General features: G+C 59.5%; 53 protein-coding genes (1 of these 53 only partly in view). 39 read left to right on the top strand and 14 right to left on the bottom strand.

Features of this window, described 5'->3' with window-relative positions; translation table 11 throughout:
- The 20 genes from frr to ispD form a co-directional block, all read left to right on the top strand.
- Positions 1 to 213, top strand: partial view of a ribosome recycling factor gene (gene frr / locus AC1RS8_RS22385; RefSeq protein WP_008019552.1) — the 3' end only. The gene continues 345 nt to the left of window position 1, outside the view; only the last 213 of its 558 coding nucleotides appear in the window; the start codon falls outside the window, past its left edge; the stop codon is at positions 211 to 213.
- A 13-nt stretch (positions 214 to 226) separates the two neighbouring features.
- A complete protein-coding gene (gene uppS / locus AC1RS8_RS22380; RefSeq protein WP_057716173.1) occupies positions 227 to 982 on the top strand; it encodes a polyprenyl diphosphate synthase in 756 nt (251 codons plus the stop codon).
- A complete protein-coding gene (locus tag AC1RS8_RS22375) occupies positions 982 to 1,788 on the top strand; it encodes a phosphatidate cytidylyltransferase (RefSeq protein ID WP_057716172.1) in 807 nt (268 codons plus the stop codon). Before uppS ends, AC1RS8_RS22375 begins: the two co-directional genes overlap by 1 nt.
- Positions 1,785 to 2,975, top strand: a complete 1,191-nt coding sequence (ispC, locus tag AC1RS8_RS22370) for a 1-deoxy-D-xylulose-5-phosphate reductoisomerase (RefSeq protein ID WP_057716171.1) — start codon at positions 1,785 to 1,787, stop codon at positions 2,973 to 2,975. The genes AC1RS8_RS22375 and ispC overlap by 4 nt, the downstream gene beginning before the upstream one ends.
- A 53-nt stretch (positions 2,976 to 3,028) precedes the next feature.
- Positions 3,029 to 4,381 carry a sigma E protease regulator RseP gene (gene rseP, locus AC1RS8_RS22365; protein WP_489339896.1) on the top strand — a complete coding sequence of 451 codons (1,353 nt, stop codon included), beginning with the start codon at positions 3,029 to 3,031 and terminating at the stop codon, positions 4,379 to 4,381.
- A 74-nt stretch (positions 4,382 to 4,455) separates the two neighbouring features.
- A complete protein-coding gene (gene bamA, locus AC1RS8_RS22360) occupies positions 4,456 to 6,831 on the top strand; it encodes an outer membrane protein assembly factor BamA (protein ID WP_057716169.1) in 2,376 nt (791 codons plus the stop codon).
- 45 nt (positions 6,832 to 6,876) lie between these two features.
- Positions 6,877 to 7,380 (top strand): OmpH/Skp family outer membrane protein, encoded by a 504-nt coding sequence (locus AC1RS8_RS22355; RefSeq protein WP_007990260.1) that lies wholly within the window; start codon positions 6,877 to 6,879, stop codon positions 7,378 to 7,380.
- Positions 7,381 to 7,382: 2 nt separating this feature from the next.
- A complete protein-coding gene (gene lpxD, locus AC1RS8_RS22350; RefSeq protein WP_489339897.1) occupies positions 7,383 to 8,438 on the top strand; it encodes a UDP-3-O-(3-hydroxymyristoyl)glucosamine N-acyltransferase in 1,056 nt (351 codons plus the stop codon).
- A 108-nt stretch (positions 8,439 to 8,546) separates the two neighbouring features.
- Positions 8,547 to 8,987 carry a 3-hydroxyacyl-ACP dehydratase FabZ gene (fabZ, locus tag AC1RS8_RS22345; RefSeq protein WP_007978374.1) on the top strand — a complete coding sequence of 147 codons (441 nt, stop codon included), beginning with the start codon at positions 8,547 to 8,549 and terminating at the stop codon, positions 8,985 to 8,987.
- Positions 8,984 to 9,760, top strand: a complete 777-nt coding sequence (gene lpxA, locus AC1RS8_RS22340; RefSeq protein ID WP_057716167.1) for an acyl-ACP--UDP-N-acetylglucosamine O-acyltransferase — start codon at positions 8,984 to 8,986, stop codon at positions 9,758 to 9,760. The genes fabZ and lpxA overlap by 4 nt, the downstream gene beginning before the upstream one ends.
- Before the next feature lie 2 nt (positions 9,761 to 9,762).
- Positions 9,763 to 10,893, top strand: coding sequence for a lipid-A-disaccharide synthase (gene lpxB, locus AC1RS8_RS22335; protein WP_489339898.1), 1,131 nt, complete (start codon positions 9,763 to 9,765; stop codon positions 10,891 to 10,893).
- 11 nt (positions 10,894 to 10,904) lie between these two features.
- Positions 10,905 to 11,531: a ribonuclease HII gene (gene rnhB, locus AC1RS8_RS22330; protein WP_489340606.1), complete on the top strand. Its 627-nt coding sequence runs from the start codon at positions 10,905 to 10,907 to the stop codon at positions 11,529 to 11,531.
- 76 nt (positions 11,532 to 11,607) lie between these two features.
- Positions 11,608 to 15,129 (top strand): DNA polymerase III subunit alpha, encoded by a 3,522-nt coding sequence (gene dnaE / locus AC1RS8_RS22325; protein WP_218495040.1) that lies wholly within the window; start codon positions 11,608 to 11,610, stop codon positions 15,127 to 15,129.
- A 139-nt stretch (positions 15,130 to 15,268) separates the two neighbouring features.
- Positions 15,269 to 16,216, top strand: a complete 948-nt coding sequence (locus AC1RS8_RS22320) for an acetyl-CoA carboxylase carboxyltransferase subunit alpha (protein ID WP_057716163.1) — start codon at positions 15,269 to 15,271, stop codon at positions 16,214 to 16,216.
- Between the two features lie 133 nt (positions 16,217 to 16,349).
- Positions 16,350 to 17,678 (top strand): tRNA lysidine(34) synthetase TilS, encoded by a 1,329-nt coding sequence (tilS, locus tag AC1RS8_RS22315; protein ID WP_407514164.1) that lies wholly within the window; start codon positions 16,350 to 16,352, stop codon positions 17,676 to 17,678.
- A gap of 274 nt (positions 17,679 to 17,952) precedes the next feature.
- On the top strand, positions 17,953 to 19,584 hold the full coding sequence (pyrG, locus tag AC1RS8_RS22310) for a CTP synthase (protein ID WP_057716161.1): 1,632 nt from the start codon (positions 17,953 to 17,955) through the stop codon (positions 19,582 to 19,584).
- A gap of 5 nt (positions 19,585 to 19,589) precedes the next feature.
- Positions 19,590 to 20,435, top strand: a complete 846-nt coding sequence (kdsA, locus tag AC1RS8_RS22305; protein WP_015093773.1) for a 3-deoxy-8-phosphooctulonate synthase — start codon at positions 19,590 to 19,592, stop codon at positions 20,433 to 20,435.
- Between the two features lie 156 nt (positions 20,436 to 20,591).
- Positions 20,592 to 21,881 (top strand): phosphopyruvate hydratase, encoded by a 1,290-nt coding sequence (eno, locus tag AC1RS8_RS22300; RefSeq protein WP_008019783.1) that lies wholly within the window; start codon positions 20,592 to 20,594, stop codon positions 21,879 to 21,881.
- Positions 21,882 to 22,050: 169 nt separating this feature from the next.
- Positions 22,051 to 22,329, top strand: coding sequence for a cell division protein FtsB (gene ftsB, locus AC1RS8_RS22295; RefSeq protein WP_007970710.1), 279 nt, complete (start codon positions 22,051 to 22,053; stop codon positions 22,327 to 22,329).
- Positions 22,326 to 23,033, top strand: a complete 708-nt coding sequence (gene ispD / locus AC1RS8_RS22290) for a 2-C-methyl-D-erythritol 4-phosphate cytidylyltransferase (protein WP_057716160.1) — start codon at positions 22,326 to 22,328, stop codon at positions 23,031 to 23,033. Before ftsB ends, ispD begins: the two co-directional genes overlap by 4 nt.
- 156 nt (positions 23,034 to 23,189) lie before the next feature.
- Here ispD and AC1RS8_RS22285 read toward each other — a convergent pair whose 3' ends face one another.
- On the bottom strand, positions 23,190 to 24,086 hold the full coding sequence (locus AC1RS8_RS22285) for a LysR family transcriptional regulator (RefSeq protein ID WP_340316466.1): 897 nt from the start codon (positions 24,084 to 24,086) through the stop codon (positions 23,190 to 23,192).
- Positions 24,087 to 24,193: 107 nt separating this feature from the next.
- On the opposite strand from AC1RS8_RS22285, the gene AC1RS8_RS22280 reads away from it, so the two are divergent.
- The 8 genes from AC1RS8_RS22280 (at position 24,194) to rpoS (ending at position 31,327) form a co-directional block, all read left to right on the top strand.
- On the top strand, positions 24,194 to 25,306 hold the full coding sequence (locus AC1RS8_RS22280; RefSeq protein ID WP_489339899.1) for an S-(hydroxymethyl)glutathione dehydrogenase/class III alcohol dehydrogenase: 1,113 nt from the start codon (positions 24,194 to 24,196) through the stop codon (positions 25,304 to 25,306).
- 8 nt (positions 25,307 to 25,314) lie between these two features.
- A complete protein-coding gene (gene fghA, locus AC1RS8_RS22275) occupies positions 25,315 to 26,160 on the top strand; it encodes an S-formylglutathione hydrolase (protein WP_154861809.1) in 846 nt (281 codons plus the stop codon).
- Between the two features lie 43 nt (positions 26,161 to 26,203).
- Positions 26,204 to 26,677, top strand: coding sequence for a 2-C-methyl-D-erythritol 2,4-cyclodiphosphate synthase (ispF, locus tag AC1RS8_RS22270; RefSeq protein WP_007970721.1), 474 nt, complete (start codon positions 26,204 to 26,206; stop codon positions 26,675 to 26,677).
- Positions 26,674 to 27,732: a tRNA pseudouridine(13) synthase TruD gene (truD, locus tag AC1RS8_RS22265; protein ID WP_057716157.1), complete on the top strand. Its 1,059-nt coding sequence runs from the start codon at positions 26,674 to 26,676 to the stop codon at positions 27,730 to 27,732. The genes ispF and truD overlap by 4 nt, the downstream gene beginning before the upstream one ends.
- Positions 27,720 to 28,469, top strand: coding sequence for a 5'/3'-nucleotidase SurE (gene surE, locus AC1RS8_RS22260; protein ID WP_057716156.1), 750 nt, complete (start codon positions 27,720 to 27,722; stop codon positions 28,467 to 28,469). Before truD ends, surE begins: the two co-directional genes overlap by 13 nt.
- 41 nt (positions 28,470 to 28,510) lie before the next feature.
- Positions 28,511 to 29,146, top strand: coding sequence for a protein-L-isoaspartate(D-aspartate) O-methyltransferase (locus tag AC1RS8_RS22255; RefSeq protein ID WP_172435346.1), 636 nt, complete (start codon positions 28,511 to 28,513; stop codon positions 29,144 to 29,146).
- Positions 29,147 to 29,357: 211 nt separating this feature from the next.
- On the top strand, positions 29,358 to 30,215 hold the full coding sequence (locus AC1RS8_RS22250) for a peptidoglycan DD-metalloendopeptidase family protein (RefSeq protein WP_090453404.1): 858 nt from the start codon (positions 29,358 to 29,360) through the stop codon (positions 30,213 to 30,215).
- A 104-nt stretch (positions 30,216 to 30,319) separates the two neighbouring features.
- A complete protein-coding gene (gene rpoS / locus AC1RS8_RS22245; protein ID WP_007990225.1) occupies positions 30,320 to 31,327 on the top strand; it encodes an RNA polymerase sigma factor RpoS in 1,008 nt (335 codons plus the stop codon).
- 473 nt (positions 31,328 to 31,800) lie between these two features.
- Here rpoS and fdxA read toward each other — a convergent pair whose 3' ends face one another.
- Entirely contained in the window at positions 31,801 to 32,124 is a 324-nt protein-coding gene (gene fdxA, locus AC1RS8_RS22240) for a ferredoxin FdxA (protein WP_007970729.1), read from the bottom strand.
- A 142-nt stretch (positions 32,125 to 32,266) separates the two neighbouring features.
- Positions 32,267 to 34,846, bottom strand: coding sequence for a DNA mismatch repair protein MutS (mutS, locus tag AC1RS8_RS22235; protein WP_223502379.1), 2,580 nt, complete (start codon positions 34,844 to 34,846; stop codon positions 32,267 to 32,269).
- A 209-nt stretch (positions 34,847 to 35,055) separates the two neighbouring features.
- Here mutS and AC1RS8_RS22230 point away from each other — a divergent pair, with 209 nt between their 5' ends.
- The 5 genes from AC1RS8_RS22230 (at position 35,056) to recX (ending at position 38,542) form a co-directional block, all read left to right on the top strand.
- Entirely contained in the window at positions 35,056 to 35,790 is a 735-nt protein-coding gene (locus AC1RS8_RS22230) for a LexA family transcriptional regulator (protein ID WP_150812917.1), read from the top strand.
- Positions 35,791 to 35,963: 173 nt separating this feature from the next.
- Positions 35,964 to 36,305, top strand: coding sequence for a phage holin family protein (locus AC1RS8_RS22225; RefSeq protein ID WP_150812918.1), 342 nt, complete (start codon positions 35,964 to 35,966; stop codon positions 36,303 to 36,305).
- Positions 36,306 to 36,423: 118 nt separating this feature from the next.
- The gene (locus AC1RS8_RS22220; protein WP_057716659.1) at positions 36,424 to 36,924 is read left to right on the top strand and encodes a CinA family protein; all 501 of its coding nucleotides are present in this window, start codon (positions 36,424 to 36,426) and stop codon (positions 36,922 to 36,924) included.
- 83 nt (positions 36,925 to 37,007) lie between these two features.
- Complete coding sequence (gene recA / locus AC1RS8_RS22215) at positions 37,008 to 38,066, top strand: recombinase RecA (RefSeq protein ID WP_007996915.1); 1,059 nt, start codon at positions 37,008 to 37,010, stop codon at positions 38,064 to 38,066.
- Between the two features lie 8 nt (positions 38,067 to 38,074).
- A complete protein-coding gene (gene recX, locus AC1RS8_RS22210; protein ID WP_056720921.1) occupies positions 38,075 to 38,542 on the top strand; it encodes a recombination regulator RecX in 468 nt (155 codons plus the stop codon).
- Positions 38,543 to 38,587: 45 nt separating this feature from the next.
- Here the strand turns inward: recX and AC1RS8_RS22205 are convergent, their stop codons facing one another.
- Entirely contained in the window at positions 38,588 to 39,706 is a 1,119-nt protein-coding gene (locus AC1RS8_RS22205; protein WP_489339900.1) for an LOG family protein, read from the bottom strand.
- A 481-nt stretch (positions 39,707 to 40,187) separates the two neighbouring features.
- On the opposite strand from AC1RS8_RS22205, the gene AC1RS8_RS22200 reads away from it, so the two are divergent.
- Complete coding sequence (locus AC1RS8_RS22200) at positions 40,188 to 40,382, top strand: hypothetical protein (protein WP_057716151.1); 195 nt, start codon at positions 40,188 to 40,190, stop codon at positions 40,380 to 40,382.
- On the opposite strand, the gene AC1RS8_RS22195 is transcribed toward AC1RS8_RS22200, so the two are convergent.
- Positions 40,383 to 40,805 (bottom strand): PA3611 family quorum-sensing-regulated virulence factor, encoded by a 423-nt coding sequence (locus tag AC1RS8_RS22195; RefSeq protein WP_057716150.1) that lies wholly within the window; start codon positions 40,803 to 40,805, stop codon positions 40,383 to 40,385.
- Positions 40,806 to 40,994: 189 nt separating this feature from the next.
- Here AC1RS8_RS22195 and AC1RS8_RS22190 point away from each other — a divergent pair, with 189 nt between their 5' ends.
- From AC1RS8_RS22190 to AC1RS8_RS22180, 3 genes are all read left to right on the top strand, one after another.
- Positions 40,995 to 41,753 carry a tRNA-uridine aminocarboxypropyltransferase gene (locus AC1RS8_RS22190; RefSeq protein WP_349733401.1) on the top strand — a complete coding sequence of 253 codons (759 nt, stop codon included), beginning with the start codon at positions 40,995 to 40,997 and terminating at the stop codon, positions 41,751 to 41,753.
- Positions 41,754 to 41,971: 218 nt separating this feature from the next.
- Positions 41,972 to 42,622, top strand: a complete 651-nt coding sequence (erdR, locus tag AC1RS8_RS22185; protein WP_090453499.1) for a response regulator transcription factor ErdR — start codon at positions 41,972 to 41,974, stop codon at positions 42,620 to 42,622.
- A gap of 75 nt (positions 42,623 to 42,697) precedes the next feature.
- On the top strand, positions 42,698 to 43,060 hold the full coding sequence (locus tag AC1RS8_RS22180) for a diacylglycerol kinase (protein WP_057716147.1): 363 nt from the start codon (positions 42,698 to 42,700) through the stop codon (positions 43,058 to 43,060).
- Here AC1RS8_RS22180 and AC1RS8_RS22175 read toward each other — a convergent pair.
- Positions 43,057 to 43,983, bottom strand: a complete 927-nt coding sequence (locus AC1RS8_RS22175) for a LysR family transcriptional regulator (RefSeq protein ID WP_043302480.1) — start codon at positions 43,981 to 43,983, stop codon at positions 43,057 to 43,059. The two genes, AC1RS8_RS22180 and AC1RS8_RS22175, sit on opposite strands and share 4 nt — an antisense overlap.
- Before the next feature lie 148 nt (positions 43,984 to 44,131).
- Here AC1RS8_RS22175 and fpr point away from each other — a divergent pair, with 148 nt between their 5' ends.
- Complete coding sequence (gene fpr, locus AC1RS8_RS22170; RefSeq protein WP_008054100.1) at positions 44,132 to 44,911, top strand: ferredoxin-NADP reductase; 780 nt, start codon at positions 44,132 to 44,134, stop codon at positions 44,909 to 44,911.
- 182 nt (positions 44,912 to 45,093) lie between these two features.
- Here the strand turns inward: fpr and tsaA are convergent, their stop codons facing one another.
- The 6 genes from tsaA to rimO form a co-directional block, all read right to left on the bottom strand.
- Complete coding sequence (tsaA, locus tag AC1RS8_RS22165) at positions 45,094 to 45,789, bottom strand: tRNA (N6-threonylcarbamoyladenosine(37)-N6)-methyltransferase TrmO (RefSeq protein WP_493163580.1); 696 nt, start codon at positions 45,787 to 45,789, stop codon at positions 45,094 to 45,096.
- Between the two features lie 186 nt (positions 45,790 to 45,975).
- Positions 45,976 to 46,746 (bottom strand): SDR family oxidoreductase, encoded by a 771-nt coding sequence (locus AC1RS8_RS22160; protein WP_489339902.1) that lies wholly within the window; start codon positions 46,744 to 46,746, stop codon positions 45,976 to 45,978.
- 215 nt (positions 46,747 to 46,961) lie between these two features.
- On the bottom strand, positions 46,962 to 47,432 hold the full coding sequence (locus AC1RS8_RS22155) for a YehS family protein (protein WP_046041186.1): 471 nt from the start codon (positions 47,430 to 47,432) through the stop codon (positions 46,962 to 46,964).
- A gap of 75 nt (positions 47,433 to 47,507) precedes the next feature.
- Positions 47,508 to 48,218: an rRNA pseudouridine synthase gene (locus AC1RS8_RS22150; protein ID WP_057716144.1), complete on the bottom strand. Its 711-nt coding sequence runs from the start codon at positions 48,216 to 48,218 to the stop codon at positions 47,508 to 47,510.
- 190 nt (positions 48,219 to 48,408) lie between these two features.
- Entirely contained in the window at positions 48,409 to 48,882 is a 474-nt protein-coding gene (locus tag AC1RS8_RS22145) for a GNAT family N-acetyltransferase (protein ID WP_150812923.1), read from the bottom strand.
- A gap of 112 nt (positions 48,883 to 48,994) precedes the next feature.
- Positions 48,995 to 50,332 (bottom strand): 30S ribosomal protein S12 methylthiotransferase RimO, encoded by a 1,338-nt coding sequence (rimO, locus tag AC1RS8_RS22140; RefSeq protein ID WP_057716142.1) that lies wholly within the window; start codon positions 50,330 to 50,332, stop codon positions 48,995 to 48,997.
- Positions 50,333 to 50,625: 293 nt separating this feature from the next.
- Between rimO and AC1RS8_RS22135 the strand changes: the two genes are divergently transcribed.
- Positions 50,626 to 52,527: a potassium transporter Kup gene (locus AC1RS8_RS22135; protein ID WP_489339903.1), complete on the top strand. Its 1,902-nt coding sequence runs from the start codon at positions 50,626 to 50,628 to the stop codon at positions 52,525 to 52,527.
- A 183-nt stretch (positions 52,528 to 52,710) separates the two neighbouring features.
- Here the strand turns inward: AC1RS8_RS22135 and AC1RS8_RS22130 are convergent, their stop codons facing one another.
- Both AC1RS8_RS22130 and mprF read right to left on the bottom strand, forming a co-directional pair.
- Positions 52,711 to 54,006 (bottom strand): virulence factor family protein, encoded by a 1,296-nt coding sequence (locus AC1RS8_RS22130; RefSeq protein WP_489339904.1) that lies wholly within the window; start codon positions 54,004 to 54,006, stop codon positions 52,711 to 52,713.
- Positions 54,006 to 56,648 carry a bifunctional lysylphosphatidylglycerol flippase/synthetase MprF gene (gene mprF, locus AC1RS8_RS22125; RefSeq protein ID WP_090453509.1) on the bottom strand — a complete coding sequence of 881 codons (2,643 nt, stop codon included), beginning with the start codon at positions 56,646 to 56,648 and terminating at the stop codon, positions 54,006 to 54,008. The genes AC1RS8_RS22130 and mprF overlap by 1 nt, the downstream gene beginning before the upstream one ends.
- Positions 56,649 to 56,939: the final 291 nt, after the last annotated feature.

Below are 56,939 nucleotides of genomic sequence, written 5' to 3'. Positions count from 1 at the left end.
CAGGCCCGTGACGTGGCTGAAGACGCTCGTGTTGCCGTGCGCAACATCCGTCGCGATGCCAACAGCTCGTTGAAAGACCTGGTCAAAGAAAAAGAGATCAGCGAAGACGAAGAGCGTCGCGCCACTGGCGAGATCGACGACCTGACCAAGAAATTCGTGGCTGAAATCGACGCGAAGCTGGCAGAGAAAGAAAAAGACCTGATGGCCGTATAAGGGTCGCGTTTTCATGGAAAAGACTAAGCAGACTGCACCGTCCGCGGTGCCGCGCCATGTCGCGATCATCATGGATGGTAACAATCGCTGGGCGAAAAAACGCTTTATGCCAGGTGTCGCCGGGCATAAAGCGGGCGTGGATGCGGTACGTGCAGTCATTGAAGTCTGCGCCGAGGCCAAGGTCGAAGTGCTGACCCTGTTCGCCTTCTCCAGTGAGAACTGGCAACGTCCGGCCGATGAGGTCAGCGCTTTGATGGATCTGTTCTTCAAGGCGCTGCGTCGTGAGGCCAAGCGCCTCAACGACAACAACATCAGCCTGCGCATCATTGGTGACCGCTCGCGTTTTCATCCAGAGCTGCAGGCTGCCATGCGTGAAGCCGAGGCCATGACGGTTGGTGCCAATCGTTTTGTCCTGCAGATCGCCGCCAATTACGGCGGTCAGTGGGATATCGCGCAAGCTGCGCAACGACTGGCGCGAGAAGTTCAGGCCGGGCACTTGCGTCCGGAAGACATCACGCCTGATCTGCTGCAGACCTGCCTGGTTACGGGCGATCTGCCGTTGCCGGACCTGTGCATCCGCACCGGTGGCGAGCACCGCATCAGCAACTTCCTGCTCTGGCAACTGGCCTATGCCGAGTTGTATTTCTCCGACCTGTTCTGGCCGGACTTCAAACACGATGCCATGCGCAATGCGCTGGCCGATTTCGCTTCCCGCCAGCGCCGCTTCGGTAAAACGAGCGAGCAGGTCGAGGCTGGAGCCCGGGTTTAATGCTTAAACAACGAATCATCACCGCACTGATCCTGCTGCCGATTGCCTTGTGCGGATTCTTTCTGCTTGAAGGTTCCGGTTTTGCACTGTTCATCGGGCTGGTCGTGACCCTTGGTGCCTGGGAATGGGCGCGTCTGGCGGGTTTTGCCGCTCAAGCGTACCGCGTTGGCTATGCCGCTGTGGTCGCTCTGGTGCTGTTCCTCATGTACATCCTGCCCGGCCTCGCGCCTTGGGTATTGGGCGCTTCAGTGCTGTGGTGGGCAGTGGCGACGTATCTGGTGCTGACCTATCCGCGCTCGAGCGAGCAATGGTCCAGTGCGGCGACCAAGTTGGTGATCGGCCTGTTGATTCTTCTGCCGGCCTGGCAAGGTCTGGTGCAGATCAAGCAATACCCGCTGGGTAACTGGCTGATCATGGCGGTGATGGTGTTGGTGTGGGGTGCCGATATTGGCGCCTACTTCTCCGGTCGCGCTTTCGGCAAACGCAAGCTCGCACCACAGGTCAGTCCGGGCAAAAGCTGGGAGGGCGTGTACGGTGGTCTGGCGCTGAGCCTGGTGATTACCACAATCGTTGGTCTGGTACGCGACTGGACGGTGGCCGAGCTGCTCAAAGGGTTGATCGGTGCCGCGCTGATCGTGTTCATTTCGGTGGTGGGTGATCTCACTGAAAGCATGTTCAAGCGTCAGTCCGGGATCAAGGACAGCAGTAATCTGCTTCCGGGTCACGGCGGTGTGCTGGATCGTATCGACAGCCTGACGGCAGCGATTCCGGTGTTTGCGGTGCTGCTGTGGATGGCTGCACCATGAGCCGCCCACAACAGATTACCGTTCTGGGGGCGACCGGCTCGATTGGCCTGAGCACGCTCGACGTCATCGCTCGTCACCCTGATCGATATCAGGTCTTTGCCTTGACTGGCTTCACCCGCTTGAGTGAATTGCTGGCGCTCTGCGTGCGCCATGTCCCGCGATTTGCCGTGGTGCCTGAGATCGCAGCTGCCCGCACCCTGCAAGATGATTTGCGCGCGGCGGGTCTCTCGACCCGTGTTCTGGTGGGTGAGGAAGGTTTGTGTCAGGTCGCTTCCGATCCGGAAGTCGATACGGTCATGGCGGCCATCGTCGGTGCGGCGGGTTTGCGCCCGACACTGGCGGCGGTGGAGACCGGCAAGAAAATTCTGCTGGCCAATAAAGAGGCGCTGGTCATGTCCGGCGCGCTGTTCATGCAGGCCGTGCGCAAGAGCGGTTCGGTGTTGCTGCCGATCGATAGCGAGCACAACGCCATTTTCCAGTGCATGCCGCTCGATTATGCCCGTGGCCTTGAGGTGGTTGGCGTACGTCGGATTCTGCTGACGGCTTCCGGCGGTCCGTTTCGACAGACGCCCATGGCGGAGCTGGCGAATGTTTCTCCCGATCAGGCGTGTGCTCATCCGAACTGGTCCATGGGGCGAAAAATCTCCGTCGACTCGGCCAGCATGATGAACAAGGGGCTTGAGTTGATCGAAGCCTGCTGGCTGTTCGATGCCAAGCCTTCGCAGGTGGAGGTGGTGATTCACCCGCAAAGTGTGATCCATTCGCTGGTCGACTACGTCGATGGTTCTGTTCTGGCACAGCTGGGTAATCCGGACATGCGCACGCCCATCGCCAATGCCCTGGCCTGGCCGGAGCGGATTGACTCGGGTGTTGCGCCGCTGGACCTGTTTGCCATTGCGCGGCTGGACTTCCAGGCGCCCGATGAAGAACGTTTTCCGTGCCTGCGTCTGGCTCGTCAGGCGGCTGAAGCGGGTAACAGCGCGCCAGCCATGCTCAATGCGGCGAACGAAGTGGCGGTAGCGGCATTTCTCGACGAACGGGTTCGTTACCCGGAAATCGCGAGTATCATCGAGGAAGTACTGAATCTGGAGCCCGTAGTGGCGGTGGATGATCTCGATGCAGTGTTCACGGCAGACGCGAAGGCCCGATTGCTGGCCGGACAATGGTTGAGCCGTCACGGGCGGTAAATGCTGCGGATAGTTGGCCCAGGCAGCAGCGGATAGGAATGCGGAGAAAGTAGATGAGCGCGCTCTATATGATTGTCGGCACCCTGGTCGCTCTGGGTGTGCTGGTTACCTTCCACGAGTTCGGCCATTTTTGGGTCGCGCGTCGCTGTGGGGTCAAAGTGCTGCGTTTCTCCGTAGGCTTCGGCATGCCTTTGCTGCGGTGGCACGACAAGCAGGGCACCGAATTTGTCGTCGCCGCCATCCCGTTGGGCGGCTACGTCAAAATGCTCGACGAGCGCGAAGGTGAAGTACCGCTCGATCAGCTTGATCAATCCTTCAATCGTAAATCCGTTCGTCAGCGCATTGCCATCGTAGCGGCGGGGCCGATTGCCAACTTCCTGCTGGCATTTACGTTCTTCTGGGTATTGGCAATGCTCGGCAGCGAGCAGGTGCGTCCGGTCATCGGCGCTGTCGAGTCCGGGAGTATTGCGGCCAAGGCAGGTTTGAGCCCCGGCCAGGAAATCGTGGCCATTGATGGTGAGGCGACTTCCGGCTGGGCGGCGGTGAACCTGCAACTGGTGCGTCGCCTGGGCGAAAGCGGTTCGTTGCAGATAGTAGTGCGCGAACAGGGTTCCACGGCCGACTCTCCTCGTGAACTTGCGCTGGACAAGTGGCTCAAAGGGGCTGACGAGCCCGACCCTATTCATTCGTTGGGGATTCGTCCGTGGCGTCCGGCATTGCCGCCTGTCCTGGCCGAGCTCGATCCAAAGGGGCCGGCCCAGGCTGCCGGCCTGAAGACCGGTGACCGGTTGCTTGCGCTCGATGGTCGTACGCTCGATGACTGGCAGCAGGTTGTCGATACCGTCCGTATGCATCCTGATACCAAAATCATGCTGCGGGTTGAGCGCGACGGTGCTCAAATCGACGTCCCGGTGACGCTTGCCGCTCGCGGCGAGAGCAAGTCGCCAAGCGGTTATTTGGGGGCAGGGGTGAAAGCGATCGACTGGCCGCCGGAGATGATCCGCGAGGTCAGCTACGGGCCATTGGCAGCAATTGGCGAGGGGGCTCGACGCACCTGGACCATGAGCGTGCTGACCCTCGATTCACTGAAGAAAATGTTGTTCGGCGAGCTCTCGGTAAAAAACTTGAGTGGACCGATAACCATTGCTAAAGTGGCGGGCGCTTCGGCCCAGTCGGGTGTTGCTGATTTCCTGAATTTCCTTGCTTATCTGAGTATTAGCTTGGGCGTTCTGAATTTGTTGCCCATTCCGGTACTGGATGGGGGGCATTTGTTGTTTTATCTGATCGAGTGGGTGCGTGGTCGTCCCTTGTCAGATCGGGTGCAAGGTTGGGGGATACAGATCGGTATCAGTTTGGTGATCGGGGTGATGTTGCTTGCTCTGGTTAATGATCTGGGTCGACTGTAACGCTTCGCTGAATTGCGAATCTGCCGCATTTTGCGGCAGTTTGTTTATTGCCAGTTGGAATAAGAAAGGACTTCATGAAACGTCTGCTGCTAACTGCGGTTCTCACCGTATTGATGATCGCCGAAGTTCACGCCGAGTCCTTCACTATCTCTGATATTCGCGTCAATGGCCTCCAGCGGGTCTCCGCGGGTAGCGTCTTTGGTGCTTTGCCGTTGAACGTCGGTGAACAGGCGGATGATCGTCGCCTGGTGGAATCCACTCGTGCGTTGTTCAAAACCGGTTTCTTTCAAGATATCCAGCTGGGCCGCGATGGCAACGTCCTGGTCATCACGGTAGTCGAGCGCCCGTCGGTCGCCAGTATCGAGATCGAAGGCAACAAGGCGATCTCTACCGAAGACCTGATGAAAGGCCTCAAGCAATCCGGTCTGGCCGAAGGCGAGATCTTCCAGCGTGCCACCCTCGAAGGTGTGCGTAACGAGCTGCAACGTCAGTACGTCGCCCAGGGTCGCTACTCGGCTACCGTCGACACCGAAGTGGTGCCGCAGCCGCGTAACCGCGTCGGCCTGAAGGTCAACATCAACGAAGGCACCGTTGCGGCTATCCAGCACATCAACGTGGTTGGCAACACGGTCTTCCCTGACGAAGACCTGATCGACCTGTTCGAACTCAAGACCACCAACTGGTTGTCGTTCTTCAAGAACGACGACAAGTACGCTCGTGAAAAGCTGTCCGGTGACCTGGAACGCCTGCGTTCCTACTATCTGGACCGTGGCTACATCAACATGGATATCGCTTCGACTCAGGTCTCCATTACGCCAGACAAGAAGCACGTCTACATCACCGTCAACGTCAACGAAGGCGAGAAGTACACCGTTCGTGACGTCAAGCTCAGCGGTGACCTGAAAGTCCCTGAAGACCAGATCAAGTCCCTGTTGCTGGTGCAAAAAGGCCAGGTGTTCTCGCGCAAGCTGATGACCACCACCTCCGAACTGATCACCCGTCGCCTGGGTAACGAGGGTTACACCTTCGCCAACGTCAACGGTGTGCCTCAACCGCACGACGAAGATCACACCGTAGACATCCTGTTCGCGGTCGATCCGGGCAAACGTGCCTACGTGAACCGCATCAACTTCCGTGGCAACACCAAGTCCGAAGACGAAGTGCTGCGTCGTGAAATGCGTCAGATGGAAGGCGGCTGGGCTTCCACTTACCTGATCGACCAATCCAAGACCCGTCTTGAACGTCTGGGCTTCTTCAAGGAAGTCAACGTTGAGACTCCGGCCGTGCCGGGTGTCGATGACCAGGTGGACGTCAACTACAGCGTTGAAGAACAAGCCTCCGGTTCGATTACCGCCAGCGTCGGTTTCGCCCAGAGCGCCGGTCTGATCCTCGGTGGTTCGATCACCCAGAACAACTTCCTGGGTACCGGTAACAAGGTCAGCGTCGGCTTGACCAAAAGCGAATACCAGACCCGCTATAACTTCGGCTTTGTCGACCCCTACTGGACCGCCGATGGCGTGAGCCTGGGTTACAACGCGTTCTACCGCACGACTGACTATGACGAGCTCGATACTGACATCGCCAGCTACGCCGTAGACAGCCTGGGTGCAGGTGTGAGCGTTGGCTACCCGATCAGCGAGACTTCGCGTCTGACCTTTGGCCTGACAGCTCAGCAGGACGAGATCAAGACAGGTGTGTACACCGTTGACGAGATCTTCGACTTCGTTAACAAGGAAGGCGACAAGTACCTGAACTTCAAGGCTTCGGCCGGTTGGTCCGAGTCCACCCTGAACAAGGGTGTGCTCGCTACCCGTGGTCATTCCCAGAGCCTGGTGCTGGAATCCACGATTCCAGGCAGCGACCTGTCGTTCTTCAAGCTCGACTACCGTGGCCAGTTGTTCCAGCCATTGAGCGAGAACTACACCATGCGCCTGCACACCGAGCTGGGTTATGGCGATGGCTACGGGTCGACGGATGGCTTGCCATTCTATGAAAACTACTATGCTGGTGGTTTCAACTCGGTTCGTGGCTTCAAGGACAGCACCCTGGGGCCTCGCAGTACACCAAGTACCGGCAAGAACCCTGGTACAGCGGTCGACCCGGACCAGGATCCGCTGCCGTTCGGTGGTAACGTCCTGATCCAGGGTGGTGTGGAGGTTCTGTTCCCGCTGCCGTTCATCAAGGATCAACGCTCCCTGCGGACCTCGGTATTCTGGGATGTGGGTAACGTGTTCGATTCATCTTGCTCGGATACCACAAACGCGGATGGCTCGAAGTCCAACACCAAGTGCAACGATATCAGTCTGAGCAACATGGCCAGTTCCGTCGGTGTGGGTGTGACCTGGGTCACCGCACTGGGTCCTCTGAGTTTCGCCTTGGCCATGCCAGTCAAGAAACCGGATGACGCTGAAACTCAAGTGTTCCAATTCTCTCTCGGCCAGACGTTCTAAGCGTCTGACCCAAGATAACGACAATGAATTTTGTAGGGGTGCATCGTGCGTAAGTTGACTCAATTGGTTCTCCTGGCCAGCGTACTGGTCGCTGGTCCGGCGTTCGCCGACATGAAAATTGCTGTTCTGAACTATCAGATGGCTCTGCTGGAGTCCGATGCGGCCAAGAAATACGCCGTGGATGCCGAGAAGAAGTTCGGTCCTCAGCTGACGAAGCTCAAGACGCTGGAAAGCAGCGCCAAGGGCATTCAGGACCGTCTGATGGCCGGTGGCGACAAAATGCAGCAGGGCGAGCGCGAGCGTCTGGAGCTTGAATTCAAGCAAAAGGCCCGTGACTTCCAGTTCCAGTCCAAGGAACTGAACGAAGCCAAAGCCGTTGCCGACCGTGAAATGCTGAAGCAGCTCAAGCCGAAACTGGACAGCGCTGTGGAAGAAGTCATCAAGAAAGGTGCTTTTGACCTGGTCTTCGAGCGTGGCGCAGTGATTGATGTCAAGCCTCAGTACGACATCACTCGCCAGGTTATCGAGCGCATGAATCAGCTGAAGTAACTATGACAGCGACTATAAAGCTCGGCCAATTGGCCGAGTTCCTCGGCGCCACGCTACGTGGCGACCCGGAGAAAGAAATTACTGGGCTAGCCACTTTGCAAGAGGCTGGCCCAGCTCAGTTGAGCTTTCTCGCAAACCCTCAATACCGTAAGTACCTGGCAGATAGCCAGGCCGCAGCTCTGTTACTGAAGGCTGCTGATGCCGAAGGTTTTGCCGGTAATGCGCTGATCGTGCCTGATCCGTATCTGGCCTACGCGCGTGTTTCCCACCTGTTCGATCCAAAGCCGAAAGCGGCTGCCGGCATTCACCCGACAGCCGTTGTGGCCGAGGACGCGGTGGTTGACCCGGCTGCGAGTATTGGTGCCTTTGCGGTGATCGAAAACGCGGCACGTATTGCTGCGGGTGTGACCATCGGTGCGCATTGCTTCATCGGTGCCCGTTGCGAAATTGGCGAAGGCGGCTGGCTGGCCCCGCGGGTCACGCTGTACCACGACGTGCGTATCGGCAAGCGTGTGGTCATTCAGTCAGGTGCCGTGCTCGGCGGCGAAGGTTTCGGTTTCGCCAATGAGAAAGGTATCTGGCAGAAAATCGCCCAGATCGGTGGTGTGTTGGTCGGTGACGATGTGGAGATTGGCGTGAATACCGCTATCGACCGCGGCGCATTGGCCGATACCGTTCTCGGTAATGGTGTGAAGCTCGACAACCAGATCCAGATCGCCCACAACGTTCAGGTCGGTGATCACACCGCCATGGCCGCCTGCGTCGGGATCTCCGGCAGCACCAAAATCGGCAAGCATTGCATGCTCGCTGGCGGTGTAGGGCTGGTGGGGCATATCGAAATTTGCGACAACGTTTTCATCACCGGGATGACCATGGTGACCCACTCGATTACCGAAAAGGGTTCCTATTCTTCCGGAACGGCAATGCAGCCAGCAGCCGAATGGCGCAAAAGCGCGGCTCGCATCCGTCAGCTCGATGACATCGCGCGGCGCCTGCGACAGCTGGAAAAGCGTGTAGGGGAAGTGACCCCTGACGGTAATGCTTCATCAGATGGCTGATACCATTTCCATATCAAGTGTGCACAGCCGTTAGACGGCCTGCTTGATTTGCTAGAGGGGCGTGTGTCAGTCGCGCGCTCCCAATCTTTACATAGGCTTCCCCCCGAAATGATGGACATCAACGAGATTCGCGAATACCTGCCTCACCGTTACCCGTTCCTGCTGGTGGACCGGGTAGTGGAGCTGGATGTTGAAGGCAAGCGCATTCGCGCCTACAAGAATGTCAGCATCAATGAACCGTTCTTCAATGGTCACTTCCCTGCGCATCCAATCATGCCGGGCGTATTGATCATCGAAGCAATGGCTCAGGCTGCCGGGATCCTTGGTTTCAAAATGCTCGACGTGAAACCGGCTGACGGCACGCTCTATTACTTCGTCGGGTCCGACAAGCTGCGCTTCCGCCAGCCGGTTTTGCCGGGCGATCAGCTGATCCTTGAGGCCAAGTTCATCAGCTGCAAGCGTCAGATCTGGAAGTTCGAGTGCCAGGCTTCGGTCGATGGCAAGCCTGTCTGCTCGGCTGAAATCATCTGTGCGGAACGCAAGCTATGAGTTTGATTGACCCTCGTGCAATCATCGATCCGACAGCCGTTCTGGCTGACGGCGTCGAGGTCGGCCCGTGGTCGATCGTCGGCGCAGGTGTGGAAATCGGCGAGGGGACAGTCATCGGGCCGCACGTGATTCTCAAGGGCCCGACCCGAATCGGTAAGCACAATCGCATCTACCAGTTTTCCTCGGTGGGCGAAGACACACCCGACCTGAAGTACAAGGGCGAGGAAACCCGCCTGGTGATCGGTGATCACAACGTCATCCGTGAAGGCGTGACGATTCACCGTGGCACCATCCAGGACCGCTCGGAAACGACCCTGGGCGACCACAACCTGATCATGGCCTATGCCCACATAGGCCACGACAGCGTTATCGGCAACCATTGCATCCTGGTGAACAACACCGCACTGGCGGGCCATGTGCATGTGGAAGACTGGGCGATCCTTTCCGGTTTTACCCTGGTTCACCAGTATTGCCACATTGGCGCCCACAGCTTTTCAGGTATGGGTACAGCGATCGGCAAGGATGTTCCTGCGTATGTCACGGTGTTCGGCAACCCTGCCGAAGCCCGGAGCATGAACTTCGAGGGCATGCGCCGTCGTGGCTTCAGCGAAGATGCGATCCACGCGCTGCGTCGTGCCTACAAGGTGGTGTACCGCCAGGGCCTGACCGTGGAGCAGGCGCTCGCCGAACTGGCGGAGCCTTCTGCGCAGTTCCCGGAAGTAGCGGTGTTCCGTGACTCCATCCAGTCTTCGACCCGCGGCATCACTCGCTAACCATGGCCAATCTGCGTATTGCGCTGGTAGCAGGTGAGGCTTCCGGTGACATTCTGGGTGCGGGTCTCATGCGCGCGCTCAAGGCTCGCCACCCGGCGGTCGAGTTCATCGGTGTCGGTGGTCCGTTGATGCAGGCTGAAGGCCTGGCCTCGTATTTCCCGATGGAGCGTCTGTCCGTCATGGGCCTGGTGGAAGTGCTGGGGCGGTTGCGCGAGTTGCTGGCTCGGCGCAAGAAGCTGGTCGCCGACCTGATCGACGCGAAACCCGATGTATTCATCGGTATCGACGCGCCGGACTTCAACCTCAATATCGAACTCAAACTGCGCCAGGCCGGGATCAAGACCGTGCACTACGTCAGCCCGTCGGTCTGGGCCTGGCGGCAGAAACGCGTGCTGAAGATTCGCGAAGGCTGCGACCTGATGCTCACGCTGTTCCCGTTCGAAGCCAGATTCTACGAAGAGAAAGGCGTGCCGGTGCGTTTCGTCGGCCATACCCTGGCCGATGCCATTCCACTGCAGGCCGATCGCGCTGCTGCGCGGGCCGAACTCGGTTTGCCTGACGGGCCGCTGGTGGCGTTGATGCCAGGCAGCCGTGGCGGTGAAGTTGGCCGGCTCGGTTCATTGTTTCTCGATACGGCGCAACGCCTGCGGGCGTTGCGCCCGGGGGTGCGGTTTGTCATGCCGTGCGCCAGTGCGCAACGTCGCGCACAGCTCGAAGAACTGTTGGCCGGTCGCGATCTGCCGCTGACCCTGCTCGACGGGCAATCTCATCTGGCCTTGGCAGCGTGTGATGCGGTGTTGATTGCCTCCGGTACCGCGACGCTTGAAGCGTTGCTGTACAAGCGACCGATGGTGGTCGCCTATCGCCTGGCGCCGCTGACGTTCTGGATTCTCAAGCGCATGGTGAAAAGCCCCTACATTTCGTTGCCGAACCTGTTGGCCCAACGTCTGTTGGTGCCCGAGTTGTTGCAGGACGATGCCACGGTCGAAGCGCTGGCCCAGACCTTGTCGCCACTGATCGAGGATGGGGAAGAGCAGACCCGCGGTTTTGACGAGATTCACCGGACCCTGCGTCTGGATGCCTCCAACCAGGCTGCGGACGCACTGCTGAACCTGATCGGCCAAGTAAAATGAGTAAAACGAATATGCAGATGGGGCTGGATTTCACCTTGGTCGCTGAAATCGAAGAGTTGGTTGCCGGTGTCGATGAGGTGGGTCGCGGTCCGCTCTGTGGTGCGGTGGTGACAGCGGCGGTGATCCTCGATCCGAACCGCCCGATCCTCGGCCTGAATGACTCGAAGAAACTCACCGAAGCCCGTCGCGAAAAGCTCTACGACGAAATCTGCGAAAAAGCGCTGAGCTGGTGCATCGCTCGTGCCGAAGTCGAAGAAATCGACAAACTGAATATCCTGCACGCCACCATGTTGGCCATGCAGCGCGCGGTCGCCGGGCTGCACGTTCAGCCGAAGCTGGCGATGATCGACGGCAATCGTTGCCCGAAACTGCCGATGCGCTCCGAAGCCGTGGTCAAGGGCGATAGCAAGGTTCCAGCCATCGCCGCCGCATCGATTCTGGCCAAGGTCAGCCGTGATCGTGAAATGGCCGCGTTCGAATTGATCTACCCGGGTTACGGCATCGGCGGGCACAAAGGCTACCCGACACCCGTTCATCTGGAAGCGCTCACCCGTCTTGGCCCGACCCCGATTCACCGGCGATCGTTTGCCCCGGTGCGGCTGGCGTATGAGGCACGGGAAGGTCTCATCGAGAGTTAGTCGCGAGGCTGATGTTTTACTCAAGGCCCGGTACAATCCGGGCCTTGTTGTTTTCATGACTTAACGCAGGATCACTATGCCGGCTTCATTCGTTCACCTACGCCTGCACACTGAATACTCCCTGGTCGACGGTCTGGTGCGGATCAAGCCGCTGGTCAAGACCCTGGTGGGCATGAACATGCCTGCCGTGGCGGTCACCGACCAGAACAACATGTGTTCCCTGGTCAAATTCTATAAAAACGCCATGGGTGCCGGGATCAAGCCGATCTGCGGCGCCGACCTGTGGCTGTCGAACAAGGATCCGGACAACCCCCTGAGCCGGATCAGCCTGCTGGTGATGAACGCCGAAGGCTATCGCAACCTCACCGAACTGATTTCCCGCGGCTTTATCGATGGTCAGCGCAATGGCGCGATCATCATCGAGCGCGAATGGGTTGCTGAAGCCAACTCGGGCTTGATCATGCTGTCGGCGGCCAAAGAAGGCGAGATCGGCCAGGCCATGCTCAGCGGCAACCCCGTCGAGGCCGAAACCCTGGCCCGCGAGTGGATGGACGTGTTTCCGGATCGTTTCTATCTGGAAATCCAGCGCACCAACCGCCCCAATGATGAAGAACAACTGCACGGCGCCGTGGCCCTGGCCGAGAAGCTCGGTGCGCCGCTGGTGGCGACCAACGACGTGCGTTTCATCAAGCAGGAAGACTTCGCTGCCCATGAAACCCGCGTCTGCATCGGTGAAGGCCGCGCCCTCGACGATCCGCGGCGCTCGAAGAATTACAGCGATCAGCAGTATCTCAAAAGCGCCGAGGAAATGGCCGAGCTGTTCAGCGACATTCCCGAAGCGCTGGAAAACACCGTCGAGATCGCCAAGCGCTGCAACATTGAAGTGAAGCTGGGCACGCACTTCCTGCCCAACTTCCCGATCCCTGATGGCATGACCATCGACGAGTACTTCCGCAAGGTGTCCTTCGACGGCCTGGAAGAGCGCCTTGCCGTTCTGCTGCCCAAGGACACCACCGAAGACTACGAGGCCAAGCGCCAGGTCTATGTCGACCGGCTGAATTTCGAGCTGGATATCATCATCCAGATGGGGTTCCCCGGTTACTTCCTGATCGTGATGGACTTTATCCAGTGGGCCAAGAATAACGGCGTGCCGGTGGGTCCTGGCCGTGGATCGGGTGCCGGGTCGCTGGTGGCCTACGTACAGAAGATCACCGACCTCGACCCGCTGGAATATGACCTGCTGTTCGAACGATTCCTCAACCCGGAACGGGTGTCGATGCCCGACTTCGACGTCGACTTCTGCATGGACGGTCGCGACCGGGTAATCGACTACGTAGCCGAGAAGTACGGCCGCAACGCCGTGAGCCAGATCATCACCTTCGGTTCCATGGCGGCAAAGGCCGTGGTCCGCGACGTGGCGCGGGTGCAGGGCAAGTCCTATGGCCTGGCGGATCGTCTGTCGAAGATGATTCCGTTCGAAGTCGGCATGACCCTGGAAAAGGCCTATGAGCAGGAAGAGATCCTGCGCGATTTCATCAAGGTCGATGAAGAGGCCGCGGAAATCTGGGAGATGGCCCGCAAGCTCGAAGGCGTTGTGCGTAACGTCGGCAAGCACGCCGGTGGTGTGGTAATCGCCCCGACCAAGCTGACCGACTTCTCGCCGATCTATTGCGACGAAGCCGGTGATGGCCTGGTAACCCAGTTCGACAAGGATGACGTCGAGGCGGCCGGCCTGGTGAAGTTCGACTTCCTCGGCCTGCGGACCCTGACGATCATCGACTGGGCGCTGAAAACCATCAACCGCGACCGTGCCAAGGTCAACGAACCGCCGCTGGATATCGCGTTCATCCCGCTGGATGACAAACCGACCTACACCTTGCTGCAAAAAGCCGAAACCACGGCGGTGTTCCAGCTTGAATCCCGGGGCATGAAGGAGCTGATCAAAAAGCTCAAGCCCGACTGCCTGGAAGACTTGATCGCACTGGTGGCACTGTTCCGTCCGGGCCCGCTGCAATCGGGCATGGTGGACGACTTCATCAACCGTAAGCACGGTCGCGCCGAGCTGGCGTATCCGCACTCGGACTACCAGTACGAAGGCCTCAAGCCGGTACTGGCACCGACTTACGGCATCATCCTGTACCAGGAACAGGTGATGCAGATTGCCCAGGTCATGGCCGGTTACACCCTCGGTGGTGCGGACATGCTGCGTCGAGCCATGGGTAAGAAAAAACCCGAGGAAATGGCCAAGCAGCGCGGTGGCTTCATTGAAGGTTGCGCCACCAACAACATCGACGCGGACCTCGCCGGTAACATTTTCGACCTGGTGGAAAAATTCGCCGGTTACGGCTTCAACAAATCCCACTCCGCCGCCTATGGCCTGGTGTCGTACCAGACCGCATGGCTGAAGGCGCACTACCCGGCGCCGTTCATGGCCGCGGTACTCTCTGCGGATATGCACAACACCGACAAGGTCGTGACCTTGATCGAAGAAGTGCGGACGATGAAGCTGCGTCTCGACGCGCCGGACGTGAACACCTCCGAATTCAAGTTCACGGTGAACGACGAAGGCCGGATCATTTACGGCCTGGGCGCCATCAAGGGCGTGGGTGAAGGCCCGGTCGAGGCGATCACCGAAGCGCGTCTGGCCGGTCCGTTCAAGGATCTGTTCGATTTCTGCGCACGGGTCGATCTCAAGCGCATCAACAAGCGCACCCTCGACGGTTTGATCCGCAGCGGTGCGCTGGATCGCCTCGGGCCGTATTTCCACGACGAGCAGAAAGCCTACCAGGCCAACATCGACCGTAATCGCGCGGTGCTGCTGACCGCCATGGAAGAGGCGATCAAGGCGGCCGAACAGACCGCGCGCACCCAGGACAGCGGTCACTCCGACCTGTTTGGCGGTCTGTTTGTCGAAGAAGACGCCGACGTCTACGCCAATCACCGCAAGGCCAAGGAACTGACCCTCAAGGAGCGCCTGAAGGGGGAGAAAGATACCCTCGGCCTGTACCTGACCGGTCACCCGATCGACGAGTACGAAGGTGAAATCCGTCGCTTCGCCCGCCAGCGCATCATCGACCTGAAACCGGCGCGTGATACCCAGACCGTTGCCGGGATGATCATCGCCTTGCGGGTGATGAAGAACAAAAAGGGCGACAAGATGGGGTTCATCACCCTCGACGACCGCTCCGGACGGATCGAGGCCTCGCTGTTTTCCGAGGCGTTCCATTCCGCGCAATCGCTGTTGCAGACCGACGCGATGGTGGTGGTTGAAGGCGAGGTCAGCAACGACGACTTCTCCGGTGGCCTGAAATTGCGGGTCAAGCGGGTGATGAGCATGGAGGATGCGCGCACCAATCTGGCTGAAAGCCTGCGCCTGAAGTTGCATACCAAGGACCTCAAGGGCGATCAGCTACGCTGGCTGGGTGAACTGTTGAAGCGTCACCGCGGCGCGTGCCCGATCACCTTGGACTACACCAGCCCCGATGCGAAGGCCTTGTTGCAGTTCGGCGAAGGCTGGCGAATCGATCCGGCGGATGCGTTGATTCAAGCCCTGCGTGACCAGTTCGGGCGAGACAACGTCTTCCTCCAATACCGTTGACGGTCAGTGCTATCAGATTGCCCTGACCTTGACCTGAATTTTTAATCTCGACCTCAACGCGCCTGTCCCTTAAGGTAGGGCGCGAATAGACAACCGGCCGGCCCAAGAACCCTTGGGACTCGACCCAAGACGGACGCCTATGAACCCGAATTTTCTAGATTTCGAACAGCCGATCGCCGACCTGCAAGCCAAGATCGAAGAGTTGCGCTTGGTCGGTAATGACAATTCGCTGAATATCGGCGATGAGATCTCCCGCCTGCAGGACAAGAGCAAAACGCTGACCGAAGACATCTTCGGCAAGCTGACCAGCTGGCAGATCGCACGTCTGGCGCGTCACCCGAAACGTCCGTATACCCTGGACTACATCGAACACATCTTCACCGAGTTCGACGAACTGCACGGTGACCGTCACTTCTCGGACGACGCTGCCATCGTTGGCGGTATTGCCCGTCTGGACGACAAGCCGGTGATGATCATCGGTCACCAGAAAGGCCGTGAAGTGCGCGAGAAAGTTCGCCGCAATTTCGGCATGCCGCGTCCGGAAGGCTACCGCAAGGCTTGCCGCCTGATGGAAATGGCCGAACGTTTCAAAATGCCGATCCTGACCTTCATCGACACTCCGGGCGCTTACCCTGGCATTGACGCTGAAGAACGCAACCAGAGCGAAGCGATTGCCTGGAACCTGCGTGTCATGGCCCGCCTGAAAACCCCAATCATCGCCACCGTGATCGGTGAGGGTGGTTCCGGTGGTGCACTGGCGATCGGTGTCTGCGACCAGTTGAACATGCTGCAATACTCCACCTACGCGGTGATTTCGCCGGAAGGTTGCGCTTCGATTCTGTGGAAAACCTCCGAGAAGGCACCGGATGCCGCAGAAGCGATGGGCATCACCGCCGAGCGCCTCAAAGGCCTGGGCATCGTGGACAAGGTGATTGGCGAGCCACTGGGCGGCGCGCACCGCGATCCGGCCGCCGCAGCCGCATCGATCCGCGCCGAGCTGAGCTCGCAACTGGCGATGCTGAAGAAGTTCGATAACGACGCGCTGCTCAAGCGCCGCTACGATCGACTGATGAGCTACGGTCTCTAAGCCGTACACGCAGTGCCCATGTGGGAGCGAGCTTGCTCGCGATGAGGGTATGACAGTCGACGAATCTGTTGAATGTCAGGCCGCTATCGCGAGCAAGCTCGCTCCCACATTTGATTTATGCAAGGTGATGGATATGAGTCGGTCCAATATTGATCTGCCCGCCAGACTCTTGTTGAATCTTGCCTCGTGGCGCAATGCTGCGACCTGGCGCATCGCCTTCTCCGGCGGCCTCGACTCCACTGTCCTGCTGCACCTTCTGGCAACACTCTCCAAAACCGAATACCTGCCGACGCTCAACGCCATCCATGTTCATCACGGCCTTCAAGCCGTAGCCGATACGTGGCCGGAACATTGTCGTGCCGTGTGCGCTGCGCTGGGCGTGCCGCTGCAAGTGGTTCGCGTGCAGGTGCAACCGGGTGCCAGCCTTGAACGAGCAGCTCGGGATGCGCGGTATCACGCCTTCACTGAAGCCCTTCAGGCCAACGAAGTGCTGCTGACGGCTCAGCATCGCGACGATCAGGCGGAAACGCTGCTGTTTCGCTTGTTGCGCGGAGCGGGCGTGCGCGGATTGTCCGGGATGCCGCGTCAGCGCCCTTTGGGCAAGGGGCATTTGCTGCGGCCAATGCTTGATGTCACGCGGGCTGAGTTGGAGGCTTATGCCAGTGCGCATGACTTGAGCTGGATCGAAGATCCCTCGAACCAGGATCGGCAGTACTCGCGCAATTACCTTAGGCATCAAGTCTTGCCGGTGCTGATCCAGCGCTGGCCGCAAGCGGTGGCGACCATGGCCCGCAGCGCGACGCATTTGAATGAGGCGCAAGGACTGCTCGAAGAACTGGCGGACATGGATTTGCGTGAGGCCAGCTCTGCCAGTGAGTTTGCCTGGCTGGGCTTGCGGTCGCTTGAGCTGGCGCCGCTTGCGCATTTGTCTGATGCCCGGCAGCGCAATGCCTTGAGTCATTGGCTCGAACCGCTGACCCGCTTGCCGGACACTGACCATTGGTCGGGTTGGGAGGATTTGCGCGATGCCACCGGCGATGCCTGCCCGGTGTGGCGGCTGGCCGATGGCGAACTGCATCGGGCGGGCGGGCGGATCTGGTGGCTGTCCGGCCACTGGCTGAGGCCTCTGCCCGGCGCCGGGGTGTGGCTGGATCCGGCTTCACCGCTGGCTATCCCGGGCAACGGCGTGCTTTCGCTGACCGGGCAAATCCCCGATGGCCCGCTGCATATCCGCTATCGTGAAGGGGGAGAGGTCATGGCATTGCCAGGCCGCGGCCATAGGGACCTGAAACGTTTGCTCAATGAAAGCGCTGTACCGTCCTTCGTACGCGGCAGATTGCCGCTGCTCTACAAAGACGGGCAACTGCTGGCGGTAGCGAACCTCAAGGGGCTCGATGGTGGTGCACTCGGCGACTGGCATTTGCATTGGCAGCCACTGAACGAAGATCAAGGTTTGAGCTGAAAGGGGCTTTCCGGTAGACTACGCTCCCTTCTTGATACAACTTCTGTGGATTCGCCTGAATTGCAGGAGTTGCCGATTACCAAGCAGTCTTTGCTGGGCGATTCCAAAAAATGTGTAGCGAGCAACGAACCGGTGTTTCATTTTCCGGTCTGTCCCAACGCGGCGGTTTTTTCGAAAGGTGCACTGTGATTAATGCAGGTGATCGGGGGCTTCGGCCTTCCTTCGCTTTCCCCGGCGGCTCGGACCGCTTTAACGCAGACTTCTAGGGTTTTTCATGACGCGCTACATATTCGTCACGGGCGGTGTTGTTTCTTCATTGGGGAAAGGCATTGCATCGGCATCATTGGCGGCCATCCTGGAGGCGCGGGGACTTAAGGTCACCATGCTGAAGCTGGACCCGTACATCAACGTCGACCCGGGCACGATGAGCCCGTTCCAGCACGGTGAAGTGTTCGTCACTCACGACGGCGCCGAGACCGACCTGGACCTGGGTCACTACGAGCGGTTCATCCGCACGACCATGACCCAGAACAACAACTTCACCACGGGCCGTGTCTACGAACACGTCCTGCGCAAGGAGCGCCGTGGTGACTACCTGGGTGCAACCATCCAGGTGATCCCGCACATCACCGACGAAATCAAGCGCCGCATCATCAAGGGTGCCGGCGACGCTGACGTGGCAATGGTCGAAATCGGTGGCACCGTGGGTGACATCGAGTCGCAACCGTTCCTCGAGGCGATCCGCCAACTGCGCTTCGAAGTCGGCGCCAAGCGCGCGATGCTGATGCACCTGACACTGGTGCCGTACATCGCCACTGCCGGCGAAACCAAGACCAAGCCTACCCAGCACTCGGTGAAGGAACTGCGTTCCATCGGCCTGCAACCAGACGTGCTGGTCTGCCGTTCCGACCACCCGATCGATGTGTCGTCGCGTCGCAAGATCGCGCAGTTCACCAACGTTGAAGAACGTGCGGTGATCGCGCTGGAAGACGCCGATACCATCTACAAGATCCCGGGTATCCTGCACTCCCAGGGCCTGGACGATTTCGTCGTCGAGCGTTTCGGCCTGCAATGCGGCGGTGCCGATCTGTCCGAGTGGGAAGCCGTGGTCGACGCCAAGCTCAACCCTGAGCACGAAGTCACCATCGCCATGGTCGGCAAGTACATGGAGCTGCTGGACGCCTACAAGTCGCTGATCGAAGCGATGAGTCACGCGGGCATCAGCAACCGTACCAAGGTCAACCTGCGCTACATCGATTCCGAAGACATCGAGAACCAGGGCACCGCGCTGCTCGAAGGCGTCGATGCCATCCTGGTACCGGGCGGCTTCGGTCTGCGTGGCGTTGAAGGCAAGATCACTGCCGTTCAATACGCTCGCGAAAACAAGGTTCCGTACCTGGGTATCTGCCTGGGCATGCAAGTGGCCGTTATCGAGTTCGCACGTAACGTGATGGGCTGGAAAGACGCCAACTCCACCGAGTTCGATCGTGCAAGCGGCCACCCGGTCGTGGGCCTGATCACCGAGTGGGAAGATGCCACCGGCGCCGTCGAAACCCGTACCGAAACCTCCGATCTGGGCGGCACCATGCGCCTGGGCGCGCAGGATTGCCTGCTGGAGCCGGGTTCCCTGGTCCACGGTTGCTACGGCAAGGACGTGATTGTCGAACGTCATCGTCATCGCTACGAAGTGAACAACAACCTGCTGCCGCAAATCATGGAAGCCGGTTTGAAAATCTCCGGTCGTTCCGGTGATGGCGCACTGGTTGAAGTGGTTGAAGCTCCGGATCACCCATGGTTCGTCGCTTGCCAGTTCCACCCTGAGTTCACCTCGACGCCACGCGACGGTCACCCGCTGTTCAGCGGCTTCGTCAAGGCCGCGTTGGCTCAACACCAGAAGAAGGCGTAACCCCGATGGCACAGAAGATCATCCGCGTCGGCGACATCGAGATTGCCAACGACAAGCCCATGGTGCTGTTCGGCGGCATGAACGTGCTGGAAAGCCGTGACATGGCCATGCAGGTTTGCGAAGAGTATGTGAAGGTCACCGAAAAGCTCGGTATCCCTTACGTGTTCAAGGCCAGTTTCGACAAGGCCAACCGGTCTTCTGTGACCTCCTATCGTGGTCCTGGCCTGGAAGAAGGCATGCGCATCTTCCAGGACATCAAGCAAGCCTTCGGCGTGCCGATCATCACCGACGTCCACGAGCCTGACCAGGCCGCGGTCGTCGCTGAAGTCTGCGACATCATCCAGTTGCCGGCATTCCTGTCGCGCCAGACCGACCTCGTGGTCGCGATGGCCAAAACGGGCGCCGTGATCAACATCAAGAAAGCCCAGTTCCTCGCCCCCCAGGAAATGAAGCACATCCTGAACAAGTGCGTGGAAGCGGGTAACGATCAGTTGATCCTCTGCGAGCGTGGTTCGAGCTTCGGCTACAACAACCTCGTCGTCGACATGCTCGGCTTCGGCATCATGAAGCAGTTCGAATACCCGGTGTTCTTCGATGTGACCCACGCGCTGCAAATGCCTGGTGGTCGCTCCGATTCCGCCGGCGGTCGTCGCGCCCAGGTCACCGACCTGGCAAAAGCCGGTATGAGCCAGTCGCTGGCCGGCCTGTTCCTGGAAGCCCACCCGGATCCGGACAACGCCAAGTGCGACGGTCCTTGCGCCTTGCGCCTGGACAAACTGGAGCCATTCCTGGCCCAGCTCAAAGCTTTGGACGAACTGGTGAAGAGTTTTCCGACGGTAGAAACCGCGTAATCCTCAATTCTCCGGTAAAGTACCGCACGATTTAACGCTCAGGCCCTCGGGCCTGAGCCTTGTCGTCTGCAAGACTGCCCGCTGCACCTCACTTGCCGACGATCAAAGATTTCCTACAGCTGCGTCGTTTTCGTCAACTTTGGAGTGTTTACAACAATGGCTAAAATCGTCGACATCAAAGGTCGTGAAGTTCTCGACTCCCGTGGCAATCCCACCGTGGAAGCGGACGTGCTTCTCGACAACGGCATCATCGGCAGTGCCTGCGCGCCGTCCGGTGCTTCCACTGGCTCGCGTGAAGCGCTCGAGCTGCGCGATGGCGACAAGAGCCGTTACCTGGGCAAGGGCGTTCTGAAGGCCGTTGCCAACATCAACGGTCCGATCCGCGACCTGTTGAAAGGCATGGACCCAAGCGACCAGAAAGCGCTCGATCTGGCAATGATCAAGCTCGACGGTACTGAAAACAAAGGTTCCCTGGGCGCCAACGCAATCCTCGCCGTTTCCCTGGCCGCGGCCAAGGCAGCAGCACAGGACCAGGACCTGCCGCTGTACGCTCACATCGCCAACCTGAACGGCACCCCGGGTGTCTACTCGATGCCGGTTCCGATGATGAACATCATCAACGGCGGCGAGCACGCCGATAACAACGTCGACATCCAGGAATTCATGGTTCAGCCGGTTGGCGCCAAGTCTTTCTCGGAAGGTCTGCGCATGGGCACCGAGATTTTCCACCACCTCAAAGCCGTGCTGAAGGCCCGTGGCCTGAGCACTGCCGTCGGTGACGAAGGTGGTTTCGCGCCGAACCTGGCCTCCAACGAAGACGCTTTGAAAGTGATCTCCGAAGCCGTGGCCAACGCCGGTTACAAGCTGGGCACCGACGTGACCCTGGCCCTGGACTGCGCAGCCAGCGAATTCTACGAAGACGGCAAGTACAACCTGTCCGGCGAAGGCCAGGTGTTCACCGCCGAAGGTTTCGCTGACTACCTCAAAGGCCTGACCGAGCGTTACCCGATCATCTCCATCGAAGATGGCCTGGACGAGTCCGACTGGGCTGGCTGGAAGATCCTCACCGACAAGATCGGCGAGAAGACTCAGCTGGTAGGCGACGACCTGTTCGTCACCAACACCAAGATCCTGAAAGAAGGCATCGACAAGAAGATCGCCAACTCGATCCTGATCAAATTCAACCAGATCGGCACCCTGACCGAAACCCTGGAAGCCATCCAGATGGCCAAGGCCGCCGGTTACACTGCCGTGATCTCGCACCGCTCCGGCGAAACCGAAGATTCGACCATTGCCGACCTGGCGGTGGGCACCTCGGCTGGCCAGATCAAGACCGGCTCCCTGTGCCGTTCCGACCGTGTTTCCAAGTACAACCAACTGCTGCGTATCGAAGAGCAGTTGAACGGCAAAGCCAAGTACAACGGTCGCGGCGAGTTCCGCGGTTAAGCGGTAACTGGTAAAAAGACACCGGATTGTGTCGGAAAAATCGCAACAGCGACGTTTTTGCCACTAATCTGATGCCTTATATGCACAAGCCTGGTTCTTCCAGGCTTCGTGCTATCAGAAGCTTCACGTTTGGCATGGCTGTCTTTTTTCACTGGATACCTGATATTCGATGCGCAGTCCCAATTGGTTGTTCCTCATCCTGCTTTTGTTGCTGGCTGGCCTGCAGTACCGCCTGTGGGTGGGAAATGGCAGTCTGGCGCAAGTGGCCGAGTTGACTCAGCAGATTGCGGATCAGCAGGCTGAGAACCAGGCATTGCTGGAACGCAACCGGGTGATGGACGCCGAAGTCAGTGAGTTGAAAAAGGGCATGGAGACCGTCGAAGAACGGGCTCGTCATGAGTTGGGTATGGTCAAGGACGGTGAAACCCTTTACCAGTTGGCCCAATGATTAATTCGTTACCGGCCTTCTGGGCCGTGATTCCTGCCGCGGGCGTCGGTGCCCGTATGGCCGCGGACCGTCCCAAGCAGTATCTGCAACTGGGCGGGCGCACTATTCTCGAACACAGCCTCGGCTGTTTCCTTGATCATCCATGCCTGAAAGGTTTGGTGGTCAGTGTTGCTGTGGACGATCCTTATTGGCCGAACCTGGCGTGTGCCAGTGATCCGCGTATTGCCCGGGTCGAGGGCGGCGCCGAACGTTCCGGGTCGGTGCTCAACGCCTTGCTGCACTTGCATGCGCAGGGCGCTGATGATGAGGATTGGGTACTGGTTCACGATGCCGCACGGCCGAACCTCAGCCGTGACGACCTGGACAAGCTGTTGGCTGAGCTGGCTGACGATCCTGTCGGCGGGCTGCTGGCGGTTCCGGCGCGGGATACGCTCAAGCGGGTCGACAAGCACGGTCGTGTGGTCGAAACCGTGGATCGCAGTGTGATCTGGCAGGCCTACACGCCGCAGATGTTCCGCCTTGGGGCGCTGCATCGCGCACTGGCTGACAGCCTGGTGGCCGATGCCGTTGTTACTGACGAAGCTTCGGCGATGGAGTGGGCCGGTTCGGCACCGCGACTGGTCGAAGGGCGGTCCGATAACCTCAAGGTTACGCGTCCAGAAGACCTTGAATGGTTGAGACAGCGTTGGGCCAATCGTCACTGATTGATTTGGGTTCAGTGTTGTCCCCAATCGCGAGCAAGCTCGCTCCCACAGGGATTGCTGGCGTTTGCAAGATTTGCGTTCGACCCCGTCCACTGTGGGAGCGAGCTTGCTCGCGATAGCGGTAGTCTGGGCACCGGCATCTTGCTGACACGCCAGCTAGCTTCGGTATTCCGGCCTTTCAGCCAATCCCTCTTTTAAAAAATCCACCAACTTGCGCACTTTCGGCGACAGATGCCGCTGCTGCGGATACAGCGCCCAAACCGCCGTGTTCGGCGGTTGATGCGCCTCCAGTAACGAAATCAACGCGCCGCTATTCAAATGTTCCAGCACGTAATAGTCCGGCAACTGACACAGCCCTACGCCTTGTAGCGCAGCATCCAGTACGGCTTGCCCACTGTTGCAGCGCCAGTTTCCTTGCACCCTTTGCGAAAACTCTCTCCCGTTCTGTTCCAGCTGCCACAGGTCCGAACTGCCGATGAGGCAGTTGTGGCGACTCAGCTCCGACAGGCTGTGCGGGCGACCGTAGCGTTCAATGTAGGAGGGTGATGCACAGAGAAACATGCGTCGCGGCGCGAGGCGGGTGGCGACCAGCCGTGAATCCTGCAAGCGCCCGAGGCGAATCGCCAGGTCGAGGCCTTCGTGCACCAGGTCAAGCTGGCGATTGCTCAGTTCGATATCGATGCGCAATTGCGGATACAGCCCCATGAAGCGGGTCACCAGCGGCACGATGAAGCGCTCGCCGTAAGCCACGGCGCAGGTCATGCGCAGCATGCCCTTGGGTTCGCTGGTCAAATCGCCCACCGCGCGCAACGCCTCTTCGCGGCCATCCTGCAAGCGCTGGCAATGTTGCAGGAAAGTTTGCCCGGCCTCGGTCAGCGTGACCCGGCGGGTGCTGCGGTAGAGCAGGCGGGTTTGCAGGCGCTCTTCGAGGCGTACGATTTGTCGACTGATATGGGAGGAAGAAACCCCCAGGCGTTGCGCGGCAGCGGTGAACTGGCTGCATTCGGCAACGGCGACAAACTCGTCGATCCCTTCCCAGCGATTTTCGGACATCAATGATTATCCCTGTGTGGCAATAATATTTTGCATTTGCATCGATTATTCATCGTTGAGCCATGTATTACACTCCTTGTCTCGTTTTAATTCACTGGAGAATCACCATGATCAAGTCGCGCGCCGCCGTTGCCTTCGAGGCCAAGAAGCCCCTCGAAATCGTTGAAATCGATGTCGCCATGCCCAAGGCCGGCGAAGTCTTGCTGCGCGTGGTGGCCTCCGGTGTTTGCCATACCGATGCCTACACCTTGTCCGGCGCTGATCCGGAAGGCATCTTCCCGTCGATCCTCGGCCATGAAGGTGGTGCGATCGTGGAAGCGATCGGCGAGGGCGTGACCTCCGTTGCAGTCGGTGATCATGTGATCCCGCTGTACACCCCGGAATGCCGTCAGTGCAAATTCTGCCTGTCGGGAAAAACCAACCTCTGCCAGGCGATTCGCGCGACCCAGGGCAAAGGCTTGATGCCCGACGGTACTTCGCGTTTTTCCTACAAGGGCGAAACGATTTTCCACTACATGGGTACTTCCACGTTCTCCGAGTACACCGTGCTTCCGGAGATTTCCGTTGCGAAAATCGCCAAGGAAGCGCCACTGGAAAAAGTCTGCCTGCTGGGCTGCGGTGTCACTACCGGTATCGGTGCAGTGCTCAACACCGCCAAGGTGAAACCGGGTGATACGGTCGCCATTTTCGGTCTTGGCGGCATCGGTCTGTCGGCTGTTATCGGCGCCGTAAAAGCCAAGGCTGCCCGCATCATCGCCATCGACATCAACCCGGCCAAATTCGAGATCGCCAAGCAGCTGGGTGCAACCGACTGCGTGAACCCGAAAGACTTCGATCGTCCGATCCAGGAAGTCATCGTCGACATGACCGATGGCGGCGTGGATTTTTCCTTCGAGTGCATCGGTAACGTGCAACTGATGCGCGCCGCACTGGAGTGCTGCCACAAGGGTTGGGGCGAGTCGGTGATCATCGGCGTTGCCGGTGCCGGCCAGGAAATCTCGACCCGTCCGTTCCAGCTGGTCACCGGTCGCGTCTGGCGGGGTTCGGCGTTCGGCGGCGTGCGTGGCCGTACCGAGTTGCCAAGCTATGTGGAAATGGCCGAAACCGGCGAGATTCCGCTGGATACCTTCATCACCCACACCATGGGCCTGGAAGATATCAACAAGGCGTTTGACCTGATGCACGAAGGGAAAAGCATTCGCTCCGTCATCCATTTCTGAGGTCCGCCATGAGCCTGGAAAACATCTCCTGCCAGAAAAGCTTCGGCGGCTGGCACAAACGCTATCGCCATCGCTCGGAAGTGCTCGGCTGCGACATGGTGTTCGCCGTCTACCTGCCGCCGCAAGCGGAGCAGGGCGGCAAGCTGCCGGTGTTGTACTGGTTGTCCGGCCTGACCTGCACCGACGAGAACTTCATGCAGAAGGCCGGCGCCATGCGCATGGCCGCGGAGCTCGGGCTGATCATCGTCGCACCGGACACCAGCCCTCGCGGTCCTGAAGTGCCGGGCGATCCGGATGGTGCCTGGGACTTTGGCCTCGGCGCCGGGTTTTACCTGAATGCCACTCAGGAGCCTTGGTCGCGTCACTATCGGATGCATGACTATGTCGTGCAGGAATTGCCTACATTGGTCGAAGCCCATTTCCCGGCGTCGGACAGGCGCGGTATCAGTGGCCATTCCATGGGCGGCCACGGTGCGCTGGTCTGCGCCTTGCGCAATCCGGGGCGCTATCTGTCGGTGTCGGCGTTCTCGCCAATCAACAACCCGATGGATTGCCCGTGGGGGCAGAAAGCCTTTTCCCGCTATCTGGGAGAGGACCGTTCGAAATGGCGCGAATGGGATGCCTGCGCGTTGATTGCCGAGGCCGATGAACAGCTGCCGCTGTTGGTCGACCAGGGTGATCGCGACGACTTCCTCGCCAACCAGCTCAAGCCGGAAGCCTTGCAGCAGGCGGCCAAACTGGCCGGTCACCCGCTGACGTTGCGCCTGCAGCCGGGCTATGACCACAGCTATTTCTTCATTGCCAGTTTCATCGATGAGCACTTGCGGCATCACGCGCATGCTCTGGTTGGCTAATGCAGGTAGAATCACGCCCTGACAAAAATCGGGGCGTTTTTTTATGCGTATTGGCCACGGCTATGATGTGCACCGTTTCGCTGAAGGCGATTTCATCACTCTGGGCGGTGTGCGCATTGCACACAGCTTCGGGCTGCTCGCCCACTCTGACGGTGACGTCCTCTTGCACGCCTTGAGCGATGCCTTGCTCGGCGCCGCGGCGCTGGGCGACATCGGCAAGCATTTCCCGGATACCGACCCGCAATTCAAGGGCGCCGACAGCCGAGCGCTGTTGCGTCACGTCGTCGCACTGGTCCATGCCAAAGGCTGGAAAGTCGGCAACGTCGATAACACCATCGTCGCCCAGGCACCGAAAATGGCGCCGCATATCGAATCGATGCGCGCGCTGATTGCCGCGGATCTTCAAGTAGAGTTGGATCAAGTGAACGTGAAAGCTACCACCACCGAAAAGCTCGGCTTTGTCGGTCGCGAAGAAGGCATTGCCGTGCACTCCGTTGCCTTGTTGCTGCGCGCATGAACGAACTGCAATTGCTCGGCCCGCGGGCTTACGGTGAGGCCCTCGGCACGGCGGTCCTGAAAGCGATCGCCGAAGATTTCCAGGTCGACGAAGTCCTCGACATTCCCCTCAGTGGCGAAGGCGAACACCTGTGGATCTGGGTGGAAAAGCGTGGTCTGAATACTGAAGAAGCGGCGCGACGGATTGCCAAGGCTGCTGGCGTGCCATTGCGCACCGTCAGTTATGCCGGGCTCAAGGACCGTCAGGCGTTGACTCGCCAGTGGTTCAGCGTGCAACTGCCGGGCAAGGCCGACCCTGATCTGTCGGCCGCGGAAAACGATACGCTGAAGATCCTCAAGACCGCCCGCCACAAGCGCAAACTGCAACGCGGTGCCCACTCGGCCAACGGCTTCACTTTGCGCCTCACCCAGTTCGCTGGCGACAAGGCTGCTATCGAAGAACGCCTGCAACTGATCGTTAAACACGGCATCCCTAACTATTTCGGCGCACAGCGCTTCGGCCATGACGGCGGCAACGTCGTCGATGCTCGCGCCTGGGCCGCGCGCAAGGCCTTGCCGGAGCAGCGCAACGTGCGCTCGCGTCTGCTCTCCACGGCGCGCAGTTTTCTATTCAATCAGGTGCTGGCCGCACGAGTTGCCGATGGCACCTGGCAGCGTGCCCAGGTGGGCGATCTGCTGGCGTTCACCGACAGCCGCAGCTTTTTCCCGGCAGGCGAAGCCGAGTGCAGCGACCCGCGCCTGGCGATTCTCGATCTGCACCCGACCGGCCCGCAGTGGGGCGAAGGTGACTCGCCGGCCACGGGCGTTGTCCATGAACTGGAGCAGGCAATCGCCGCGCGCGAAGCGGACCTTCGCGATTGGTTGATTAACGCCGGTATGAGCCACGAACGTCGCATCCTGCGGCTGCCCATTGGCGGGTTGACGTGGCATTATCCCGAGCCTGACATTCTGCAACTGGAATTCGTCCTGCCGGCCGGATGCTTCGCCACCGTATTGGTGCGCGAGCTTGTTGATCTGGTGCCGGTGGGGCAGACGGACAGCCCATGCGTATTCTGATTTCTAACGACGATGGGGTAACAGCACCCGGTCTCGCCGCGCTTTATGCTGCGCTGGCGGATTACACCGAGTGCGTGGTTATCGCCCCGGACCAGGACAAGAGCGGCGCCAGCAGTTCGCTGACGCTCGACCGTCCGTTGCACCCGCAAACCCTGGCCAACGGCTTTATCAGCCTCAACGGCACGCCGACCGATTGTGTGCACCTGGGCCTCAACGGCCTGCTGGAGCGCGAAGCGGACATGGTGGTTTCCGGAATAAACCTGGGTGCGAACCTGGGGGACGATGTCCTGTATTCCGGCACGGTGGCGGCGGCCCTCGAGGGGCGTTTCCTGAATCACCCCTCGTTTGCCTTTTCGCTGGTCTCACGCCAGGTAGAGAACCTTCCCACAGCTGCCCATTTCGCGCGCAAACTGGTTGAAGCCCATGCTGACCTGGATCTGCCACCGCGTACGGTACTGAACGTGAACATTCCCAATTTGCCGCTGGACCGCATCCGCGGTATCCAGCTGACCCGCCTGGGCCATCGCGCCCGAGCCGCGGCACCTATGAAAGTGGTGGATCCGCGGGGCAAGTCCGGTTACTGGATCGCGGCGGCCGGGGATGCCGAAGACGGTGGCCCGGGTACCGATTTCCATGCAGTGATGCAGGGTTATGTTTCGATCACGCCGCTGCAACTGGATCGCACCTTCAATGATGCCTTCAGAAGTCTGGACGGCTGGCTGGAGGGGCTGCGCTGATGGGTCGCGAACAAGACGATATGCTGCGTCGCGGCATCGGCATGACCTCCCAGCGAACCCGGGAGCGGCTGATCCAGCGCCTGTACGAAGAAGGCATCTCCAACGCCAGGGTACTGGAGGTCATTCGCCGGACCCCGCGCCACCTGTTCGTCGACGAAGCGCTGGCGCACCGTGCCTATGAAGACACCGCGCTGCCGATTGGCAACAACCAGACCATCTCCCAGCCTTATATGGTGGCGCGCATGAGCGAGCTGCTGCTGGAGGCCGGTCCGCTCGACAAGGTGCTGGAGATCGGCACCGGGTCGGGCTATCAGACGGCGGTGCTGTCGCAACTGGTCGAGCGTGTGTTCTCGGTCGAGCGCATCAAGGTTCTGCAGGATCGGGCAAAGGAACGCCTGGTCGAACTGAATCTGCGCAACGTGGTGTTCCGCTGGGGCGATGGCTGGGAGGGCTGGCCGGCACTGGCACCATACAACGGGATTATCGTCACCGCAGTGGCAACTGACGTGCCCCAGGCATTGCTTGACCAGTTGGCACCGGGAGGCCGAATGGTGATCCCGGTCGGGGCCGGCGAAGTCCAGCAATTGATGCTGATCATCCGCGAGGAACAAGGTTTTTCCAGGCATGTCCTGGGGGCTGTGCGCTTCGTGCCACTGCTCAATGGGCCACTGGCCTGAGCATTTGTTTCGGCACGCTGAATTCTCTTCGATTGCCTTTGTCTTACAGCGGCATCGTTGTGTTAAACGGGATTCATCGTCAGGCAGCAAACGTGTGCGCGGCACCGATTCGCCACATTAAAGGTAAAGCGTGCACGGCCCGTTATACTTGCGACAGTTCATGCCGGACTCCGGCATTTCACATTTTCAGCCACCACAGAGGGAGCGGCGGGTGAGTCTCACAGTCATTGCGCAGCGTATGAGTAAAACGAGCTTTCAGCGCCTGGTGACTGGCCTTGTCTTGAGCACTTTGCTGGTCGGTTGTTCCAGCAACAAGTCCAGCGATGTTCGTGTCGTGGACCGTAACAATGCCGCGGCTCAGCGTCCAGCCGTGACCACCGGGCAATACATTGTTCGGCCCAAGGACACCCTGTTCTCCATCGCCTTCCGTTACGGCTGGGACTACAAGGCCCTGGCGGCACGCAACAACATTCCTGCGCCTTACACCATCCGTCCGGGTCAGACGATTCGCTTTGATGGTCGTACAAATTCAACGTCGACGGCGGTGGTCAGCTCGTCCAGTTCAACACCTTCGTCGTCGAGTAAAACCACGGTCATCCGTCGTTCGGCAAACGGTACGACCACCAGCACAACGACGGTTGTACCGTCCGTCGCGAGCAAGCCAGCCCCTGCTCCATTGCCACCTCCCGGGCCAGCCCCGACCGGTTGGGGATGGCCATCTAATGGCATTCTGATTGGAAAATTCTCTTCAAACGGTAGTTTGAATAAAGGAATTGATATCGCCGGAGATTTGGGACAGCCTGTTTTAGCTGCGTCTGATGGGACGGTGGTATACGCCGGGAGTGGCTTAAGGGGCTACGGCGAATTAGTGATCATCAAGCACAGTGAAACCTACGTCAGTGCCTACGGACATAACCGCAGGCTGTTGGTTCGGGAGGGGCAGCAGGTCAAGGTCGGACAGACAATTGCCGAAATGGGGTCAACGGGTACAGACCGGGTGAAACTGCATTTTGAGATTCGCCGCCAAGGTAAACCTGTAGATCCGCTGCAATTCCTGCCACGCCGTTGATCGCTACCAGCCTGTTCCGTCGCGTAGAGGGGACAGGCTCCAGCGTTGCCAGGGAGAAAGGCGCCGCTTGAGCTTGAGGTCGAACTCACCAAAGGACTATAACAATGGCTCTCAGTAAAGAAGTGCCGGAGTTTGACATCGACGATGAGGTTCTCCTGATGGAGAGCAGCATCGATACGGATTCGATGTCGAATGATGAAGGGGCGGCTCCACCTTCCGTTCGTGCCAAATCCAAACACTCCGCATCCTTGAAACAGCACAAGTACATTGACTACACGCGGGCACTTGATGCCACGCAGTTGTATCTCAATGAAATTGGTTTCTCTCCCCTGCTGTCACCCGAAGAAGAAGTTCATTTTGCGCGCCTGTCGCAAAGTGGCGATCCGGCCGGGCGCAAACGCATGATTGAAAGCAACCTGCGACTGGTGGTGAAAATCGCCCGACGCTACGTCAATCGTGGGCTGTCGCTGCTGGACCTGATCGAAGAGGGCAACCTCGGCTTGATCCGGGCGGTGGAGAAGTTCGATCCGGAACGCGGTTTCCGCTTCTCGACCTACGCGACCTGGTGGATTCGCCAGACCATCGAACGCGCAATCATGAATCAGACCCGGACCATCCGGCTGCCGATCCATGTGGTCAAGGAGCTGAACGTGTACCTGCGGGCTGCGCGGGAGCTGACGCAAAAACTCGACCATGAACCCTCACCCGAAGAAATCGCCAACCTGCTGGAAAAACCGGTGGGAGAGGTCAAGCGTATGCTCGGCCTTAACGAACGGGTTTCTTCGGTCGACGTCTCGCTGGGTCCGGATTCGGATAAAACCCTGCTGGACACCCTGACTGACGACCGTCCAACCGATCCATGCGAATTGTTGCAGGACGACGACCTGTCCCAGAGCATCGATCAATGGCTCTCGGAACTGACCGACAAGCAACGCGAAGTGGTTGTACGCCGCTTCGGCCTGCGCGGCCATGAAAGCAGCACCCTTGAAGACGTCGGCCTGGAAATCGGCCTGACCCGGGAGCGGGTCAGACAGATTCAGGTGGAGGGCTTGAAGCGGCTACGCGAGATCCTGGAAAAAAATGGTCTGTCGAGCGAGTCGCTGTTCCAATAAGGCACTCACTGCGATGGCATGAAAAACCCCGACTTGCTCGGGGTTTTTTATTGCCTGGCCAGGAGACCGAGCCCCCCCTCGGGATTTTGGTTTCGTGCTGTAAGCCTAGGCTTACTCTTGCGTAAGTGTTCGTTATTTTTACACCCCGGCAGTCGTCCATTCGGAGCGCTGACTGCCTATATGTATTTGATTTATATTAATATTTTTTAGTATTAATGATGTGTGACACCAGAATCTCGCGCCAAGGGCCGATTGATCCCGGAGGGGAACACTCTAGTATTGAGGTTGTGTCGACGGACAGACACGTCCTTCATGGATGAGGGATATGGATATCGCAGGACGCGATTCATCAGGACGATGAAAAGGAATACAGGGAATAGGGAAAAAATGTGGGCGGGTCAAACCGCCCCTTTTTTTGCCCGCAGAAAAGCAAAAAGGCCCTTGTGGGGCCTTTTTCGCGAACGCGGGGGTAATCAGCGTTCGAGGTCTGCGATCTTGCCTGGCTTGCCGTCCCATTCTGCGGAATCGGGCATTGGATCTTTGCGTTCGGTGATGTTTGGCCAGATATCGGCCAACTCAGCGTTCAGCTCAATGAAGTTTTCCATGCCGGCCGGAACTTCATCTTCAGAGAAGATAGCCACGGCAGGGCATTCAGGTTCGCACAGCGCGCAATCGATGCACTCATCCGGGTGGATCACCAGGAAATTCGGGCCTTCGTAAAAGCAGTCCACCGGACAGACTTCTACGCAGTCGGTGTACTTGCACTTGATGCAGTTGTCGGTGACGACGAAGGTCATTTCTAATTTTCTCCTCAGGCGCGGCTTGCTGCGCCCCTTCTCGTAGGGGTCGCCAGGTTCGGGAGCGATAGTCTGCTGGCCAGGCTATTAGCCAGCAGCATCCCAAACCGCGCGAGATTCTAACAGCTTGCAAGCCGCTGCGTTAGATCCGTGTCTTTAGTGTATAGAGCATTTCGAGAGCACGACGTGGCGTCATGTCGTCCAGGTCGAGCTTGGCCAGGTCATCCAGCACCGGGTGCGGCAGGCTGGCAAACAGGTCGCTTTGCTGCGGCGCGGCCGGTTTGCCTTTGGCCGGTGCCGGTGTTTCGTGGGGCAAGGCGGTGTCCTCCAGGCGGCTCAGATGCTCGCGAGCACGGGTGATGACCTCGCTCGGTACGCCGGCCAGCTGCGCAACGGCCAGGCCATAACTCTGGCTGGCCGGCCCGGGCAGCACGTGGTGCAGGAATACGATGCGTTCGTTGTGCTCGGTGGCATTGAGGTGCACGTTGGCCACCAGCGGCTGGGCTTCCGGCAGGACGGTCAGTTCAAAGTAGTGGGTGGCGAACAGCGTGTAGGCACGCAGATGCGCCAGGCGCTCGGCCGCCGCCCATGCCAGGGACAGACCGTCGAAGGTGCTGGTGCCGCGCCCGACTTCGTCCATCAGCACCAGGCTGCGCTCGGTGGCGTTGTGCAGGATGTTCGCGGTTTCGCTCATTTCCACCATGAAGGTCGAACGCCCGCCGGCCAGGTCATCGCTGGAGCCGATCCGGGTGAAGATGCGGTCGACCAACGACAGTTCGCAACTGGCCGCTGGCACGAAGCTGCCGATGTGCGCCAGGAGCACAATCAATGCGGTTTGACGCATGTAGGTGGATTTACCGCCCATGTTCGGACCGGTGATCACCAGCATGCGGGTGTTGTCGTCCAGGCTCAGGTCGTTGGCCACGAACGGCGTGGTCAGCACTTGTTCGACCACCGGGTGACGACCCTGGCTGATGCGCATGCACGGCTCGCTGACGAAGCGCGGGCAGTTCAGATCGAGGTTCAGTGCACGTTCGGCCAGGTTGCTCAAGACGTCCAGCTCGGCCAGGGCGCCGGCGGTGTCCTGCAAAGGTGGCAGCTGGCTGATCAGATCTTCGAGCAACGCTTCGTACAGCATCTTCTCGCGGGCCAGGGCGCGACTCTTGGCTGACAATGCCTTGTCTTCGAATGCCTTGAGTTCCGGCGTAATGAAGCGCTCGGCGCCTTTGAGCGTCTGGCGGCGAATATAGTCGGCCGGTGCCGATTCCGCCTGCTTGCTTGGCAGCTCGATGAAGTAACCGTGGATGCGGTTGTAACCAACCTTCAGATGCGACAGGCCGGTGCGGGCCTTTTCCCGTGCCTCGAGGTCGATCAGGAATTGTCCGGCGTTTTCGCTCAGCGACTGCAATTCGTCGAGTTCGCTGTCGTAGCCGGTTTTTAGCACGCCCCCATCACGAATGACCGCGGGCGGGTTGTCGATGATGGCTTTTTCCAGCAGTGCCGCCAGTTCCGGATAGGTGCTGGTGATGGTGGCGAGTTGCTGGAGGTGTGGGGCTTCGAGCGCCGTCATTGCCACTTGCAGTTCGGGCAGTGCGCCGAGGGCGTCACGCAACCGGGCGAGGTCGCGGGGGCGGGCATTACGCAGGCCGATCCGCGCAAGAATCCGCTCGATGTCGCCGATTTCCTTGAGCTGCGGTTGCAGTCTTTCGAAGCGATAACCGTCGAGCAGGCAGGTGATCGAGCTCTGGCGTGCCAACAGCACCGTCAAGTCGCGCAATGGGCGATTCAGCCAGCGGGTCAGCAGGCGGCTGCCCATGGCGGTCTGGCAACGATCCACCACCGATTGCAGGGTGTTGTCGCGCCCCCCGGCCAGGTTGGTATCGAGCTCCAGGTTGCGACGGCTGGCGCCATCGAGCACCACGGTGTCGTCCAGGCGTTCATGGCGCAGGCTGCGCAAGTGGGGCAGGGCGGTGCGCTGGGTTTCCTTGGCGTAGGCCAGCAGACAACCGGCGGCACCGATCGCCAGGGTCAGGTTTTCGCAGCCAAAGCCCTTGAGATCCTGGGTCGAGAATTGCTGGCACAGGCTTTTGAGCGCCGAATCGCGCTCGAAATCCCACGGCGCACGGCGACGCACGCCGCGGCGTTTTTCCGCCGGCAAGTCCTTGGGCCAGTCATCCGGGATCAGTAACTCCACCGGGTTGACCCGCTCCAGTTCCGCCAGCAGGTTTTCCCAGCCCTTGATTTCCAGCACGCTGAAGTTGCCGCTGGTGATGTCCAGCACCGCCAGGCCGAACAGGCGCTCATCGCCCAGGACAGCGGCGATCAGGTTGTCCCTGCGCTCGTCGAGCAGCGCCTCGTCACTCACCGTCCCCGGCGTGATGATGCGTACCACCTGCCGCTCCACCGGCCCTTTGCTGGTGGCCGGGTCGCCGACCTGCTCGCAGATCACCACCGATTCGCCAAGCTTCACCAGTTTTGCCAGGTAACCCTCGGCGGCGTGGTAAGGAATCCCGCACATCGGAATCGCCTGGCCGGCCGACTGCCCGCGGGCGGTCAGGGTGATGTCCAGCAACTTGGCGGCCTTCTTCGCGTCTTCATAGAAGATCTCGTAGAAGTCGCCCATGCGGTAGAACATCAGCTGGTCCGGGTGCTGGTTTTTCAGGCGCCAGTACTGCTGCATCATCGGGGTGTGGGAGGACAGGTCGGAGACGGCTTTATTCATCGGATTGTCAGGAAGCTCGTTGAAAGAGGTGGGGCAAAAGCAGGGCAACGGCCGGGCTTTTCCGCGATGGGCGCAAGGTTACCATGGGCGGTCTGCCCGACGCAGGCGCCACGGCCGGGTGACATCCTTTACGATGCAAAAATCATGTTATGCATCGATTATGCAAATCGGCATTGTCTTCTTCGAAAAGTGCAAGCACTATGCGCGTTATGCAAAAGCGCAACGTATCTACTGTATTAAGGGCATTGCTCGATCAGCACGGGATCTCCCCCACGGAGCTTCACCGTCGCACCGGCGTGCCTCAATCCACGCTCTCGCGCATTCTCAGCGGGAAGATCGTCGATCCTTCGGATAAACATATTTCGAAGATTGCCGAGTATTTCGCCTTGAGCACCGACCAGTTGCGTGGCCGCGCGGACGTCTCGTCTGCCGCCAATGCCGGGCGTGCTCCTGTGCATTCGGAACTCAAGGATATAAGTCTGTGGGACGACGATACCCCTGTCGATGACGACGAGGTGTCGGTCCCCTTTCTTCGCGAGGTTGAATTGGCTGCGGGATCGGGAAGATTCGTTATCGAGGAGAGCGAGCGCTCTAGCCTGCGCTTCGGCAAACGGAGCCTGCGCCATAACGGCGTGCAGTTCGACCAGGCCAAATGCGTGACAGTGCGGGGCAACAGCATGTTGCCGGTGCTGCGCGACGGCGCCACGGTCGGGGTCAATGCCGGCAAGTGCGGCATTGGCGATATCGTTGACGGCGACCTTTATGCAATCAATCACAACGGCCAATTGCGGGTGAAGCAACTCTATCGCCTGCCGACCGGGATTCGCCTGCGCAGCTTCAACCGTGACGAGCATCCGGACGAGGATTACACCTTTCAGGAGATCCAGGAGGAGCCGATTGTTATCCTCGGACATGTCTTCTGGTGGGGTATGTACGCCCGCTAACACTCATCCGTTTAGATAAAACCCGCTTCCCGAGCGGGTTTTTTTCGTGTGCCGAAAGCATTGGGCATACTTTTAATAATGCGTTTGTGCATTGACTGAATATGCATAAGTGCATAATGTTGCTGCCTGACTATTAACGAATGCGCTGTGATCACTACTCAAGGAGGCATGAAATGACCGCTGAGCAATATGCATTGCTGGACATGCCTTTGTGGCTGGTCATCAGCCTGCCAATCCTTGGTGGCGTTACCGGTGAAATGTGGCGTGCCGAAAAAGAGGGCGTTCGTGGCTGGTCCCTTGTCCGACGCCTGAGCCTGCGGTCTGGGTCCAGCATGATCTGCGGCGCTTCGGTCATCATGCTGCTGCACGCTGCCAATGTTTCCATCTGGGCTGCTTGTGCGGGTGGTTGTTTAGCGGCGATGGCCGGGACAGACGTCGTTCTGGGGTTGTATGAGCGTTGGCTGGCCAAGCGCATGGGGATCGGCCATACCCCCTCCGGTGACGTGGAAGATTGATTCTCCGACAGGCCTTTTCCAGAGCCTCCGGTTCTTTACATTTTGATCGTTCCTGTCGCTTGCAAGTGCGGTCTGCTCGTGTACGGTTAACCTCATCCCGCCCGATCAGGAGATGACCGTGAACGAAATCACCCAGCTCGCCGCCGAACTCGGCAGACGCCTGCAGGTTCTCAATGCCCATGTCACCACGGCGGAGTCCTGCACCGGCGGAGGCATCGCCGAGGCAATTACCCGTATCCCCGGGAGTTCGGCCTGGTTCGAGGCCGGTTATGTCACTTACTCCAACCGACAGAAAACCCTGCAACTGAATGTACCGGTGGAGTTGTTCACCACCGTGGGCGCGGTCAGCCGCGAGGTGGTCGAGGCGATGGTCCGGGGTGCGCAGGAGAAAAATAGCGCGTATTTCTCCGTGGCGGTCAGTGGCATCGCCGGGCCGGATGGCGGAACGGCGAACAAGCCGGTTGGCACGGTGTGGCTGGCCTGGGGCGTCGGAGATCAGGTGTTCTGCGAGCGGCAGCACTTCCCGGGTAATCGCGATGACGTCCGCCGACAAACGGTGAAGGCCGCGCTAGAGGGGCTGCTGCGCTATGCCGCGGCAGAAATCTCAAATCAGGGGTAGGCGATCCGGAAACGCTGTGGAATAATACTGGCTACTTATACAGGTGTTGGCCGTCAGGCCTTATTGATTACGTGAGGACTTTAATGGACGACAACAAGAAGAAAGCCTTGGCTGCGGCCCTGGGTCAGATCGAACGTCAATTCGGCAAGGGTGCCGTAATGCGTATGGGCGATCAGGACCGTCAGGCGATCCCGGCCATTTCCACTGGCTCTCTGGGGCTGGACATCGCTCTCGGCATCGGCGGTCTGCCAAAAGGCCGTATTGTTGAAATCTACGGTCCTGAATCTTCCGGTAAAACCACGCTGACCTTGTCCGTGATCGCCCAGGCTCAAAAAGCCGGCGCGACCTGCGCATTCGTCGACGCCGAACACGCCCTCGACCCTGAGTACGCCGGCAAGCTGGGCGTCAACGTCGACGACCTGCTGGTTTCCCAGCCGGATACCGGCGAGCAGGCCCTGGAAATCACCGACATGCTGGTGCGTTCCAACGCGGTTGACGTGATCATCGTCGACTCCGTGGCCGCCCTGGTGCCAAAGGCTGAAATCGAAGGCGAAATGGGTGACATGCACGTGGGCCTGCAAGCCCGTCTGATGTCCCAGGCACTGCGTAAAATCACCGGTAACATCAAGAACGCCAACTGCTTGGTGATCTTCATCAACCAGATCCGTATGAAAATTGGCGTGATGTTCGGTAGCCCGGAAACCACCACCGGTGGTAACGCACTGAAGTTCTACGCATCTGTTCGTCTGGACATCCGTCGTACGGGTGCGGTGAAAGAAGGTGATGAAGTCGTCGGTAGCGAAACCCGCGTCAAGGTTGTGAAGAACAAGGTGGCTTCGCCGTTCCGTCAGGCCGAGTTCCAGATTCTTTACGGCAAGGGCATCTACCTCAACGGTGAGATGATCGACCTGGGTGTTCTGCACGGTTTCGTCGAGAAGTCCGGTGCCTGGTATGCCTATGAAGGCACCAAGATCGGTCAGGGCAAGGCCAACTCGGCCAAGTTCCTGGCAGACAATCCGGAAGTCGCGGCAAAGCTGGAGAAGCAACTGCGTGACAAGCTGCTGTCGCCTGCATCGGTTGCGGACGCCAAAGCTTCTGCGGTCAAAGAGACCGAAGACGACCTGGCTGACGCTGATATCTGATCGAAGCGATGACCGCCGTACTCGATACACTCGTCGCGGTGCGGCGAACCGCAATGGACCTGCTCGCACGACGCGAGCACGGTCGTGTCGAGCTGACGCGTAAACTGCGTCAGCGCGGCGCCCTCCCTGAAATGATCGAAACAGCACTCGACCGGTTGACGGAAGAGGGGTTGTTGTCCGAAACCCGTTACCTCGAAAGTTTCGTTTCCTACCGCGCCCGCTCCGGTTATGGCCCTTTACGCATTCGTGAAGAGTTGGGCCAGCGTGGCCTGCAGCGCACCGATATTGAACTCGCCCTGCGTGAGAGCGGTATCGATTGGCAGGAGCAATTGATCGATACCTGGCGACGCAAGTTCTCCGGGCAATTGCCGGCAGACGCCAGGGAGCGAGCCAAACAAGGCAGGTTCCTGGCGTATCGGGGATACTCCATGGAAATGATCAACCGCCTGTTCAGCGGTCGAGGGATGGACGATTGAACTGAAACGGCCCGCTATTTAGATAGCGGGCCGTTTTTTTATGCCTCACGAAACCTTTGACGGCTCCCGCGTGCGTTGTTGTACCTGGGGTTTTGATTGTGCCCAGTTTTCCGGCAGGTTGATGTAGTCCACAAGTTCGCGCAGGCGACCATGATTGCGGGCATTGAAGTTGAAGACCAGCCGCGCCAGATGGCTGAATTCGGCTTCGTTGTGTTCTTCACCGCTGTAAGCGTGCTGATGGAAATGATCGCTCAGGCACAGGTCGGCGAATACCTCCTGCATGTGTTCGAGTGCGTGGTCGCTGAGTGTGTGATTCATGCGAATCAGGAACTGATGCTTGAGCCAGCGACTGGAGTGGAAGTTGCTGTAGAACTGGTTGATGTGCTCTACCGCTTCTTCGACGTTGTAGACCAGTTTCATCAGCTTCATGTCAGTGGGCAGGATGTAGTGGTTTTCCTCCAGTTGCTGGTGAATGAAGTCCAGTGCGCCTTGCCAGAATTTGCCGTCCGGCGTGTCGAGCAGCACCACTGGTACCAATGGGCTTTTGCCGGTCTGGATCAGTGTCAGTACTTCCAGCGCTTCATCCAGGGTACCGAAGCCACCCGGGCACAGCACGAGGGCATCGGCTTCCTTGACGAAGAACAGCTTGCGGGTGAAGAAGAAGTGGAAGGGCAGCAGGCTGGTCGTGCCGTCGACAGTGGGGTTGGCATGCTGTTCGAAGGGCAGGGTAATGTTGAACCCCAGGCTGTTTGCCAGTCCGGCGCCCTCATGGGCGGCGGCCATGATGCCGCCACCGGCGCCAGTGATGACCATCATGTCCGAGCGCGCCAGCGCGGCACCGAGTTCCCGGGCCATGCTGTAGAGCGGGTGTTCCATGGGGGTACGGGCCGAGCCGAAAACAGTGACCTTGCGCCGTCCCTTGAATTGTTCGAGCACGCGAAAAGCCTGTTCCAGTTCGCGCAGGGCCTGCAGGGTGATTTTGGCATTCCAGCGGTTGTGGTCTTCCTGGGCCATGCGTAGCACGGTCAGGATCATATCGCGGTAGATCGGGATGTTCGGGCTGTTGGGTGAAATCAGCTTGAGCTGTTCTTCGACCTTGCTGATGAGGTCGTGGCCGCTTTCTTCAAAATGACGGCTCAGGAGGTCATTCGGTTGGTAAGGCATTCAACTTCTCCTTCTGCACAGAACCCTCGGCCCGACAACGTACGTCGGTGCCACGACACTTCATGTGTCGCTGTCTGCCCCGGCCCATGCCTGGGCGATCTACTTGACCCGAAAAACACCGGATCATCCAAACAGGTTCTGTTTTTCCCTTGGATGAAAGAAACATTCGCACAATACGACAAGCGACGGGCAGCCCCTTTCCAGCCCTGAAAAATGAACGTGGATAACCTGAAATCTAGACCTTCACAGTGATTTGCGCTGCCTTGATCATTGCGCCTCAAAGTCTTTCCTGGCAACCGCTTATTGACGATTTGCAAGGTGCTTTCACCGCTCGTCTGAACGCACGTCGCGTGTGCCGCACTCTGATTTACTAAGTTACAGGTGCGACACGACAACTTTGCGTCAACGGCAAGGCGCGCAATACAAGCGGTTCAAGGATTTTTTGCTCAAACATGAGTGAAGTGCAAGGAGGCGGGAAACCATGGCCAGAGTCGTTCTGGAGATCGATACGCAACTGTATCGATTGCTGAAGTCATCGGCCGAGACCCATCATTTGAGTCTCGAAGAGGAGTGCTGCCGACGTTTGCGCGGTGGCGAGCGTCGTTCGCATTACTTGCAGGCGCTGCTGGCGGAACTGCGCGCCGAGGATGAACAGCGGCGCGCCAACTCCAGGTGATTACTTTTTCTTCTTGGCAGGTTGCAGGCAGTCCGATTCCTGGAAGCTTGCGGAACCGACCGGGCGGTTGGTTTTCACCTCAGTGAAGTCGTAACGCATGATCGCGCCCTTGGCCATCAGCTTGCGAAACCCTTCGTTTCGGCAGACTGAGGCCCCCAACTGGAAGTAAACCGCTTTTGGATCTGCGCGCATCTTGTCGGCGTGGCTGCTCTGCACGCTCAGATGGTTGATCAGCTGTTTGCCGTCAACGGTGTAGCCTTGATCGAGAATGTCTTCGTTGATCGCTCGAGGAGTGCCGACGCTGCTTTGGGTGGCGACGTTTTGCAGCATTTTGTTCAGTTCCGTGTCTTTCAAGGACGCAGCCTGGGCGTTGAAGGACGACGCCAGCAAAATGGCCGCGGTAGGAACGATAAGGCGCAGCATGAAACTCTCCTGGTTCAGTGATGCGGGGTTTGACCCGTCACGTGACTGTGCGTTCAGTGGCGGCGAATTATAGGGGAGGCTAGCTGGACGGTACAGGCTTGCGCCGGGCGGTCTGGTAAACTGCTGGCACTTTTTACCCTGTCGAGTGTTTTTCGTGTCGATTTCCCTTCTCTGTGGGCGTTGCCCGCGATGAGTCATACCCCCGCGCGCTTTGCCTTGAATGCCGTGGCCCGCTTGCGCGATCAGCGCGAAGAGGAGGGCATCAAGCCGATTCAGGCCCGCGGCTGGCGTGCGCCGCGCTGCCGTGACTGCCGGGTGATCGAGAGTCACTGTCTGTGTGCATGGCGTCCGCAGGTCGCTACCCGCTCCGGCGTGTGCCTGATCATGACCAACAAGGAAGTGTTCAAGCCGAGCAACACCGGTTGGCTGATTGCCGACGTGGTGCCTGACAACCATGCCTTCATCTGGTCCCGTACCGAGGTTGATCCGAAGTTGCTGGCGCTGTTGTCCGACCCGCAATGGCAGCCTTACCTGGTGTTTCCGGGTGAGTACGTCGAACCTGAGCGCGTGACAAACAGCGTGGACGTCGATGGCACGAAGCGCCCGCTTTTCATTCTGTTGGATGCGACCTGGACTGAAGCGCGAAAGATCTTTCGCAAGAGCCCCTATTTCGACCGACTGCCGATCCTCAGTCTGTTGCCAGAGAAACTCTCCCGCTACCGGTTGCGTCGCTCGACCCGCAGCGAGCATCTGTGCACGGCGGAAGTGGCGGCGCTATGCCTTGACCTTGCAGGTGATGTCGCCGCGGCATCGGCGCTGGATGCCTACTTCGATGTGTTCAGCCAGCATTACCTCGATGCCAAGCATCAGTTGGACATGAACGTTTCGACCCCTGCACACGCCGAATTGATGCCCTATGTTCAGGTGGCCGCCCCATTGATGGACTGATTGTCGCGCATACTGCAATAAAGTGTACCGGCCATGCTGCTTGACCACCCCGGCTTCGCTGGGCATGCTTGGCGCCGATTAGGGTGCGGCCGGAGTTTTCGGCGCCGTTTTTTGCGCTGAGCGTGCCTTGTCAGTGCAGCTCCGTGGCTGTGCCTTGAGGTGCTTTGGCGAGGTCCGAATGCATCGGGCGTCCCATGAAAAACAGGATCATTTGAAAAATGGCCACATACGAAATCCTGATTGCCGATGACCACCCACTTTTTCGTAGTGCCTTGCATCAAGCGCTGACCCTGGGCCTTGGTCCGGATGTCCGTCTGGTGGAAGTGGCGAGCATCGCCGAACTGGAAGCCCGCCTGACGGAAAAGTCCGACTGGGATCTGGTGCTGCTGGACCTGAACATGCCGGGGGCCTACGGTTTTTCCGGGCTGGTTCTGCTGCGGGGGCAGTACCCGCAGATTCCGGTGGTCATGGTCTCGGCCCAGGAGGAACCGACCATCATGGTCAAGTCTCGTGAATTCGGCGCCAGTGGCTTCATTCCCAAATCCAGCGACTTGAGTGTGATCCAGAAAGCCGTGCGCGCGGTCCTCGATGGCGACGTGTTCTGGCCGCCACAGGCGTTCGAAGCGGTCAGCGTCTCGGATGAAGCCAAGGCAGCCAGCGAAGGGCTTGCCAGCCTCACCCCGCAACAATTCCGGGTACTGACCATGGTCTGCGAAGGCTTGCTGAACAAGCAGATCGCCTACGAGCTGAGTGTTTCCGAGGCGACTATCAAGGCGCACGTGACCGCGATTTTCCGTAAACTGAATGTGCGGACCCGGACCCAGGCCGCGCTGCTCTTGCAACAACTTGAGTCAATTTCCAGCCATTAAAGGCTGGCAAATTCACGCTTTTTTGACTTTGGTTGAACTAGCTTTCCCACTTCTTTTTTGCCAGTTGCCCACTCTATGTCACCTTTCAAAGGCCAGACCGGCCTGAAACGTATTCTCAATGCTTCCGGTTATTCGCTGGACGGCCTGCGCGCAGCCTTCACCGGTGAAGCTGCCTTTCGGCAATTGGTATTGCTCAACGTCATCCTGATTCCGTTGTCGTTCTTCCTGAATGTCAGCCGGGTCGAACAGGCGTTGTTGATCGCGGTATGCCTGTTGGCGTTGATCGTCGAGTTGCTCAACTCGGCCGTGGAAGCGGCCATCGACCGCATTTCCCTTGAGCGGCACCCGCTGTCCAAGAATGCCAAGGACATGGGCAGTGCCGCCCAGGCCGTGGCATTGAGCATGATTGCCCTGGTATGGGCGGTGATTCTGCTCTAGGCGATCGTCGGCAGCACGATCTCGTCGCTGCGCTGAACCCCGGCGGTGAAGGCGCGGCACAGATCGAGGAACTCGCGCATCGCCGAGGTCTGATATTTCTGTTTATGCCAGATGAAATAAAACTGTCGCGCCAGATCCAGATCCGGCGTCTCGACAGGCACCAGGCTGCCGCGGCGAAATGCGTCGCGCAAAGCCAGCCTGGAAATGCAGCCAATCCCCAAACCAGACTCCACCGCGCGTTTGATCGCTTCGGTGTGCTCAAGCTCGAGCCGGATGTTTAACGAAGTGCGGTGATGGCGCATGGCTTGATCGAAGGTCAACCGCGTGCCCGAGCCCTGTTCGCGCAGGATCCAGGCTTCGTGGCTCAACTCCTCCATGGTGGCCGTGCCACGCTTGGCCAACGGATGCTGGGGGGCGCAAAACACCACCAGTTCGTCCTCGACCCAGCTTTGCACTTCGATGTCCGGATGACTGCAGTCGCCTTCGATTAGACCCAGATCAATTTCATAGTGGGCCACTTGCTGCACGATATTGGCAGTGTTCTGCACATGCAGCTTCACCTGGCTTTCCGGGTGGCGCTGCATGAAGCTGCCGATCAACAATGTGGCCAGGTAATTGCCGATGGTCAGGGTCGCACCCACGGCCAGCGAGCCGAAACCGGATTTGCCATTGAGCAGGTCCTCGATTTCCTTGGCCTGGTCCAGCAGCGCCACCGCTTGTGGCAACAGCTGTTTGCCCAGGGCGTTCAGGCTCAACCGTTTGCCGGCACGGTCGAACAACTGGCAGCTGCACTGGCGCTCCAGTTCGGTGATCGAGGTGCTCGCCGCCGATTGCGAGAGGTTGAGCAGACCCGCGGCACGGGACACACTTTCCTGCTGGGCGACGGCGACGAATACTTGAAGTTGACGGAGAGTAAATCGCATATCGATATAACCGATAACCCTTATCTTAATAATCCATTTAACAGATATTGTCTCTGCCTTTAGAATGCGATGCAATTGCGCAGAGCTGGCTTTTTTTGCAGAGCAGGCGCCGAACACGCGCAGACAAATCTCCAGGAGTCCCACGTACATGAGCAACATGAACCACGAGCGTGTCCTCAGTGTTCACCACTGGAACGACACTCTGTTCAGCTTCAAGTGCACCCGTGATCCGGGCCTGCGCTTCGAGAACGGTCAGTTCGTGATGATCGGCCTGCAACAGCCCAACGGCCGCCCGCTTATGCGCGCTTACTCGATTGCCAGCCCGAACTGGGAAGAGCATCTCGAGTTCTTCAGCATCAAGGTGCCTGATGGTCCGCTGACTTCGCAGTTGCAGCATCTGAAGGAAGGCGACGAGATCATCATCAGCAAGAAGCCTACCGGCACGCTGGTACTGGATGACCTCAAGCCTGGCAAACATTTGTACCTGCTCAGCACCGGCACCGGTCTGGCGCCGTTCATGAGCGTCATCCAGGACCCGGAAACCTACGAGCGCTTCGAAAAAGTGATCCTGTGCCACGGCGTTCGTTACGTCAACGAAGTCGCTTACCGCGAGTTCATCACCGAGCACCTGCCGCAGAACGAGTTCTTCGGTGACGCGCTGCGTGACAAGTTGATCTACTACCCGACCGTGACCCGTGAGCCGTTCGAGAACGAAGGTCGCCTGACCGACCTGATGCGCAGCGGCAAGCTGTTCAGCGACATCGGTCTGCCACCGATCAACCCGCAGGACGACCGCGCCATGCTGTGCGGCAGCCCGAGCATGCTCGACGAGACCAGTGAAGTGCTGAACAGCTTCGGCCTGAAGGTTTCGCCGCGGATGCGCGAGCCGGGTGATTACCTGATCGAGCGAGCGTTCGTCGAGAAGTGACCGCAGGTCACGTTGTAGGAGCGAGCCCGCTCGCGATGGTCGTTAACGATAACGCGCGTTTTCTGGTTTAACGCGGTGAGTTCGAGCCCATCGCTGGCAAGCCAGCTCCTACAGTAGGTACGCAGCACAAAGAAAAGCCCGCATGGCCTGAAAAGGTCATGCGGGCTTTTTCGTTGCCGGGTTTATTTAACCGGGATAACTTCCAGGACCCGGATCACGTTTGTTGCCGGGTAATGCCAACGCACATCCAGATCCCAGAACTGCGCGCCGTATTCCCGCTCGGGTGCAGGCATTTGATAGGCCGGGCGTGGATCTTGCGCCAGGCATTGCTCGATCAACTCAACCAAAGGCTCCTCAAGACGCTGAGCGTGCTCGTGAGCCTGTTGCAGCGCTGCGTCCGTCCACTGCACGGGAATCAACAGCGGCGCAGCGCTGGCGATGCTGTTGGTGGCTGTATCGATGATGTCGGCGTAAGGCACGTAGGGTTTTATGTCGAGAATCGGCGTGCCGTCCAGCAAGTCAATACCGGATATCCACAGGCGATTGGCTTCGATCTTGTCCAGCTTGACCACGGATTGACCGATGCCATTGGGGCGGTGGGTGGCGCGGGTGGCGAACACGCCCATGGACTTGTTGCCGCCGAGGCGCGGTGGGCGGACCTTCAAGCGAGGTTTTTCTTGCAGGGCCTGGTGGAACAGGAACAGAAGCCACACGTGGCTGACCTGCTCCAGGCCTTGAACCGCGTCCCCTTGATCGAACGGAGCCACCAGTTCCAGCACGCCACGGGCAGCCGGGGCCAGTTGCGGTTGGCGCGGAATGGCGAACTTTTCCTTGAAGCAGGAGCGCACGAAGCCGATGGGGGAAACGCTGTAGGTCATGGTTTGGGGTCGAGGTGGAATTTAAGGCAGGCATGATAACCCACACGGCCTTTGGCCCGGTGGCGCCTATCAGTCCGTCATCGCGGGCAAGCCACGCTCCCACAGGGTTCTCGAGCGCACACAAGATTTGTGTCCGTCTCAAAACCTGTGGGAGCGTGGCTTGCCCGCGATAGCCGCACCGCCGATCTACAGGCTGAACCCACCATCCAGCGGAATGATATTCCCGGTCATATAAGCCCCGGCAGTACTCGCCAGGCTGATCGCCAGCGCCGCCATTTCCTCCTCGCGGCCCCAACGCTTCATCGGGATCAACGCCGTATCCTGCGCCAGCGCCTGTTCATCATTGCCGATGTGCTGGGTCATCTTGCTCGGAAACCGCCCCGGGGCGATCACGTTGACGTTGATGTGCTGGCTCACCAGTTCGCGCGCCAGAATCCTCGACAGTTGGTGCAACGCAGCCTTGCTCGGCCCGTAGGCATACGCCTGCTCGCCGAAGGAGGAAATCCCTGCCACCGATCCTATGTTGATGATCCGCGCCGGATTCGCTTCGGAACCGGCCTTGCGCAGCAGGGGCAGGAACTGCTGGATGCAGTTGAACACCGACGTCACGTTGAGCTGCATGACTTTTTCCCAGCCCTTGATCGGGTAGCTCTCCAATGGCGCGCCCCAGGTGGTGCCGGCATTGTTAACCAGGATGTCCAGATGAGTGATCTGCTCGCCCAGGCGCGTGGCCAGTTGCAGGACGCCCTCTTCGGTGGCGAGGTTCGCCGCGATGGCGCGGCAGCGGCCAAGTGCACCGAGTTCGTCAGCGGTTTGCTGGCAGGCTTCGACGTCGCGGGCGCAGACGTATACGGTGGCGCCCGCCTCGACGTAGGCCTTGGCGATCATCTTGCCGATACCACGGGTGCCGCCGGTCACCAGGGAGGTGCGGCCTTGCAGGGAAAAGTAGGGATGCATGGCGAATCCTGAGAACTGAGGTCTTTACACCCTAGTCGTCAGCCGCCAGAAGCGGAGCCACTATTTTTGCGCGGAATAGGGAGGCATTCGGTCCTGTAGGAGCTGGCTTGCCAGCGAAGGATGAGAGACCGCCGCGTTCATCCAGTCAGCACGCGTTATCGTTTGCGACCATCGCTGGCAAGCCAGCTCCTACAGAAAACAGATGTGTCTTGAGCTTACTGCGGGCGCACTCGCAGGGTCAGGCCCTTGAGGAAATTGCGCAGCAGCTGGTCGCCGCATGGACGATAGTTGGTGTGACCGAACTTGCGGAACAGTGCGCTCAGCTCAGGCTTGGACACCGGGAACTCGGCAGCCTTGAGGATTGCGTGCATGTCGTCTTCTTTGAGCTCGAACGCCACCCGCAGCTTTTTCAGGATGATGTTATTGGTCACCGGCACTTCGATCGGCTGCGGTGGGCGGCTTTCGTCCTTGCCGCGCTTGAAGATCACCAGGCCGTCGAGGAAGTGCGCCATGACTTCGTCCGGGCAGCGTACGAAACCTTCCTCGTCTTCCTCTTTCTTGTCGAGGTAGGTCAACAGGTCCGGCAGGGTCACGTCCAGGCCGCCGAGCTTGATGATCTCGATGACTTTCTTGTCGCTGATGTCGAGCATGTAGCGCACGCTGCGCAGTACGTCGTTATGAATCATGTGTGCAGTCCTGATATTCAGCTGTGGGCGTCGCGGCCAGGCGCGGCGCCGAAATGGATGGCGGCGAGAAAAGCCTTAGAACTTCTCTTTGCCGGACAGATAGCGCCATTGCCCCACCGGCACTTTGCCGATGGACACGCCACCGATGCGAATACGGCGGATACCGACGACCTTGAGGCCGACCGCCTGGCAGAGCAGGGCGATGATGCCCGGCTGCGGGTTCTTCATGGCAAAGCGCAGACGGTTCTCGTTCTGCCAGCTGGCCTTGACCGCCGGCAACTCCTTGCCCTTGTAGGTCAGGCCGTGGTTCAGGCGGTTCAGGCCGTGGGCCACCATCTCGCCTTCAACCTCGACCACATACTCTTGCTCGATCTTGCTGGAGTCGGCGGTAAGTTTGCGCAGGATTTTCCAGTCCTGGGTGAACACCAGCAGCCCGCTGGCGTTGGCCTGCAGGTCGGTGCTGGCGGTCAGGCGCAGGAAGTGCCCGCGCAACGGGCGCTTGCCGTAGCGGTGCTCTTCGCTCAGGGTCTCGGCGCCGAGGGTGGCCAAGGCGGTGTCTGCGTCCATGCCTGCGGGCACATTGAGCAGCAGGGTCACCGGTTCCGGTGCGGTGGCCTTGGCTTCTGGATCAAGCTCGACTTTCTGGGTGTCGACCTTGAATTGCGGCTCGTCGATGACCACACCGTCGACGGTGACCCAGCCGCCCTCGATGAACAGCTCAGCCTCCCGACGGGAACAGCCGACGAGTTCGATGAGGCGTTTGGAGAGACGAATCGGGTCAGTCATGTCAGGGCCGTAACAAAAAGGGGGTGGGCATTGTACCTGCCTGGCGCCGGTTAATCCCGGTTCCATTTACGCAGTGAGGCTTTTTGTGGGAGCGGGCTTGCTCGCGAAAGGGCCATCAGCCTCAACATGTATGTTGGCTGACACACCGCCTTCGCGAGCAAGCCCGCTCCCACATTTGATCTGTGTCGTGTCATCCATGCCGTGATTTTTGCTGGTCCTGACGCAAACGCATGTGCAACAACGGATACGGCTGCCCCATGCCATCGACCTCCGAACGACCGATGACCTCGAAGCCTTGCTTGAAGTAAAAGCCGAGGGCTTGCGGGTTCTGCTCGTTGACGTCCAGTTCGTCGGCGTTCAGGTGTTCCAGGGCATAGTGCAACAATTTCTTGCCCAGGCCCTGGCCGCGATGGTCGGGGTCGATGAAGAGCATTTCGATCTTGCCGGCCGCGACGCCGGCGAACCCGGTGATGCGCTGGTTCGAATCCTTGGTGCAGATCAGCATCACCGCGTCGAGGTAGCGGGTCAGCACCAGGTTCTTCAGCAGTTCGATGTAGCTGTCTGGCAGAAAGTCGTGGGTGGCGCGTACCGAGGCCTCCCAGACCCGGGTCAATTCTTCGTAGTCGCCGAGTTTCGGCGTGTGGATGACCGAATGCTGACGCATGCCCGTCTGCCTCTTATGCAGTGGTTGATAGGAATCCTTCCATGTGCAAACGATAGCCGTAAAAAAGCCCCGCATCTCGTCAAGAGAGCGGGGCTTTGCGTATTTTTTGCGTTTAGATCTGTTCAGCCCACAGATCGTATTCGTCGGCGTCGGTCACTTTGCACCAGACCTTGTCGCCCGGCTTGAGGTTGCTGCCGTTGTCGATGAATACGTTGCCGTCGATTTCCGGGGCATCGAAGAAGCAGCGGCCGACCGCGCCTTGCTCGTCGACTTCATCGACCAGCACTTCGATCTCACGGCCGATGCGCATTTGCAGACGCGCCGAGCTGATGGCCTGCTGGTGCGCCATGAAGCGCTCCCAGCGGTCCTGCTTGATGTCGTCCGGGACGACTTCCAGGTCCAGGTCATTGGCCGGTGCGCCTTCAACCGGCGAGTACTGGAAGCAGCCGACGCGGTCGAGCTGGGCTTCGGTCAGCCAGTTCAGCAGGTACTGGAAGTCTTCTTCGGTCTCGCCCGGGAAGCCGACGATGAAGGTCGAACGGATGATCAGGTCCGGGCAGATTTCGCGCCAGTTCTTGATCCGCGCCAGGGTCTTGTCTTCGAAGGCCGGGCGTTTCATCGACTTGAGCACTTTCGGGCTGGCGTGCTGGAACGGGATGTCCAGGTACGGCAGGATCTTGCCGGCGGCCATCAGCGGGATCAGCTCGTCAACGTGCGGGTACGGGTAAACGTAGTGCAGGCGAACCCAGACGCCGAGGGTGCTCAGGGCTTCGCAGAGTTCGGTCATGCGGGTTTTCACCGGCGCGCCGTTCCAGAAACCGGTGCGGTATTTCACGTCGACGCCGTAGGCGCTGGTGTCCTGGGAGATTACCAACAGCTCTTTGACGCCGGACTTGACCAGACGCTGGGCCTCGTCGAGCACATCACCCACCGGGCGGCTGACCAGTTTGCCGCGCATCGACGGGATGATGCAGAAACTGCAGCTGTGGTTGCAGCCTTCGGAAATCTTCAGGTAGGCGTAGTGGCGCGGGGTCAGCTTGATGCCTTGTGGCGGCACCAGGTCGATCAGCGGGTTGTGGTCCTGGCGCGGCGGCACGACTTCGTGCACGGCATTGACCACTTGCTCGTACTGCTGCGGGCCGGTCACCGCCAGCACGCTCGGGTGTACGTTGCGAATGTTGCCTTCTTCGACGCCCATGCAGCCGGTCACGATGACCTTGCCGTTTTCCTTGATGGCTTCGCCAATCACTTCCAGGGACTCGGCCTTGGCCGAATCGATGAAGCCGCAAGTGTTGACTACCACGACATCGGCGTCCTGGTAGGTGGACACCACGTCATAGCCTTCCATGCGCAGCTGGGTAAGGATGCGCTCGGAGTCGACCAGTGCTTTGGGGCAACCCAGGGATACGAAGCCAACCTTTGGATTGGCCGGCGCAGGAGTGGTGGACATGTCTAACCTCGGTATTTTGTGACGCCGCTTGCCGGGCAGGGCAAAACCGACGGACGGGCGCTTGAACTGCGCCTCTGATCAAAAAGTGCGCAATTCTAGCGATGAGTCGTTCACTTGACCAGCTTTATGCGGGGAAATACGACGAGTGCTGCGCTATGCTTCGCGCCGTTACGCTTTGCAGATTTTTTACTGTCAACAAAACGTCTGTAACGTGAAGTAAAACAGCGCATGCTGCACGACAAAGCATAGTGCTTCTTTCAAAGAAGCCCGGGTCTGAGAAGTAGGAGTGGTGGATGGGTCAGGCAAGTAGTCAGGCTACCGATGCCGAGCATTCGGCGGTGAAGCCGATCGGCATGCTGGTCGCGGCAGTCGGGGTGGTTTATGGCGATATCGGCACCAGTCCGTTGTACACCCTGAAGGAAGTATTTTCCGGAGGCTATGGCGTGCCGGTCAACCATGACGGGGTGCTGGGGATTCTTGCGCTCATTTTCTGGTCGCTGATCTGGGTCGTGTCGATCAAGTACATGATGTTCGTGCTGCGCGCCGACAACCAGGGTGAAGGCGGGATCATGGCCTTGACCGCACTGGCCCGGCGGGCGGCGGCGGGGCATGCCAAATTGCGCATGTTGCTGGTGGTCTGCGGACTGATCGGCGCGGCATTGTTCTATGGCGACAGCATGATCACCCCGGCGATCTCCGTACTGTCGGCGATTGAAGGCCTGGGGCTGGCGTTCGAAGGTATCGACCATTGGGTCGTGCCGCTGTCGCTGGTGGTGCTGGTCGCGCTGTTTCTGATCCAGCGTCACGGCACGGCGCGCATCGGCATTCTGTTCGGGCCGATCATGGTCACCTGGTTCCTCGTGCTGGGTGCATTGGGCGTCTATGGCATCAGCCAGCATCCGGAAGTCCTGGAAGCGATGAACCCGGTGTGGGGCGTACGATTCTTCATGGTCCATCCGGGCATGGGCGTGACGATTCTCGGCGCCGTGGTGCTGGCATTGACCGGTGCCGAAGCGCTGTACGCGGACATGGGCCACTTCGGCCGCAAGCCGATCGCACGTGCGTGGTTCATCCTTGTACTGCCGGCGCTGGTGCTGAACTACTTCGGCCAGGGCGCGCTGCTGCTAGGTGATCCGGAAGCGGCCCGTAACCCCTTCTACCTGCTGGCGCCGAGCTGGGCGTTGATCCCGCTGGTCGGCCTGTCGACCCTGGCCACGGTGATTGCCTCGCAAGCGGTGATTTCCGGTGCGTTCTCCCTGACCCGCCAGGCGATCCAGCTCGGTTACATTCCGCGCATGCACATCCGACACACTTCCAGTGCCGAACAGGGCCAGATCTACATCGGTGCGGTGAACTGGGCGTTGATGGTCGGCGTGATCCTGCTGGTGATCGGTTTCGAATCCTCCGGCGCCCTGGCCTCGGCCTATGGCGTGGCAGTGACGGGCACCATGCTGATGACCACCATCCTGGTGTCGGCGGTGATGCTGCTGCTGTGGAAGTGGCCACCAATCTTCGCGGTTCCGATATTGTTCGGCTTCATGTTGGTCGATGGTCTGTACTTCGCCGCCAACGTGCCGAAAATCGTTCAGGGCGGTGCATTCCCGGTGATCGCGGGTTTCGCGCTGTTTGTGCTGATGACCACCTGGAAGCGCGGCAAGCAGTTGCTGGTCGAGCGTATCGATGAGGGTGGATTGCCGCTGCCGATCTTCATCAGCAGCATTGCCGTACAACCACCCCATCGTGTTCAGGGCACCGCCGTGTTCCTGACGGCACGGCCGGATGCCGTGCCCCACGCGCTGTTGCACAACCTGCTGCATAACCAGGTACTGCACGAGCAAGTGGTGCTGCTGACGGTAGTGTACGAAGACATCCCGCGGGTGCCGCCGAATCGGCGCTTCGAGGTCGACTCCTATGGCGAAGGGTTCTTCCGGGTCATCCTGCATTTCGGCTTCACCGATGAGCCGGACGTACCGCAGGCGCTGAAGCTGTGTCATCTCGATGAGCTGGATTTCAGCCCCATGCGCACCACGTACTTCCTCAGCCGCGAAACGGTCATCGCCTCCAAGCTCGAAGGCATGTCGCGCTGGCGTGAGGCGCTGTTCGCGTTCATGTTGCAGAACGCCAACGGCAATTTGCGTTTCTTCAATCTGCCGCTGAACCGGGTGATTGAGTTGGGGACGCAGGTCGAAATGTAAACCTGATCCTGTAGGAGCGAGCTTGCTCGCGAAAAACCTGAGTTCACCGTGGGCATTCAGGCAGCCAGCGTTATCGTTGACGTCCATCGCGAGCAAGCTCGCTCCTACAGTGTGTTGTGGTGTTGAATGAAAAAGCCCCCGCTATCGTGAGATGGCGAGGGCTTTTCTTCAACGAGGCTCAGATCACTCTTGAGCGGCCGTTTCCTTCACCTGCCGCTTCTCGATCACATCCACCAGGCGCTTGGCCAGCGCCGGGTAGTTCTCGTCGAAGTGGTGGCCGCCAGGCAGCTTGATGGCTTCGCCTACTGCCGTCTTGTCGGTGCAGCCGCTCTCATCGGTTTCTTCTTCGCCGTAGATGCACACCACTTTGGCGGCTGGCAGCTTGGCCATTTCCGGGCCGGTGGCGGCTTCCTTGCCGGCGTTGCCGAGCCAGCCTTCGACTTCGATCTCGAAGCTGCCGGTACGGGCGAAGGCCAGCAGGATGATCGCGTCGACGCGTTGCTGTTCCGATTCGGCCAGGCGGTTGTAGATCGCCGGCAGTACGTCGGCGCCGAACGAATAGCCGGTCAGGATGAAGCGCTTGGTGCCCCATTTCTGCCGGTAGTGTTGCATCAGTTCAGTCAGGTCCAGCGCGCTTTGCTCCGGGCTCTTGTGCTGCCAGTAGTAGCGCAGGGTGTCGATGCCGACCACCGGGTAGCCGATCTTGGCCATCTCGCCCGCCACGTCGCGGTCGAGGTCGCGCCAGCCGCCGTCGCCGGACAGGAACAGGGTCACGGTGTCACTGGCCTGGCCCGCTGGCACTTCGACCACCGGGATCTGCAGGCCGCCAGCGGCTTTGTCGCCACCGACGAGGATCTTGCGCAGTTCGTTATTCAGCACTTGCGGCAGGTTGATGTCGTAGTCGCTGATGCTGGTTTCGGCGTTCGGTTGATCACGCACGAAGCCGGCACTGGTGTCGTCGGGGTTGTCGTTCCACGCGACCAGCCAGTGACCGTGGGCCGCGCTTTTGGGCAGCAGGTGAGTGCAGCCGCCCTTTTCCAGGGCCAGGTCGACCGAGACGGCCTGGGCCTTGTCGTCCTTTTGCTCGGACAACCAGCGCCAGGCCAGCACAGCGCCAGGGCCGATGCCGCTGACCAGGGTCGCGGGGCCTTTGAGTTCGCGCAGGCCCGATTGCAGGGCGCGGCTTTGCAGCAGGCAATCCTTGGGCAGGATCACCTGGACAATTTGCGCCGAACCACTGCGGCTCAGCGTCATCAATTGCTTGTCGCTGAGTTTCTGGTCTTCGTTGACCGCCACCAGCACCTGGGCGCGTGGCGTTGTGCCGGGGATGACACGGGTCATCGCTGCACCATCGGCCGGGGTCAGCAATTCGAGGGTCGGCTCCGGTGCCGGGCGTTTCAGGTACCAGAAACCGCCACCGAGAATCAGGGCCACTATCACCAGTGTGCCCAATACATACCGCAAGGAGCGTTGAATCATCAGCGTTTCACCAATCCGGTCAAGCCACCCGCGATCAGGGCAGCGGTGTCGGCCAGCGCAACCAGCGGATCGAGTCCGGCGGGCACGGCCATATAACGGGGTTCCCAATCAGGCTGGAACTTGTCTTTGAAGCGGCGCAAGCCTTGGAAGTTGTACAGCTGCTCACCACGGCGGAATACCATCGAGCCAAGGCGCTGGGTCAAGGGTGCGCCGCGACGGGGTTGCAACCCCGACAACGGCACCATGCCCAGGCTGAAACGCGCGTATCCATGATTTTTATAATGTTGAATCAGGCCGACCATCATGAACTCCATGGTCAGCTTCGGAGCATCCGGGTGCGCGCGCATCAGGTCGAGGCTGGCCAGGTCATGGCCGTAGGTCTCGAGCAGGTTGGCGAACGCCACCGGGCGTCCTTCGAAACGAATCACCGCGATGCGAAAATGCTTGAGGTAGTCATCGCTGAAGCGACCCAGTGAAAAACCTTTCTCCCGGACGTTCTTGCCGGTCAGCCAGGCATCGGAAATTACCTTGAGCTCATCCATCGGCGCCTGGCCGGGTTCATGGATTTCCAGGGACAAGCCGTCGCGGGTGCCACGGTTCCAGGTGTAGCGCAGGTCCTTCATCTCTTTGCCCTTGGCTTCGAGATCAAAACGTTTGAGGTCGACCCGGGCTTCTTCGCCGAGCTTGATCGCGGTCAGGCCGATGTCCATGTAGTACGGCAGGTTCTCTGCACGCACTTGATAGAACACGGGGCGGGCGTGGTGGATGTCGCAAAGGTCGCGGAACTGCCAGATCATTTCCGCCCGTTGCTGGCCCGGGCCGATCGGGTCATACAACGCCACCAGGCTGCGACCGCGACGGGCGTACATCAGGAACGCCTCGTCGTTGGGGTGGAACAGCAGCGCCTTGTCGCCGGTCAAGGCCAGGCCGCCATCCGGTTGGGCCGATGCCATGAGGATCTTGCTGGCGCGCTCCAGTTCGTCGGGCGTGGGCAGGTGAATGACCGGACGCGCGGTGCGCAGCAGCCAGGTCAGGGACACCACCACCAGCAGCACGGCAGCCCCGAGCAGCGAGCGCAGGCCGCGAGGGGCATCGGCGTCCAGAGTGAACTGCCACCAGAGTTGGTGACTGTATGGAACGTCCTGGTAGGCGAACAACAGCAACCAGATCGAGGCGCCGAGCACGCACAGGCTGGCCACCAGGTACAGCGGCGAGAACGGTACTTCGGTCAGTCGGCTGGGGCGATAGAACGAGCGGCGGAATACCCCGAGCAGGCTCGCCGTCAGCACCATCAGGCTGGCTTCTTCCCAGTCGAAGCCTTTGAGCAGTGAGAGCAGGGCGCCGACCAGCAACAGAATGGTGGTCAGCATCCACGCGGCCGACAGCCGGCGACGCAGCCCCTGGGCCAGCAACAGGCAAAGTACGCCGACCAGGCTGGCGCCAAAGTGCGAAGCATCGACCAGTCGATGGGGGATCAGAAAACCGATGTGTTCCAGGCGCGTATCGATTTCCGGAGTGACGCCGGAGAACAGCAGGACAACACCGGACAGGAACACCAGCACCGCCAGTATCGGAGCCGCCAGACCCGAGGCAGCGCGCAACGTCTGGCGTGTCTGGAACAGGCGCTGGCCTTCGTTGATCAGCAGCAACAGGCAGGCCACCAGCAAGGGCAGGACTACGTAGATCAAGCGATAGAGCAGCAGGGCGGCCGCCAGTGGCGCAGCACCCAGGGTGTCGGAAAACGCCGCCAGCAAAATGGCCTCGAACACCCCGACACCGCCCGGCACATGGCTGAGCACGCCGGCAGCCAGCGCCAGCAGATAAACCAGAAGGAATGCACCGAAGGGTGGTGTTTCCGGCAGCAGCAGATAGAGCACGGTCGCGGCGGCGGCTACGTCCAGGGCGGTGATGACCAATTGCAGGAAGGTCAGGCGACGCCCGGGCAGACGCAAGGTGCGGCGCCCGATCCTGACCAGCAGGTTGTCCGGGTAAGGCTGTTCCGGCAGCCGTCGACGGTAGATACCGATGGCCAGCACTGAAAACAGCACGAGCACGGCAGTCGCCACCACGCCCAGCAACGTCTCGGAGAGTCCCAGGGCGGAGGACGCCGCTGGCAGGTCGCTGAGCGTCGCCAGGGCAGCCAGCGGTGGCAGGGCGCAACCCAGCGAGAGGCTGGCGAACAAAGTCATGCGGGCGACTTCTGCCGCTCCCAGGCCATGACGGGCATAGAGGCGATAGCGAACCGAGCCTCCCGACAACATTGAAAGACCGATGGCGTTGCCGATGGCAAAGGCCGTGAAACCGCCCAGAGCCAGGGTGCGCGGTGCCAGGCTCGCCCCGGCATAGCGGCTGGCTGACCATTCGTAGCCGAGCAGAATGATGAAGCCCACCACAGTTGCAGCCAGCGCGCCCATCAAGGCAGGTTTCGGAACGTCGAGGATCGAGTCGTGCAGGGCGTTAAGGTCGAGTTCGCTCAACAGGTGGCGACAGGCAATCAGCGCGATCGCGAACAGCAGCAGGGTGACCGCCAGGCCAATGGGTTGACGGTATTTGCTCAAACGATCAAGCAGGCGCAGGCGCTCGGCATTGATCGGTTGTGTCGCTGTGACAGTGTCTTGTGAATCAGACGAGTTGGCGCGCATCAATCACCTCTTGGATCGTGCGCGACAGGATGGAGGTATCCAGCCAAGTTACCAATCCCTGTAGAAAAAAATAATCACAAATTTTAACGCCTATCACCCGGCAACAGGGATGGCGCGTTATCAGTCGCGGAGGCTTCAGCCTGTGATAGAGCATAGTCTGAACCCGGCGCATGGGTGATCCCCAAGCGGCTTGCTACACAGTGACAGGTCATTGTTGCGAAAGGACTTTTTCAACAGATACAAAAAAGGCCACTCTTTCGAGTAGCCTTTTTTGATGTTTGGTTGCGGGAG

The organism is Pseudomonas sp. GW821-FHT12A04, assembly GCF_058807755.1.
The sequence above is the reverse complement of the archived record's forward strand: the minus strand, read 5'-3'. Positions and strand labels throughout refer to the sequence as shown.

Bases quoted from the DNA above. Each gene is read 5' to 3' on its own strand.
- uppS (WP_057716173.1), top strand. From the start codon at position 227: ATGGAAAAGACTAAGCAGACTGCACCGTCCGCGGTGCCGCGCCATGTC.
- AC1RS8_RS22375 (WP_057716172.1), top strand. From the start codon at position 982: ATGCTTAAACAACGAATCATCACCGCACTGATCCTGCTGCCGATTGCC.
- ispC (WP_057716171.1), top strand. From the start codon at position 1,785: ATGAGCCGCCCACAACAGATTACCGTTCTGGGGGCGACCGGCTCGATT.
- rseP (WP_489339896.1), top strand. From the start codon at position 3,029: ATGAGCGCGCTCTATATGATTGTCGGCACCCTGGTCGCTCTGGGTGTG.
- bamA (WP_057716169.1), top strand. From the start codon at position 4,456: ATGAAACGTCTGCTGCTAACTGCGGTTCTCACCGTATTGATGATCGCC.
- lpxD (WP_489339897.1), top strand. From the start codon at position 7,383: ATGACAGCGACTATAAAGCTCGGCCAATTGGCCGAGTTCCTCGGCGCC.
- fabZ (WP_007978374.1), top strand. From the start codon at position 8,547: ATGATGGACATCAACGAGATTCGCGAATACCTGCCTCACCGTTACCCG.
- lpxA (WP_057716167.1), top strand. From the start codon at position 8,984: ATGAGTTTGATTGACCCTCGTGCAATCATCGATCCGACAGCCGTTCTG.
- lpxB (WP_489339898.1), top strand. From the start codon at position 9,763: ATGGCCAATCTGCGTATTGCGCTGGTAGCAGGTGAGGCTTCCGGTGAC.
- rnhB (WP_489340606.1), top strand. From the start codon at position 10,905: ATGCAGATGGGGCTGGATTTCACCTTGGTCGCTGAAATCGAAGAGTTG.
- dnaE (WP_218495040.1), top strand. From the start codon at position 11,608: ATGCCGGCTTCATTCGTTCACCTACGCCTGCACACTGAATACTCCCTG.
- AC1RS8_RS22320 (WP_057716163.1), top strand. From the start codon at position 15,269: ATGAACCCGAATTTTCTAGATTTCGAACAGCCGATCGCCGACCTGCAA.
- tilS (WP_407514164.1), top strand. From the start codon at position 16,350: ATGAGTCGGTCCAATATTGATCTGCCCGCCAGACTCTTGTTGAATCTT.
- pyrG (WP_057716161.1), top strand. From the start codon at position 17,953: ATGACGCGCTACATATTCGTCACGGGCGGTGTTGTTTCTTCATTGGGG.
- kdsA (WP_015093773.1), top strand. From the start codon at position 19,590: ATGGCACAGAAGATCATCCGCGTCGGCGACATCGAGATTGCCAACGAC.
- eno (WP_008019783.1), top strand. From the start codon at position 20,592: ATGGCTAAAATCGTCGACATCAAAGGTCGTGAAGTTCTCGACTCCCGT.
- ftsB (WP_007970710.1), top strand. From the start codon at position 22,051: ATGCGCAGTCCCAATTGGTTGTTCCTCATCCTGCTTTTGTTGCTGGCT.
- ispD (WP_057716160.1), top strand. From the start codon at position 22,326: ATGATTAATTCGTTACCGGCCTTCTGGGCCGTGATTCCTGCCGCGGGC.
- AC1RS8_RS22285 (WP_340316466.1), bottom strand. From the start codon at position 24,086: ATGTCCGAAAATCGCTGGGAAGGGATCGACGAGTTTGTCGCCGTTGCC.
- AC1RS8_RS22280 (WP_489339899.1), top strand. From the start codon at position 24,194: ATGATCAAGTCGCGCGCCGCCGTTGCCTTCGAGGCCAAGAAGCCCCTC.
- fghA (WP_154861809.1), top strand. From the start codon at position 25,315: ATGAGCCTGGAAAACATCTCCTGCCAGAAAAGCTTCGGCGGCTGGCAC.
- ispF (WP_007970721.1), top strand. From the start codon at position 26,204: ATGCGTATTGGCCACGGCTATGATGTGCACCGTTTCGCTGAAGGCGAT.
- truD (WP_057716157.1), top strand. From the start codon at position 26,674: ATGAACGAACTGCAATTGCTCGGCCCGCGGGCTTACGGTGAGGCCCTC.
- surE (WP_057716156.1), top strand. From the start codon at position 27,720: ATGCGTATTCTGATTTCTAACGACGATGGGGTAACAGCACCCGGTCTC.
- AC1RS8_RS22255 (WP_172435346.1), top strand. From the start codon at position 28,511: ATGACCTCCCAGCGAACCCGGGAGCGGCTGATCCAGCGCCTGTACGAA.
- rpoS (WP_007990225.1), top strand. From the start codon at position 30,320: ATGGCTCTCAGTAAAGAAGTGCCGGAGTTTGACATCGACGATGAGGTT.
- fdxA (WP_007970729.1), bottom strand. From the start codon at position 32,124: ATGACCTTCGTCGTCACCGACAACTGCATCAAGTGCAAGTACACCGAC.
- mutS (WP_223502379.1), bottom strand. From the start codon at position 34,846: ATGAATAAAGCCGTCTCCGACCTGTCCTCCCACACCCCGATGATGCAG.
- AC1RS8_RS22230 (WP_150812917.1), top strand. From the start codon at position 35,056: ATGCAAAAGCGCAACGTATCTACTGTATTAAGGGCATTGCTCGATCAG.
- AC1RS8_RS22225 (WP_150812918.1), top strand. From the start codon at position 35,964: ATGACCGCTGAGCAATATGCATTGCTGGACATGCCTTTGTGGCTGGTC.
- recA (WP_007996915.1), top strand. From the start codon at position 37,008: ATGGACGACAACAAGAAGAAAGCCTTGGCTGCGGCCCTGGGTCAGATC.
- recX (WP_056720921.1), top strand. From the start codon at position 38,075: ATGACCGCCGTACTCGATACACTCGTCGCGGTGCGGCGAACCGCAATG.
- AC1RS8_RS22205 (WP_489339900.1), bottom strand. From the start codon at position 39,706: ATGCCTTACCAACCGAATGACCTCCTGAGCCGTCATTTTGAAGAAAGC.
- AC1RS8_RS22200 (WP_057716151.1), top strand. From the start codon at position 40,188: ATGGCCAGAGTCGTTCTGGAGATCGATACGCAACTGTATCGATTGCTG.
- AC1RS8_RS22195 (WP_057716150.1), bottom strand. From the start codon at position 40,805: ATGCTGCGCCTTATCGTTCCTACCGCGGCCATTTTGCTGGCGTCGTCC.
- AC1RS8_RS22190 (WP_349733401.1), top strand. From the start codon at position 40,995: ATGAGTCATACCCCCGCGCGCTTTGCCTTGAATGCCGTGGCCCGCTTG.
- erdR (WP_090453499.1), top strand. From the start codon at position 41,972: ATGGCCACATACGAAATCCTGATTGCCGATGACCACCCACTTTTTCGT.
- AC1RS8_RS22180 (WP_057716147.1), top strand. From the start codon at position 42,698: ATGTCACCTTTCAAAGGCCAGACCGGCCTGAAACGTATTCTCAATGCT.
- AC1RS8_RS22175 (WP_043302480.1), bottom strand. From the start codon at position 43,983: ATGCGATTTACTCTCCGTCAACTTCAAGTATTCGTCGCCGTCGCCCAG.
- fpr (WP_008054100.1), top strand. From the start codon at position 44,132: ATGAGCAACATGAACCACGAGCGTGTCCTCAGTGTTCACCACTGGAAC.
- tsaA (WP_493163580.1), bottom strand. From the start codon at position 45,789: ATGACCTACAGCGTTTCCCCCATCGGCTTCGTGCGCTCCTGCTTCAAG.
- AC1RS8_RS22160 (WP_489339902.1), bottom strand. From the start codon at position 46,746: ATGCATCCCTACTTTTCCCTGCAAGGCCGCACCTCCCTGGTGACCGGC.
- AC1RS8_RS22155 (WP_046041186.1), bottom strand. From the start codon at position 47,432: ATGATTCATAACGACGTACTGCGCAGCGTGCGCTACATGCTCGACATC.
- AC1RS8_RS22150 (WP_057716144.1), bottom strand. From the start codon at position 48,218: ATGACTGACCCGATTCGTCTCTCCAAACGCCTCATCGAACTCGTCGGC.
- AC1RS8_RS22145 (WP_150812923.1), bottom strand. From the start codon at position 48,882: ATGCGTCAGCATTCGGTCATCCACACGCCGAAACTCGGCGACTACGAA.
- rimO (WP_057716142.1), bottom strand. From the start codon at position 50,332: ATGTCCACCACTCCTGCGCCGGCCAATCCAAAGGTTGGCTTCGTATCC.
- AC1RS8_RS22135 (WP_489339903.1), top strand. From the start codon at position 50,626: ATGGGTCAGGCAAGTAGTCAGGCTACCGATGCCGAGCATTCGGCGGTG.
- AC1RS8_RS22130 (WP_489339904.1), bottom strand. From the start codon at position 54,006: ATGATTCAACGCTCCTTGCGGTATGTATTGGGCACACTGGTGATAGTG.
- mprF (WP_090453509.1), bottom strand. From the start codon at position 56,648: ATGCGCGCCAACTCGTCTGATTCACAAGACACTGTCACAGCGACACAA.